At 39.1% G+C, this 57,259-nt stretch carries 63 protein-coding genes (1 of these 63 cut by a window edge); 14 read left to right on the top strand and 49 right to left on the bottom strand.

Annotated features, from left to right (window positions below; translation table 11 throughout):
* The 10 genes in view from B9N62_RS02915 to yajC are tightly spaced (at most 9 nt apart) and all read right to left on the bottom strand, a layout consistent with a single transcriptional unit that may run on beyond the window.
* On the bottom strand, positions 1–85 hold the 5' end (the start) of the coding sequence (locus tag B9N62_RS02915; RefSeq protein WP_087584296.1) for an ATP-binding protein. 680 nt of this gene lie to the left of the window's left edge; the window shows 85 of its 765 coding nt (coding positions 1–85); the start codon lies at positions 83–85; the stop codon falls past the left edge of the window.
* Complete coding sequence (gene mfd / locus B9N62_RS02910; protein WP_087584295.1) at positions 82–3,027, bottom strand: transcription-repair coupling factor; 2,946 nt, start codon at positions 3,025–3,027, stop codon at positions 82–84. The genes B9N62_RS02915 and mfd overlap by 4 nt, the downstream gene beginning before the upstream one ends.
* Positions 3,008–4,210 carry a Mur ligase family protein gene (locus tag B9N62_RS02905; protein WP_087584294.1) on the bottom strand — a complete coding sequence of 401 codons (1,203 nt, stop codon included), beginning with the start codon at positions 4,208–4,210 and terminating at the stop codon, positions 3,008–3,010. Before B9N62_RS02905 ends, mfd begins: the two co-directional genes overlap by 20 nt.
* Entirely contained in the window at positions 4,207–5,781 is a 1,575-nt protein-coding gene (locus B9N62_RS02900) for a GGDEF domain-containing protein (protein ID WP_087584293.1), read from the bottom strand. Before B9N62_RS02900 ends, B9N62_RS02905 begins: the two co-directional genes overlap by 4 nt.
* On the bottom strand, positions 5,762–6,301 hold the full coding sequence (gene lptE / locus B9N62_RS02895) for an LPS assembly lipoprotein LptE (protein ID WP_087584292.1): 540 nt from the start codon (positions 6,299–6,301) through the stop codon (positions 5,762–5,764). The genes B9N62_RS02900 and lptE overlap by 20 nt, the downstream gene beginning before the upstream one ends.
* Positions 6,302–6,304: 3 nt before the next feature.
* Positions 6,305–8,770, bottom strand: coding sequence for a leucine--tRNA ligase (leuS, locus tag B9N62_RS02890; protein ID WP_087584291.1), 2,466 nt, complete (start codon positions 8,768–8,770; stop codon positions 6,305–6,307).
* 8 nt (positions 8,771–8,778) lie between these two features.
* Entirely contained in the window at positions 8,779–9,117 is a 339-nt protein-coding gene (locus tag B9N62_RS02885) for a DUF6394 family protein (protein WP_021090699.1), read from the bottom strand.
* Between the two features lie 9 nt (positions 9,118–9,126).
* Positions 9,127–10,098, bottom strand: coding sequence for a protein translocase subunit SecF (gene secF / locus B9N62_RS02880; protein WP_087584290.1), 972 nt, complete (start codon positions 10,096–10,098; stop codon positions 9,127–9,129).
* 2 nt (positions 10,099–10,100) lie between these two features.
* Complete coding sequence (gene secD / locus B9N62_RS02875; RefSeq protein ID WP_087584289.1) at positions 10,101–11,681, bottom strand: protein translocase subunit SecD; 1,581 nt, start codon at positions 11,679–11,681, stop codon at positions 10,101–10,103.
* On the bottom strand, positions 11,681–11,953 hold the full coding sequence (gene yajC, locus B9N62_RS02870; RefSeq protein ID WP_021090619.1) for a preprotein translocase subunit YajC: 273 nt from the start codon (positions 11,951–11,953) through the stop codon (positions 11,681–11,683). The genes secD and yajC overlap by 1 nt, the downstream gene beginning before the upstream one ends.
* Between yajC and B9N62_RS02865 the strand changes: the two genes are divergently transcribed.
* The gene (locus tag B9N62_RS02865; protein ID WP_180382149.1) at positions 11,929–13,221 is read left to right on the top strand and encodes an apolipoprotein N-acyltransferase; all 1,293 of its coding nucleotides are present in this window, start codon (positions 11,929–11,931) and stop codon (positions 13,219–13,221) included. The genes yajC and B9N62_RS02865 overlap by 25 nt on opposite strands.
* A 45-nt stretch (positions 13,222–13,266) precedes the next feature.
* Here the strand turns inward: B9N62_RS02865 and metK are convergent, their stop codons facing one another.
* Complete coding sequence (metK, locus tag B9N62_RS02860; protein ID WP_087584287.1) at positions 13,267–14,472, bottom strand: methionine adenosyltransferase; 1,206 nt, start codon at positions 14,470–14,472, stop codon at positions 13,267–13,269.
* A gap of 138 nt (positions 14,473–14,610) precedes the next feature.
* Here metK and sstT point away from each other — a divergent pair, with 138 nt between their 5' ends.
* From sstT to B9N62_RS02795, 13 genes are all read left to right on the top strand, one after another.
* On the top strand, positions 14,611–15,978 hold the full coding sequence (sstT, locus tag B9N62_RS02855; RefSeq protein WP_374188100.1) for a serine/threonine transporter SstT: 1,368 nt from the start codon (positions 14,611–14,613) through the stop codon (positions 15,976–15,978).
* Positions 15,979–16,065: 87 nt separating this feature from the next.
* The gene (locus B9N62_RS02850) at positions 16,066–17,787 is read left to right on the top strand and encodes a M3 family oligoendopeptidase (protein ID WP_087584286.1); all 1,722 of its coding nucleotides are present in this window, start codon (positions 16,066–16,068) and stop codon (positions 17,785–17,787) included.
* Position 17,788: 1 nt separating this feature from the next.
* Positions 17,789–18,238 (top strand): hypothetical protein, encoded by a 450-nt coding sequence (locus tag B9N62_RS02845; protein WP_087584285.1) that lies wholly within the window; start codon positions 17,789–17,791, stop codon positions 18,236–18,238.
* Between the two features lie 51 nt (positions 18,239–18,289).
* Entirely contained in the window at positions 18,290–20,359 is a 2,070-nt protein-coding gene (locus tag B9N62_RS02840) for an ATP-dependent helicase (RefSeq protein WP_087584284.1), read from the top strand.
* A complete protein-coding gene (truB, locus tag B9N62_RS02835) occupies positions 20,356–21,177 on the top strand; it encodes a tRNA pseudouridine(55) synthase TruB (RefSeq protein WP_087584283.1) in 822 nt (273 codons plus the stop codon). The genes B9N62_RS02840 and truB overlap by 4 nt, the downstream gene beginning before the upstream one ends.
* A complete protein-coding gene (gene csrA / locus B9N62_RS02830) occupies positions 21,171–21,401 on the top strand; it encodes a carbon storage regulator CsrA (RefSeq protein ID WP_021090864.1) in 231 nt (76 codons plus the stop codon). The genes truB and csrA overlap by 7 nt, the downstream gene beginning before the upstream one ends.
* Positions 21,398–22,141 carry a 4-(cytidine 5'-diphospho)-2-C-methyl-D-erythritol kinase gene (locus B9N62_RS02825; protein WP_087584282.1) on the top strand — a complete coding sequence of 248 codons (744 nt, stop codon included), beginning with the start codon at positions 21,398–21,400 and terminating at the stop codon, positions 22,139–22,141. Before csrA ends, B9N62_RS02825 begins: the two co-directional genes overlap by 4 nt.
* Before the next feature lie 14 nt (positions 22,142–22,155).
* Positions 22,156–22,608 carry an SsrA-binding protein SmpB gene (smpB, locus tag B9N62_RS02820; RefSeq protein WP_035142320.1) on the top strand — a complete coding sequence of 151 codons (453 nt, stop codon included), beginning with the start codon at positions 22,156–22,158 and terminating at the stop codon, positions 22,606–22,608.
* Between the two features lie 8 nt (positions 22,609–22,616).
* Positions 22,617–23,213: a thioredoxin gene (locus B9N62_RS02815; protein WP_087584281.1), complete on the top strand. Its 597-nt coding sequence runs from the start codon at positions 22,617–22,619 to the stop codon at positions 23,211–23,213.
* A 62-nt stretch (positions 23,214–23,275) separates the two neighbouring features.
* On the top strand, positions 23,276–23,710 hold the full coding sequence (gene flgB, locus B9N62_RS02810; RefSeq protein ID WP_054196421.1) for a flagellar basal body rod protein FlgB: 435 nt from the start codon (positions 23,276–23,278) through the stop codon (positions 23,708–23,710).
* 8 nt (positions 23,711–23,718) lie between these two features.
* Positions 23,719–24,219: a flagellar basal body rod protein FlgC gene (flgC, locus tag B9N62_RS02805; RefSeq protein WP_087584280.1), complete on the top strand. Its 501-nt coding sequence runs from the start codon at positions 23,719–23,721 to the stop codon at positions 24,217–24,219.
* Positions 24,219–24,512: a flagellar hook-basal body complex protein FliE gene (fliE, locus tag B9N62_RS02800; protein WP_021090507.1), complete on the top strand. Its 294-nt coding sequence runs from the start codon at positions 24,219–24,221 to the stop codon at positions 24,510–24,512. The genes flgC and fliE overlap by 1 nt, the downstream gene beginning before the upstream one ends.
* Before the next feature lie 7 nt (positions 24,513–24,519).
* Positions 24,520–26,352, top strand: a complete 1,833-nt coding sequence (locus tag B9N62_RS02795) for a peptidoglycan D,D-transpeptidase FtsI family protein (RefSeq protein ID WP_087584478.1) — start codon at positions 24,520–24,522, stop codon at positions 26,350–26,352.
* A gap of 97 nt (positions 26,353–26,449) precedes the next feature.
* On the opposite strand, the gene B9N62_RS02790 is transcribed toward B9N62_RS02795, so the two are convergent.
* The 38 genes from B9N62_RS02790 to B9N62_RS02610 form a co-directional block, all read right to left on the bottom strand.
* Positions 26,450–26,950, bottom strand: a complete 501-nt coding sequence (locus B9N62_RS02790) for a hypothetical protein (RefSeq protein WP_257640172.1) — start codon at positions 26,948–26,950, stop codon at positions 26,450–26,452.
* 53 nt (positions 26,951–27,003) lie between these two features.
* Positions 27,004–27,378 (bottom strand): fatty-acid--CoA ligase, encoded by a 375-nt coding sequence (locus B9N62_RS02785; protein ID WP_257640171.1) that lies wholly within the window; start codon positions 27,376–27,378, stop codon positions 27,004–27,006.
* A gap of 57 nt (positions 27,379–27,435) precedes the next feature.
* Entirely contained in the window at positions 27,436–30,531 is a 3,096-nt protein-coding gene (ccsA, locus tag B9N62_RS02780) for a cytochrome c biogenesis protein (protein WP_087584278.1), read from the bottom strand.
* 45 nt (positions 30,532–30,576) lie between these two features.
* Positions 30,577–31,134 (bottom strand): c-type cytochrome, encoded by a 558-nt coding sequence (locus tag B9N62_RS02775; RefSeq protein ID WP_021090538.1) that lies wholly within the window; start codon positions 31,132–31,134, stop codon positions 30,577–30,579.
* A gap of 92 nt (positions 31,135–31,226) precedes the next feature.
* A complete protein-coding gene (locus B9N62_RS02770; protein WP_087584277.1) occupies positions 31,227–32,483 on the bottom strand; it encodes a major outer membrane protein in 1,257 nt (418 codons plus the stop codon).
* A gap of 256 nt (positions 32,484–32,739) precedes the next feature.
* Positions 32,740–33,177, bottom strand: coding sequence for a hypothetical protein (locus tag B9N62_RS02765; protein ID WP_087584276.1), 438 nt, complete (start codon positions 33,175–33,177; stop codon positions 32,740–32,742).
* Positions 33,178–33,310: 133 nt separating this feature from the next.
* On the bottom strand, positions 33,311–33,898 hold the full coding sequence (locus B9N62_RS02760) for a hydrogenase-4 component G (RefSeq protein WP_087584275.1): 588 nt from the start codon (positions 33,896–33,898) through the stop codon (positions 33,311–33,313).
* Between the two features lie 82 nt (positions 33,899–33,980).
* A complete protein-coding gene (locus B9N62_RS02755) occupies positions 33,981–34,415 on the bottom strand; it encodes a Dps family protein (RefSeq protein ID WP_021090517.1) in 435 nt (144 codons plus the stop codon).
* 150 nt (positions 34,416–34,565) lie between these two features.
* The gene (locus tag B9N62_RS02750; RefSeq protein WP_021090898.1) at positions 34,566–34,943 is read right to left on the bottom strand and encodes a rhodanese-like domain-containing protein; all 378 of its coding nucleotides are present in this window, start codon (positions 34,941–34,943) and stop codon (positions 34,566–34,568) included.
* 514 nt (positions 34,944–35,457) lie between these two features.
* A complete protein-coding gene (locus tag B9N62_RS02745) occupies positions 35,458–36,012 on the bottom strand; it encodes a putative peptidoglycan-binding domain-containing protein (RefSeq protein WP_087584274.1) in 555 nt (184 codons plus the stop codon).
* 10 nt (positions 36,013–36,022) lie between these two features.
* A complete protein-coding gene (locus B9N62_RS02740; protein ID WP_087584273.1) occupies positions 36,023–36,379 on the bottom strand; it encodes a phage holin family protein in 357 nt (118 codons plus the stop codon).
* Positions 36,380–36,476: 97 nt separating this feature from the next.
* On the bottom strand, positions 36,477–36,725 hold the full coding sequence (locus tag B9N62_RS02735) for a hypothetical protein (RefSeq protein ID WP_087584272.1): 249 nt from the start codon (positions 36,723–36,725) through the stop codon (positions 36,477–36,479).
* On the bottom strand, positions 36,706–37,056 hold the full coding sequence (locus B9N62_RS02730) for a hypothetical protein (RefSeq protein ID WP_087584271.1): 351 nt from the start codon (positions 37,054–37,056) through the stop codon (positions 36,706–36,708). The genes B9N62_RS02735 and B9N62_RS02730 overlap by 20 nt, the downstream gene beginning before the upstream one ends.
* Position 37,057: 1 nt before the next feature.
* Positions 37,058–37,654, bottom strand: coding sequence for a DUF7338 family protein (locus B9N62_RS02725; protein ID WP_087584270.1), 597 nt, complete (start codon positions 37,652–37,654; stop codon positions 37,058–37,060).
* Complete coding sequence (locus tag B9N62_RS10460) at positions 37,617–37,766, bottom strand: hypothetical protein (RefSeq protein ID WP_180382148.1); 150 nt, start codon at positions 37,764–37,766, stop codon at positions 37,617–37,619. The genes B9N62_RS02725 and B9N62_RS10460 overlap by 38 nt, the downstream gene beginning before the upstream one ends.
* Entirely contained in the window at positions 37,750–38,115 is a 366-nt protein-coding gene (locus B9N62_RS02720) for a hypothetical protein (RefSeq protein WP_087584269.1), read from the bottom strand. The genes B9N62_RS10460 and B9N62_RS02720 overlap by 17 nt, the downstream gene beginning before the upstream one ends.
* 11 nt (positions 38,116–38,126) lie before the next feature.
* Entirely contained in the window at positions 38,127–39,101 is a 975-nt protein-coding gene (locus tag B9N62_RS02715; RefSeq protein WP_087584268.1) for a gp53-like domain-containing protein, read from the bottom strand.
* Position 39,102: 1 nt separating this feature from the next.
* Entirely contained in the window at positions 39,103–42,828 is a 3,726-nt protein-coding gene (gene gpJ / locus B9N62_RS02710) for a TipJ family phage tail tip protein (protein ID WP_087584267.1), read from the bottom strand.
* Positions 42,815–43,177, bottom strand: coding sequence for a hypothetical protein (locus B9N62_RS02705; protein ID WP_021087189.1), 363 nt, complete (start codon positions 43,175–43,177; stop codon positions 42,815–42,817). The genes gpJ and B9N62_RS02705 overlap by 14 nt, the downstream gene beginning before the upstream one ends.
* Positions 43,174–43,785: a DUF1833 family protein gene (locus tag B9N62_RS02700; RefSeq protein ID WP_087584266.1), complete on the bottom strand. Its 612-nt coding sequence runs from the start codon at positions 43,783–43,785 to the stop codon at positions 43,174–43,176. Before B9N62_RS02700 ends, B9N62_RS02705 begins: the two co-directional genes overlap by 4 nt.
* Positions 43,782–44,117 (bottom strand): DUF2460 domain-containing protein, encoded by a 336-nt coding sequence (locus B9N62_RS02695; RefSeq protein WP_087584265.1) that lies wholly within the window; start codon positions 44,115–44,117, stop codon positions 43,782–43,784. Before B9N62_RS02695 ends, B9N62_RS02700 begins: the two co-directional genes overlap by 4 nt.
* Complete coding sequence (locus B9N62_RS02690; RefSeq protein ID WP_087584264.1) at positions 44,114–46,501, bottom strand: tape measure protein; 2,388 nt, start codon at positions 46,499–46,501, stop codon at positions 44,114–44,116. The genes B9N62_RS02695 and B9N62_RS02690 overlap by 4 nt, the downstream gene beginning before the upstream one ends.
* Positions 46,502–46,615: 114 nt before the next feature.
* The gene (locus B9N62_RS02685; RefSeq protein ID WP_087584263.1) at positions 46,616–46,948 is read right to left on the bottom strand and encodes a hypothetical protein; all 333 of its coding nucleotides are present in this window, start codon (positions 46,946–46,948) and stop codon (positions 46,616–46,618) included.
* A gap of 420 nt (positions 46,949–47,368) precedes the next feature.
* A complete protein-coding gene (locus B9N62_RS02680; RefSeq protein WP_087584262.1) occupies positions 47,369–47,713 on the bottom strand; it encodes a hypothetical protein in 345 nt (114 codons plus the stop codon).
* Positions 47,714–47,716: 3 nt separating this feature from the next.
* Positions 47,717–48,214: a hypothetical protein gene (locus B9N62_RS02675; protein ID WP_087584261.1), complete on the bottom strand. Its 498-nt coding sequence runs from the start codon at positions 48,212–48,214 to the stop codon at positions 47,717–47,719.
* Between the two features lie 2 nt (positions 48,215–48,216).
* Positions 48,217–48,606, bottom strand: coding sequence for a phage tail terminator-like protein (locus B9N62_RS02670; protein ID WP_087584260.1), 390 nt, complete (start codon positions 48,604–48,606; stop codon positions 48,217–48,219).
* Positions 48,593–48,985: an HK97 gp10 family phage protein gene (locus tag B9N62_RS02665; RefSeq protein ID WP_087584259.1), complete on the bottom strand. Its 393-nt coding sequence runs from the start codon at positions 48,983–48,985 to the stop codon at positions 48,593–48,595. Before B9N62_RS02665 ends, B9N62_RS02670 begins: the two co-directional genes overlap by 14 nt.
* Positions 48,982–49,347 (bottom strand): hypothetical protein, encoded by a 366-nt coding sequence (locus B9N62_RS02660; RefSeq protein WP_087584258.1) that lies wholly within the window; start codon positions 49,345–49,347, stop codon positions 48,982–48,984. The genes B9N62_RS02665 and B9N62_RS02660 overlap by 4 nt, the downstream gene beginning before the upstream one ends.
* Entirely contained in the window at positions 49,341–49,805 is a 465-nt protein-coding gene (locus B9N62_RS02655) for a DnaT-like ssDNA-binding protein (RefSeq protein WP_087584257.1), read from the bottom strand. Before B9N62_RS02655 ends, B9N62_RS02660 begins: the two co-directional genes overlap by 7 nt.
* Positions 49,802–50,101: a hypothetical protein gene (locus B9N62_RS02650; RefSeq protein ID WP_087584256.1), complete on the bottom strand. Its 300-nt coding sequence runs from the start codon at positions 50,099–50,101 to the stop codon at positions 49,802–49,804. Before B9N62_RS02650 ends, B9N62_RS02655 begins: the two co-directional genes overlap by 4 nt.
* A 10-nt stretch (positions 50,102–50,111) precedes the next feature.
* On the bottom strand, positions 50,112–51,083 hold the full coding sequence (locus B9N62_RS02645; RefSeq protein WP_087584255.1) for a major capsid protein: 972 nt from the start codon (positions 51,081–51,083) through the stop codon (positions 50,112–50,114).
* 4 nt (positions 51,084–51,087) lie between these two features.
* Positions 51,088–51,678: a hypothetical protein gene (locus tag B9N62_RS02640; protein WP_087584254.1), complete on the bottom strand. Its 591-nt coding sequence runs from the start codon at positions 51,676–51,678 to the stop codon at positions 51,088–51,090.
* 434 nt (positions 51,679–52,112) lie between these two features.
* Positions 52,113–53,480, bottom strand: coding sequence for a minor capsid protein (locus tag B9N62_RS02635; protein ID WP_087584253.1), 1,368 nt, complete (start codon positions 53,478–53,480; stop codon positions 52,113–52,115).
* On the bottom strand, positions 53,467–54,864 hold the full coding sequence (locus B9N62_RS02630) for a DUF4055 domain-containing protein (protein WP_087584252.1): 1,398 nt from the start codon (positions 54,862–54,864) through the stop codon (positions 53,467–53,469). The genes B9N62_RS02635 and B9N62_RS02630 overlap by 14 nt, the downstream gene beginning before the upstream one ends.
* A 29-nt stretch (positions 54,865–54,893) precedes the next feature.
* Entirely contained in the window at positions 54,894–56,153 is a 1,260-nt protein-coding gene (locus B9N62_RS02625; protein WP_087584251.1) for a phage terminase large subunit, read from the bottom strand.
* The gene (locus tag B9N62_RS02620; RefSeq protein ID WP_087584250.1) at positions 56,146–56,673 is read right to left on the bottom strand and encodes a helix-turn-helix domain-containing protein; all 528 of its coding nucleotides are present in this window, start codon (positions 56,671–56,673) and stop codon (positions 56,146–56,148) included. Before B9N62_RS02620 ends, B9N62_RS02625 begins: the two co-directional genes overlap by 8 nt.
* 9 nt (positions 56,674–56,682) lie before the next feature.
* Positions 56,683–57,069 (bottom strand): hypothetical protein, encoded by a 387-nt coding sequence (locus B9N62_RS02615; protein ID WP_180382147.1) that lies wholly within the window; start codon positions 57,067–57,069, stop codon positions 56,683–56,685.
* Positions 57,070–57,259, bottom strand: a 190-nt coding sequence (locus B9N62_RS02610) for a hypothetical protein (RefSeq protein WP_219336779.1), incomplete at its 5' end; no start/stop codon positions are given. It lies immediately after the preceding gene.

Raw genomic sequence — 57,259 nt, 5'->3', positions numbered from 1 at the left:
CTACAAAATCAATATCATCAACTGGTTTTAGCATGCCTTTTGTGCTTCTGTAAATCGCTGCATACTTCACGCCCCAATCTATCACTTCTTATCCTTTCTTAAATAAACCAAAATTTCAGCCAATACATCGTCATCATCCTTACTACGTGACTTTAGCCTGATCTTTTCACCATCATTTTTTGTTATTAGTATGTTTTGCTCGCTGTTTGAGATAGTTTTTATGCCAGCTTTTAGAGCTAAAATTTTGATGATAATGACGTCTAAAAACTGCTTTGTAAACGTATCTATCTTGCCAAATCTATCTTCAAGCTCGCTCTGAATTTCATAGACCTCACCCACTTCTTTGCACTTGCTAAGGCGCCTATAAATTTCAAGCCTGAGCCTATCTTCTCTTATAAATTCTTGATTTAAAAAGGCGCTCACACTAAGCTTTAGATCGATCTTGTCAAGCTTTGCGGAGTCTTGATTTAGAAGCTTGTTGATCTCATCTTCTAGCATTTTTAGATATAGCGAGTAGCCGATAGCCTCGATATGGCCGCTTTGCGCCTCGCCGATGATGTTACCACCACCCCTTATCTCAAGGTCGTGATAGGCTAGCACTGAGCCAGCGCCCAAAAATGAGTTGCCCTCAAGTGCGACAAGGCGTTTTAATGCGTCTTTACTAATGGCATTTTTATCTTCTACCAAAAAGTAACAGTAGGCCTGCTTGTCGCTTCTGCCAACTCGTCCACGCAGCTGATGTAGGTCAGCCATGCCAAATTTATTGGCATTTTCTACGATTATGGTGTTTGCATTTGGCAAATGAATACCACTTTCAACGATACTGGTGCAAAGTAGCAAGTCGTACTCGCCCCGCTCAAATTTCATCATCTCATCTTCAGTAACTTTCGCATTTACCTTTGAGTGCAGGATCAAAATTCTAAGCTTTGGCAAAATTTTCCTTAGATCATTTGCCGTCTGCTCGATATCTGCGATGTGGTTGTGGATGTAAAAGGTCTGCCCACCACGTCTTAGCTCACGCATGATCGCCTCTTTGACGACCTTTTCGTCCCACTCTCTCACACTTGTTCTAACATCCAGTCTTGAGCTTGGCGGAGTGGCTAAAATACTATATGTTTTTATCTTACTAAGCGCCATATTTAGGCTTCTTGGTATCGGCGTGGCACTCATGCTTAAGATGTGTGAATTTTGAGAAATTTCTTTTAACTGCTCTTTTTGCTTAACGCCAAATTTATGCTCTTCATCAACCACTATAAGCCCTAAATTCTCAGCCTTTATACCAAGAAGCGCATGCGTTCCCACGCAAACTATCGGCTCATTTTCTTTTAGCGCTTTTTGCAGGCTTGATTTTTCTTTAGCACTTGAGAAGCGGTCCAACCTAAAGACCTTTATGCCAAATTTGCTAAATCTTTGGCTTAGTGTCTTGTAGTGCTGTGAGCTAAGAAGCGTCGTTGGCACAAAGAAAAATGCGCTAAAGCCTGATTTTATGCAGGTAAATATAGCATTCATCGCAACTTCGGTCTTACCAAAGCCAACGTCTCCGCTAAGCAGCCTATCCATCACCTTTCCGCTTTTTAGCTCATCTTTTATATCATTTACCGCTTTTTGCTGATCACTCGTGTATGAAAAGCCAGCATCTTGGACGAAATTTAGATAAGAGATATCCTCTTTTTGTAAAATTTTACCTGCGATTAGCTCCCTTTTTGCCGCCATCGCTACGATCTTTGATGCGATCACAAAGAGTTTTTCTCTAACTTTTTCTTTTATCTTGGCAAAATTTGCCTTACCCAAGCGATCAAGCACCGCCATAGAGCCATTTTGAGCGATGTAGCGGTCTATCAAATTTAGATGTTCAACCGGCAAAAGAAGCTTGTCGTCATTTTGGTAGGCGATAACCACAAATTCTTTCGTCGCGCCCAAAACCTTGATCTTTTCAAGGCCCAAAAAACGTCCTATACCATAATCTTCATGCACGACGTAGTCATTTACTTTTAACTCGTCCACCACAAGACTTGAGCGTTTAACTCGCCTTTTTTTCTCAAATTTATTTAGTGAGACTACGATCTTATCACTTGAGGTTAAATTTACTACAAGAGGCGAAATTTCAAGCTTTACATTTGTAAAGCTATCAAGCTCATAACCCTTAAAAAGTCCCTCGTTTCTTGAAAGAACGGTTATGCTTTTGCTCTTATTTAGCTCAAAAAAGTCAAAATTTAAAGTAACCTCAAGATCTTTATAAGCCTTTGGCTCAGGCAAAATTTCAATGCCCTTGAATTTCTCCTCAGGCGTATCATAAATTTCGAAATCGATCTTTTTAACAAGCTTTGAGTCAAAAACTTTTAAATAGTCACTAAAGCTATCTATCGCCCAAAATCCAAGCGAATTTAGATCGCTCACCAAGGCATCGCTTTGCATATCTTCGATCTTTTGGCTGACCTTTTCAAACTCGTCTTTGCTCAAATTTGCGATAAAAGGAACTATCTCGGCCTCGCTTAGCTCGGCTTTATTGCTAATCTGCGTGGCGGTGTTGTAGTTCCTTATACTCTCAATCTCATCGCCAAAGAGTAAAATCCTAACAGGATCGTCCATATTTACGCCATAAATGTCGATCACTTCGCCACGGATACTAAACTCACCAACGCTCTCAACGATATCAACGCACTCATAGCCAAAGCGTATAAGCAGGTCGGCAAATTCGTTTAAATTTATATTGTCTTTTAACTTGACCGTGGAGCTCTCTAAATTTTTTTGCGTTGGAAGTGGATTTAAAAGCGTGCTAAATGGACTTATGATAATCTTTTTGCCATCAAATTTATAGTATTTGCTAAGCACTGATGAAATTTCAAAAAGCTCTTCGTTAAAGCTTCTTAGATCATCGCCCTTTTTGGCTCTAAAATCAGGCAACCTAAATGCACTAAAACCAGCAAAACTAGCCGCATCAGCGCAGAGTGCCGCCTCCTTATCATCTTCACAGATAAGAATTTGCGGAGCGTGTGTTAAGAGATACTCATAGACCTTTGCTTGCATAGTACTCTTTTAAAAAGGCTTCAACTAGATGAAATGAGCCAAAGGCTAGATAAATTTTGCTGTTTTTTGCCTCTTTTATATCGTTCATATCGCTTGGCTCAAACTCTCTATGTGAAATTTCAAGCTCGTTTAACGCTTTATTTATAAGCTCTCCGCCAAGCTCCCTACCCTCGCAGTGATAGTGGTATAGCAGTACGTCATTAATGACCGGCCTAAGTGCTGTTAAAACAGCTTTAAAATCTTTATCCAAGAACGAATTATAGACTAAGGTAAGCTTCTTGTTGGCAAACTCACCTTGGCTAAATTTCTTAGCCACAGCATTTGCACCAAGCTCGTTGTGGCCGACATCCACATATAAATTTGAAGCAATCTTTTCGCATCTGCCTCGAAGCGTAAGAGCACCAAGCTTTTTTATGTCTATGCTGCTATCTAAAATTTTAGCTGCGCCGTAGGCTAGAGTTAAATTTGAGCGCAAAAACTCTGGCAGATTAAATTTATCTGCATAGCTTGCGATCTCGCTTAAATTTTCTTTGGTTAAAATTTCTCTTGGGAAGCTTAAAGTGGAGCCTTTTTTACTTGCGATCTCTTTTGCGATAGCCACACTTATCTCGTTCATCTCATCATTTAAAATAGCTCTTTTGCCCATGGCTTCAAATTTCGTACGTGAAATTTCTTCTAAGCTACTACCCAGTATCGCCGTGTGGTCAAAGCCGATCGGAGTAAAGATGCTTAGCTCTTTTTCAAAAACATTTGTCGCATCAAGCACACCACCCATACCAGCTTCGCAGACAAAGTAGTCGCAACCCTCAAAAAGCACCGCAGAAAGCAATGTCATATACTCAAAATAGCTCGTTTTTATCTTATATTCATCATTTAGAAGAGCCTGCAAGCGCTCATGAGCTGCCTCTAAAATTTCATCACTAGCGACCTCGCCATTTATCCAAAATCGCTCATTAAACTTAAATATATGAGGGCTTGTGTAGTGCCCTACTTTTGCGCCATTTTGGCTTAAAATTTGTGCTAAAAAGCGGCCGCTGCTACCTTTGCCATTTGTGCCTATTATGTGAATAATCTTAAATGGCTTTATGTGCTCTTTTATAGTCGCATACGCTCTAATAATTCTGCCATAATCAATCTCTTTGTAGTAAAGTGGTTTGCCATCAAGAAATTTAGCTAGGCTCATTTTTCCTCGATTATCTTTGGCATTACTTGATTTCTGCCATTTTCTTTTGAGAGATAAAGCATCTTGTCAGCAGCCTCAAGTGTCATCGTCTCACTTAAATTTGCACTTCTTGTCGCTATACCAGAGCTGATAGTAACCTTGATACGCTCGTTTTTATAGATAAATTTGAAATTTTCTATCATACTTCTTAGCTTATCCCCAAATTTAACACTATCTTTTAAACCAGTGCTTGGAAGTAAGATTACAAATTCTTCGCCGCCATATCTACCGACAAAATCAACCTTTCTAGCATTTTTCTTAAGCACTTGGGCTACCGCCGAAAGTATAACATCTCCAGCCTCATGCCCATAAGTATCGTTTATGCTTTTGAAAAAGTCAATATCAACAAAGCAGATAGAATAATCAGTCCCATAGCGTTTATATGCCTCTTCAATGCGTTGAATCTCATTCATCAAAGCACGCTTAGTAGATACCTTTGTCAAAAAGTCTTCTTTGCTCTCCAGTTTAGCTTCCTCAAGCTCTTTTTCAAGACTATTCACTCTATTTTGAAGCTCTAAGATAGTAGCTTGTCTATTGTGCATCTCGATACCAAGCTCTTTGCTCTCGATCTCCAAAGCACCAGCGATCTCAATAAGCATGCTTCTTACTTGATCAATGCTATTTGTATTTAAATTTACATTTTTTAGATCATTTTTAATGCTTTTTACTTTATCAGAACTACTTTGTGAACTAACTGCAATATCAGAAATTCTCTCGCTTATATTTTGCAAGACATTATTTAGCGAACTAACTTTTTCTATGATCTCCGTTCTATCTTCTTCTATTCTTCGATCAACAAATGCCTTTACCTTTTCTTGAAATTCTTTGCTATTTAAGGTTTTAGGATTTTGCTTTAAAGTACTTCTTATCGTGCTAAGCTCTTCATCAAGATCCTTTGTAATAGAAGGCTCAAGAGTAAGGCTTAAAAGCTGAATCAAAACATCCTCTTCGCCATCTTCATCTTTTTGTGTAAGAAATTTCTCAAGTTCAGAACTCATTGTCTTTAAATCATCAAAGTCTCTCACGCCATAATATTTCAAAAATTCTAAAAATTCAGTGTCATACGAGCTAACAAAATCAAACCATCTAAGGCACATTTCTTCAAGATTTTTCTCATCATATCTTCTAGCAAGTAGCTGCATACTTTGCTCTGCTAGGCTTTTTGCATCTTTATTGTGAAGCATTGAGATAGCTTGGAGAATTCTTCTAGCAAATGCGTTTAGTGATTGTAATTTTTTATCATCAGTCGCAAATCCTGCTCCTTGTTGAGCACCTCTAGAGAGCTTGGCAGTCATAAAAGCGACAAACTCATCGACCGTCTTTATATGGAGGCTTAGGGCTTGATTTTTATATTCATCGCCAAGCCTTGAGATATATTTTTCTATCTTTTTACTCTCTTCTGTTGTAAAGCCATATTTTTTAGAAATTTCATTATAGACTTCAGTGTAATTCTCTGGCGTTAGCATCAAATGGCGATCTTTGATCTCATTTAAGGCTTCCTTGACTATTTGACTAACGGTTACTGCTGCCATTTCTATATCCTTTTACCGCTAAACTTGCGATATACTCATCAAAGGCTTCTTTTGATGCCTCTTTGATAGCTTCGTATTTTTGAGTATCGCTAAGAATGCTGTCAGCAAATCTTACATCTTTTTGACGTCTTGCGACACTAAAGTCATACTCGCCAGTGGCTGGAATATCAACCACGCTACCATCTTTAAATTTAGTCTTATAATTTAAGCTTAAATGTGCTTTGTATGACGTAATATAGCCAAACTCATCATAAATAATTGCTTCATAGCTTAAATTATTAACTGAAACTATTATCGAAGTATCAGCACTTTCTTTGCTTGATAAATTTTTATTTAGCCTTGCGACCATGCCCTCTTTTACAGCGTCTTTTATCCAAACGCTATTTTTTGGTTCTTCTTTGCTGATAATCACATCAACGTAAATTTTATCGCCAACTAGATCATGTGTGATCTTTGAAACCGGCTTATAGCCACATCCACAGATAAATATCGCAATAAAAAACGCTAAAAAATATCTCAAAATTTATCCTTTAATGACAAAATTTACTAATTTGCCTTTTATATAAATCTCTTTTAAAATTTCTTTTCCTTCAAGCCATTTAGCTACATTTTGCTTAGCTAGCTTTAAAATTTCACCCTCACTCTCGCTCGCTGCCACTTCAAACTCGGCTCTTTTTTTGCCATTTACTGTAACTGCAAGAGCTATGCTATCTTTTACAAAAACCTCTTCTTTTACGGCTATCTTTGTGAAATTTTTTCTACCAAAAAGCTCTTCACTAAGCTCATTTGCGATGTGCGGCACGATAGGCTCTAGTAAATTTAAGATGATAAAAAAGCCTTCAGCATTTACATCTTCGTTATCTTGTGCATTTATGGCGTTTAACGCCTCCATGCAAGCAGCGATTAATGTATTAAAAGCAAATGTATCGCCAAAAACCTCGGTTGATTTTTTAAGCGCTTCATAAATCTTTAGCCTTGCAAATTTCTCATCTTTGTTTAGGCTTTCATGATCTACCTGAGGCAGTTCGTCTATCTTTTTGATAGTTTGTGCCTTCTCCCAAAGCCTATTTAAAAACCTAAATGCGCCTTCAACTGCGCTATCGTTCCACTCAAGCTCTTTTTGAGGAGGCGCTGCAAAAAGGATAAAAAGCCTTGCTGTATCAGCGCCATATCTATTTATGATATCATCAGGATCTACTACGTTTCCCTTGCTTTTACTCATCTTTTTGCCATCTTTTAAGACCATGCCTTGAGTTAGTAAATTTTCAAACGGCTCATCGTCTCTTAGATAGCCAAGGTCTCTTAAGACCTTTTGGAAAAATCTAGCGTATAAAAGGTGCAAGATCGCATGCTCGATACCGCCGATATACTGATCTACATTCATCCAATAATTCACGCTCTTTTCATCAAGTGCTTTTTGCTCCCAAGTCTTCTCATCGCTTGCAAATCTAGCAAAATACCAGCTGCTCTCCACAAATGTATCCATCGTATCAGTCTCTCTGACCGCGTCTTGGCCACATTTTGGACACTTTGTAAATTTCCAAGTTGGGTGTTTATCTAAAGGATTGCCCTCGCCTGTGATTTCGACATCTTCTGGTAGCGCAATAGGCAAATTTTCCTCTTTTTCTGGCACTACGCCGCAGCATTTGCAGTGCACGATAGGTATTGGTGCACCCCAGTATCTTTGGCGAGAAATTCCCCAGTCTCTTAATTTATAGTTTGTGATCCTTTTGCCTAAACCATCTTTTTCAAATTTTTCTATTATGAAATTTTTAGCTTCTTCTGAAGCAAGTCCATTTATAAGCTCAGAATTTATAGAAATTCCGTACTCAGAGTATGCTTTAGAACCATCATTCTCACCTTCAAGCGGCTTTACGACTGGTTTTATAGGAAGATTAAATTTAGTTGCAAACTCGAAGTCTCTTTGATCATGTGCAGGAACAGCCATAATAGCACCACTGCCGTAGTCAGCTAAGATAAAATTTGCAACCCAAACTGGGATTTTTTCATTGGTAAGTGGATGAACGACATAAATTCCTAAAAATTCCCCGTCTTTTTCGCTCGCTTGGCGCTCTCTTGGGCTTTGATTTAGGATTGCTTTTATCTTTGTCTTTTTGTTTTCATCAATCTTATCACTCTCAAGCAATGCTTTTACAATAGGATGTTCAGGTGCAAGGGCTGTGTAGCTAACGCCGTAAATCGTATCAGCCCTTGTAGTAAATACCTCAAAGCCGTCAAATTTACCACCTAAAGCCTCTTTTGAAGCTTCATCAAGATAAAATTTAAACTCCAAGCCGTAGCTTCTGCCGATCCAGTTTTCCTGCATTGTAATTACTTGATTTGGCCATTTGCCTTCAAGAAGTTTTAGATCATCAAGTAGCTCGCTAGCGTATTTTGTGATGTTGAAGTAATATCCTGGAAGCTCTTTTTGTACAACATCATTACCACATCTCCAACATTTGCCATCCTCCACCTGCTCGTTTGCAAGCACAGTTTGATCGTATTCGCACCAATTTATAATTGCATTTTTTCTATAAACAAGCCCTTTTTCAAACATCTTTATAAAAAAGCTTTGCTCCCACTTTGTGTAAAGTGGATCAGACGTGGCTAAAATTCTCTTTTTAGAAAATGAAAAGCCAAGGCTTGCAAGCTCTTTTTTCATATAGTCGATATTTTCATAGGTCCAAATTTTAGGGTGAATTTTATGTTTTATGGCTGCGTTTTCAGCTGGCATGCCAAAGCTATCAAAGCCAATAGGATGAAGTACGTTATATCCGCTTTTTCTATATGATCTAGCAAGTGCATCACCGATAGAGTAGTTTCTTACATGCCCCATATGTATGCGTCCGCTTGGATAAGGAAACATACTTAGGATATATTTTTTCGGCAAGCTTAGATCGTCTTTTGGTTCAAATTCTTCATTTTTATCCCAAATTTCTTGCCATTTTTTTTCTATCTTTAAAGGCTCATATTTTCTCTTTTCAGCCATTTTTTCTCCTAAAATTCTTCTTGAGCTTTACTTGATTCTATTAAAACCAAGGCTAGTGAAAATATATTTGCAATGACTGCGCCAATAGCCAACGAATAGCTAAGTGTTATATTTTCAGAGACTTGCAAAATAACAAAAGCTGGTATAAGGTGCAAATCAGCAACCAGCGAGCTTGCAAAAAGCTCAGCTGAGAGTAAATTTTTAACACCGATCTTAAGTAGCGTTGAAACCAAATTTATACTAGCCGCCACAAAAAGCGCAATCTCGTTTTTATCATATAAAAATTCTGCCGTAGTCGTAAGACTCATCAATGCAAAAAATATGTAGATAACTTTTCCCCAGTTCATTATCCCTCCTTACACAACGCCTTTCTCAAACATAGCACGCTCTTTATCACGCTCTTTTTTTATCTTTTGTTTTTCAGTCTCTCTACTTCTAAAATGCTCGATGCTAAATTTAAACCAGATAAGAAATGGTGATGAGATGTAGATCGAGCTGATCGTTCCTATAACTATACCAACGATAAGAATAAATGAAAATCCATGTATCATATCTCCGCCAAACAAAAATAGCACAACAACAGTCATCATCGTAGTGGCTGAAGTTAGGATAGTTCTTGAAAGTGTGGCTGAGACTGACTCGTTGATAACGCCCTCGATATCGGTTCTCTTGCTCTCTTTTATGCCTTCTCTGATCCTATCAAAGATAATAATCGTATCATTTAGAGAGTAGCCAAGCACCGTTAAAATAGCCGCTAGCGTATCCAAATTTACATCAATATTAAATAGCGAAATAGCACCAACAGTTATGACTATATCGTGAATTTCAGTTGCGATCGCAGCTAGTGCAAATCTCCATTCAAACCTAAATGTTATATAAAGAAGCACGCCAATTAGTGAAATTCCAAGAGCCATCAAGCCCTTTTGCCTAAGCTCATCACCTACCTTTGGACCAACGATATCAACACGTCTTACTTCAAAATTTCCAGTATCTTTTAAAATTTGCTTTATCTCAGTGCCAATGTCACCAGTTAAATTTGAACTTGATCCTGAAAATCTAATAACCACCTCATCGTCACTCCCAAACTCAGTAACAGAGGCGTTTTTAAGCACTTCATTTGTGCCAAAAGCGTCGCGGATTTTATCGAGTGGCGCTTTGGTATCGTATTTTAGCTGAATAAGCGTACCGCCAGAGAAATCAATGCCGTAGTTTAACCCCTTTGTAGTAAGTAAAACAATAGAGCCAACAAATAAAAATATAGAAAATGCTAGTGAAGCAAATCTAAAACGCATAAAATCATAAACTTTTGCTTTAGTAAAAATTTGCATCATTAGCTCCTTTTATAACCAAACCAAAGTCTGGTATTTCCACTTTTTTCTATCTTATCCATAACAGCATCAAACATACCATGAGTGCCAAGTATAGCTGTTAGCATTGAAGCCATGATACCTATTGCCATTGTTACTGCAAAGCCTTTAACTGGACCAGTACCATAAGCGTAAAGTACCGCAACTGTGATGATAGTAGTTAAGTTTGAGTCAATAATCGCGCTCATGGCGTGCTCATAACCCTTTTGCACAGCTGTCCTTATCGCAACACCTTCACGTAAAAGCTCGCGAATACGTTCATTTATGATGACGTTTGCATCAACAGCCATACCGATCGTTAGCACGATACCAGCCATACCTGGCAAAGTAAGCGTCGCTCCAAAAAGCGCCATCACAGCGACTAATATAACAACATCTGCAACTAGCGCGATATTTGCAAAAATTCCAGAAATTCCATAATAAACTAGCATAAATAGCACAACCAAGATAGATCCAGCAGCAAGAGCTACCATGCTTTGGTTTATGCTCTCTTGTCCTAAAGATGGGCCAACGCTTCTTTTTTCCAGCATCTTAACAGGGGCTAAAAGTGCGCCACTTCTAAGAGCGATCGCTACATCGTGAGCCTCATCAAGGGTAAAGCCACCACTTATCTGGCCACTTCCGCCACCTATTCTTTCATTTATAACAGGAGCTGAATAAACCTTACCATCAAGCACGATAGCAAGCCTTTTGCCGACATTTGCACCAGTAAAATCGCCAAAAATTCTAGCACCCTCTGAATTTAGAGTGAAATTTATAATAGGCAAGTTATTTTGCTGAGAAAATGCAACCTTTGCATCAGTTAGCATCGAGCCGTCAAGTACTGGGATATTTTTAACGACATATTTCACGCGGTCATTTTTAGCATCTTTAAAGATCACATCGCCGTAGCTTTCAGCTTCAGCCTCGCTCATTGTATTAGCCTGATCTTGTCTTTTATCATCAACTGCCATAAGCTGCAAGTGAGCAGCCTTTGCGATGAGATCTCTTGCTCTTTGTTCATCCTCTTCAGTCTTTATACCAGGAAGCTCAACTAGGATATTATCTTTGCCCTGTCTGGCAACAGTTGGCTCAGCTAGACCAAACTGATCGAGTCTATTTCTGATAGTTTCAACAGCTTGCGAGATCGCATATTCGATCGTATCCGTTCTTTCTTGCTCGGTTAAAGATATGCTGTAATTTAAACCATCTTTTTTAATATTAAGCCCCTTTATCTCGGCTAGTGCTTTATCTACTTTTGGAGCTTCGTCGCCATCAAGAAGAGTAAAGTCAATGTTCTCTTCTTTAATCTTAAATTTATCAATTAATACATCTTCTTTTTTAGCATAATAATTTATACTTCCAGCTATTGATTTTATTTTTGAGTGAATAGCTTCGCTCGTTTCAACACCAAGTAGCATATGAAGGCCACCTTGAAGATCAAGGCCAAGTGAAATTTTAGCCCCATTTTGAGTCTGAAAAAAAGATGGCACCGAAAAGCCAAAACCAAAAATTAAGGCTAATATTAAGATAATTAGCCTATATGTAACCCTTGCGTTACGCATTATTTATCTTCGATCTTTTTAGCTACAAATTCGCGTGCTATGCGAACGATTACATCATCGTTAAGTTTAACTTTGATAAAATCATTTTCGGCTTTAATCACTTCGCAGATAAGTCCGCCATTAGTTATTATCTTATCACCTTTATCAAGAGCTGCGAGCATTGCTGCATGGGCTTTTTGTTGTTTTTGTTGAGGTCTAATAACCAAAAAGTAAAATATGGCGAAAAGCACAACAAGAGGTAGTAATGATGTTAAAAAATCAGCGTTTTGCATGGATTTCCTTATTTGTAAGATTTTTAAATAGGCATTTTAGCACTAAAATTATAATAAAAGCCTTTGTCGGTGCTTTTTTGCTTTCTAATTTTATTTTTTTAAGTTTCTTCGAGAATTTGCTATTAAATTTCATCTCACCGTTTCTTACTTTGACTGGAATTTACATCATCATAAATTTAAGCAGAGCTGGTTTTTTCGCGGCTGGATTTTTCACAGGAATTTTATGGTTTTATTGGATCAGCTTTAGTTTTATCTACTACGATCTTATTTGGCTCATACCTTTTGTCATTCTCTTTGTAGCACTTGTTTATGGGCTTTTGTTTTGGATAGCCTCTTTCCCAAGTTTTATAGTGCTTAGAGCTATTTTGCTATTTTTAGTAAGCTATATTCACCCATTTGGCTTTAACTGGTTTAACCTTGAAGCAACGCTTGTTTTAGGCGCTTTTGAGCCAAGTACGAGAGGGCTTATTTTTATGTTTTTAGCAGCCATCTCTTTAAGCTTAAATAATAAATTTTTAAAATTTGGCCTAGCTTTTATCTGCCTCATCGTAGCCTTGCAATTTAAAAGTGGCGAGGCAAAAACTTTGCCATTTGATGTGGAGCTAATAAACACCAATGTCGCTCAAAGAGTGCGCTGGGATAAAAGCTTGCGTATGCAATTTACAAATGAAAATTTAGACCTCATCAATAGCGCTATCGCCGAGCAAAAACACCTCATCGTGCTTCCAGAGAGTGTATTTCCACTATTTATGACAAATGAGCCACTACTTGCTGATGAACTAAAAGAGCTTTCAAAAAAGATAACCATCGTAGCTGGCGCACTTGCCTATGAAAATAAGCAAATTTATAACTCTGCGTTTTTGTTTCAAGATGGTAATCTTAGGCGAATGGATAAGAAATTTTTAGTGCCATTTGGAGAAGAAATTCCTTTGCCAAAATTTATGCAAGATGCGGTTAATAAGCTATTTTTTGGCGGAGCTAGCGACTTTAAAAAGGCTGAAAATTTTAGCGACTATGAGATAGACGGAGTTAAAATTAGAAACGCTATCTGCTATGAGGCAACAAGAGAAGAGCTTTATAAGGGTGAATTTGATGTGGTTGTGGCTATCACAAATAACGGCTGGTTTGTGCCAAGTAGCGAACCTGTGCTTCAAAAGTTGCTTATAAAACACCTTGCCACAAAATACAATAAAGTCGTCTATCACAGCGTAAATGGCTCAAAAAGCGAGATCATAAAACCTAAAAAAGTATTTTGGGATGAGTTTTAAAAGAGAAATTTAAAGTGGCTTTTAGATAAAGCCACTTTGATATGATTATTTTTTCAGTAAAGCTTTGAAGGTATCAACTGCATCGAGCTTTTCCCAAGGGTATTTTGCATTTCCCACTTGGCCTTTTGCAGCTACTTTTGCGTATAAAAATGTCTCTTTGCTTGGTTTATCAAGACCAAATTTATTTGTTATCCAGCGAGGAGTTAGAGAAAAATGCTCACTTACAAAATTTGAAAGCATATCGTCATTTACGCCATTTGCATGAGTTCCCATGGTATCAACGCTAACTGAAGTTGGCTTTGCAACGCCGATAGCATAGCTTATCTGAACGATACATTTTTTAGCAAGACCAGCTGCGACAATATTTTTAGCTATCCAGCGCGCTGCGTAAAGACCGCTGCGATCAACTTTTGTGTAGTCCTTGCTTGACTGAGCACCACCGCCTATTGGACTATATCCACCAAAGCTATCAACGATTAGCTTCCTACCAGTTAGACCGCTATCGTGAAGTGAGCTGTGATTTACATATCTACCTGTTGGGTTTATATAGATGATCGTTTTTTCTTTATTATACAGCTCTTTTGGAAGACCAGTTTCGTCTATTAAATTTTGAATTAGTGCGCGAAGCTCTTCTATCTTCATACTTTCCACGCAAGGGGCGGAAACGACGATAGTGTGGATACTTTGAGGTTTACAGTTTTCAAAGTTATCTTTGCTACCGTAATCAATAGTAACTTGTGTTTTTATATCAACGCCAAGCTTATCAGGGTTTGCTTTGGCAAATTTATATACTTTTTCACAAAGCATTCTTGCGTAAGTTATAGCTGCAGGCATAAATTCTTTCGCTTCGCAGCTTGCAAAGCCAAACATGATGCCTTGATCGCCTGCCCCGATCTCGCCATCACTTTGATCAACACCTTGATTTATATCTGGGCTTTGTTGATTTAGGCAGACTTTGACCTCGATATCATCTGGGTGCAAGCACTGCTCTTTTGTAAAGTTGCTCTTTCCATCATATCCGATATGTGCAAGAGCATCTTTTACGATCTTTTCGTAATCTTTAAAAGAGAGTTTTACTTTTGAGTTTATCTCTCCGCCTATTACTATATTTTTCCCAGCCACAAAGACTTCACTTGCAACACGCCCATTTGGATCTTGTGTTAAAATAGTATCCACTATGCTATCAGCGATTATATCAGCACATTTATCTGGATGACCTGGACTTACAACTTCAGAGGTAAATAGATACATTTTCATCCTTTTTTCTTGACTAAATTTTGTGCAATTGTAACAAATCTATTTAAAAGGCTAATTAATCTTTATCAAATTCTTTATATTTAAAAATTGTTTAGCTAAAATCGACAAAAAACTAATTTATTAAGGTGTCAAATGAATATGTTTAAAAACATAGCAAGAAGATACGCCGATGGAAATTTGATAGTTCAAATTTTAGTTGGTATCATCCTAGGTGCCCTAGTTGGCTTTTACACACACTACGAAGCAGCTCCTTATAACAAGATCTCGGCTAAAATTCAAACTATTCAAAACGAAAGTGGTTTGAGCGTAGATGAAGTTATAAAAACTCGCCTTAGTCAAGATGAAGCCAAGCAGCTAAATGAAGCCAAAGAAAAAGCTAGTTCAGCCGATTCTATCGCAGCTTCAGCTTCAGTTTTAGGCGATTTATTCAAAGGTGCTTTAAAAGCTATCGCACCAATTCTTGTCTTTGTTTTAGTGGCAACATCCATCATTTTAAGAGATTTTGGTCATACAAAAGGTATGCAAAAGATCATTACACTCTATCTAATTGGTACGTTTTTAGCAGCCGTTGTTGCAGTTATTGCTAGTTTCTTATTCCCAGTGGAGCTTTCTTTAAAAGGTCTTGCAAGTGCTGATATGTCAGCACCTCAAGGAATTACCAATGTCTTAAAAGATCTCATTTATAAAATGGTCGAAAATCCGATAAACGCTTTAGCTAATGGTAACTATATAGGCATCATCACCTGGGCAGTTGGTAGCGGTATAGCACTTAGAAATTCCACAGCTGAGACCAAAAAAGTATTTAAAGACATAAGCGATGGTGTAACTCATATTGTTAAATTTATCATTAGACTAGCTCCATTTGGTATTTTTGGCATGGTAGCTATTAGCATTCATGAAACTGGATTTGAGGTACTTGCAGGATATCTAAAACTAATTTTAGTTCTTGTTGGGGCAATGCTTGTTGTCGCATTTATCATCTATCCAGCCATGGTTTTTATATTAACTAGAAAAAATCCTTATCCACTTGTCATGATCTGCCTAAAAGAGAGTGCTATTTCAGCATTTTTTACAAGAAGCTCAGCTGCAAATATCCCTGTAAATATGGCACTTTGCAAAAAGCTTGGTCTAAAAGAGGAGCTTTACTCGATCTCGATCCCACTTGGAGCTACCATAAACATGGGCGGTGCGGCAGTTACCATTAGTATCCTAGCGCTTACCGCAGTAAATTCTATCCCATCTATCACAGTTACATTTGGCGATGCGCTACTTCTTTGCTTTATCTCAGCTCTTGGTGCGTGTGGTGCTTCGGGCGTGGCTGGAGGCTCACTTCTTTTAGTGCCATTAGCGTGCGGTCTTTTTGGTATCAGCAACGATATCGCTATGCAGTTTGTCACAGTTGGCTTTACTATTGGTGTTATCCAAGACTCAGTTGAAACTGCGTTAAATAGCTCATCTGATGTACTTTTTACAGCAGTAGCTTCAGAAACTTCAAACTAATACCCATAAAATTTCAGCTAAATTTTGGCTGAAATTTTACTTTTATCCATTTTTTTGTAAAATGTCCCAAAAAATTAAAGGATAAATATGCAAATTTGGGATCTAAAAGCACTTTTTTCAAATGAAAAAGAGTGCGAGCAAAACGCTCGAAATTTACAAAAAGAGTGTGAAAAATTTAAAGAAAAATATTTAGAAAAATATGAAAATTTAAAAACAGATGAGTTTTTAAAGGCGTTTGGCGAATATGAAAGCTTGATAGCTAAAATTTCAAAAACCATGACTTACGCTTTTTTAAATTTTGCTAAAGATACAAGTAAGGGCGCATTTTATGCAAAGATCGATGAGATCGCAACAAAAGCAAATGAAAATTTGATATTTTTTGAGATCAAATTTAATGAGCTTAACCCTAAAAAACAAGAAGAGATCATCAAAAGCTCCAAAAAATATGGCTACTATCTAAGCAATCTTGCCAAAGTAAAACCGCACCAGCTAAGCGTTGCCGAAGAAAGAGTATTACTTCGCACTGCAAGCACCGGAGCTGAGGGGTTTTCGAGGCTTTTTGATGAGAGCATGAGCAAGATGAGATTTAAATTTAAAGGCGAGCTTTTAAGCGAAGAGGAAATTTTAGCCAAGCTTCATGATAACGACCAAAGCGTGCGAAAACTAGTCGCCAAAAGCCTCTCTAGCGAGCTTAGTAAGCACCAGCACCTTCTTGGCTACATATATAATATGATAAAAACTGATCTAAAAACGAGCTGTGAGCTTAGAAATTTTAAGCTACCCGAAGAGCCAAGACACCTTGAAAATCAAATCACCAAAAAAAGCGTTGATTCGCTAATCGCTGTAACTGAGAAAAATTTTGACCTAGTCTCTAAATTTTACGAGCGCAAAAGAGAAATTTTAGGCCTTAAAAAGCTTTATGACTACGATAGATACGCGCCTCTTAGCAGTGAGGGCGAGTATAAATTTGATGAGTGCAAAAAGATAGTTTTAAAAGCATTTTCAAATTTCTCAAGCGAATTTGGCGAAATTGCTAAAAGTGCCTTTAGTGACGGTTGGATCGACGTTTATCCAGCGCCAAACAAGCGAGGCGGGGCATTTTCTCACTCAGGATCAAGCGACACGCACCCTTATGTTTTGCTAAATCACACAAATCAACGAAGAGACCTTTTTACGCTTGCTCACGAGCTTGGCCATGCCGTGCATCAAAAGCTCTCATATAACGTAAGCTACTTAAACTCAGACACGCCACTAACCACGGCTGAGACGGCTTCGGTCTTTTGTGAGATGTTAGTTTTTGATCACATAAAAGACGGCCTTAGCAAAAAAGAGAAAATTTCACTACTCGCTGGCAAGATCGAGGATATATTTGCCACGCTTTACCGCCAGATAAATTTCACCACATTTGAGCGAGCCGTGCACGCACATGAGGGCGAAATCAGCCTAGATGAGCTAAATAAAATTTGGCTAAAAGAGAGTAAAAAGATGTTTGGTAAAAGTGTAACGCTAAATGACTACTACAAAATTTGGTGGAGCTACATCCCGCACTTCATCCACACGCCGTTTTACTGCTACGCCTACTCTTACGCACAGCTTCTAGTGCTTGCACTTTTTGGACTTTACAAAAGTGGCAAATGCAAAAATTTTGTCGAAATTTACACCGAGTTTTTGAGCCTTGGTGGGAGCCTCAGCCCAAGGGAGCTTGTAGGCAAATTTGGCTTTGATATAGATGATAAAAATTTCTGGCAGATCGGCATAAATGAGGTCAAAAAACTAGTAGATGAGTTTTTAGAAATTTCAAAGGAATAAGATGTTAGACGAAATTTTAGATGATGAGAAATTTTCGCTTTTGATGAAAATGCACGTCTATGAGTGCATTGATTTTTTGCTTGAAAAAGGGGTAAATTTCTCAGTTATGGCAAATTTACCGCTAGTTAGCTTTGAGCCTAGCTTGCCAGATGAGATAAGTAGTAGCTTTAGCATGCCAGTCATTATGTTTTCACTTGGTGGCTACACGCTTGAGAGTGCAAAGTTAACGCAAGATGAGCTTAGTTTTGAGGCTGGCTTTGGTAGTGAAAATTTTGCCTCAGTGGTCTCCTTTCCACTCGGTGCAGTGGTTCAAATTTTGGTTGAAAATAGCCCGATCCTTGTAAATTTTTCTATTCATAAGCCAAAAGAGAAGCAAGCGGACCGCACAAAAAAATCGGCTTCTGTTTTTTTACAAAACCCAAAAAATAAAGATATATTTAAGAAAAAATAGTAGTTTTAAGCATTTTTGGCTAAAATCAAAAGAAAATTTAAAAAGTAAAAAATGGAAAAACTACTATCAAATTTAAACGAAGCCCAATGCGAAGCAGCCACTCATATAGATGGTCCGATGCTCATACTTGCAGGAGCTGGAAGCGGTAAGACAAAGACGATCACTACTAGACTCGCCTACCTCATCGGCGAGGTCGGTATAGACGCAGCAAATACACTAACTCTTACTTTTACAAACAAAGCCGCCAACGAGATGCGAAGTAGAGCCATGGCAATGCTCAGCCAAAGTGGCAAAAACTACTCGCCACTACTTTGTACATTTCATAAATTTGGGCTTTTGTTTTTAAAGCTATATATTGAAAAGCTTGGCAGAAAAAATAATTTCGTAATTATAGACACAGACGACAAAAAACGCATCATCAAAAGCTTTGAAAGTCCGGTTGCAACAGCGATACTTTCAAGTGAAATTTCAAACTACAAAAACTCACTTTTAAGCGTTGAAGAGGTCTATAAAAACGCAAATTTTTCATCATTTGATAAAAACAAAGATAATTTTTACAAGCAAGCAGCTCAAATTTATGAAAAATATGAAGATTATCTCAAAACAAATAATCTTGTTGATTTTGACGATCTACTCGGGCTTACATATAAAATTTTAGACGAAAACGAAGAGCTTGCTAGAGAAATTTCAAACCGATACAAATACATAATGGTCGATGAGTATCAAGACACAAACGACCTTCAGTATAAACTGCTAAAAAAGCTCTGTCTATGTCACGAAAACATCTGCGTCGTAGGCGATGATGATCAAAGTATCTACGGCTGGCGCGGTGCAAAAATAGATAATATCTTAAATTTTAAAGATCAATTTAAAGATGTAAAGATCATTAGACTTGAGAAAAACTACCGCTCAAGCAATGCAATACTCAAAGCAGCAAACGAGCTAATAGACCACAACCGCAACCGCCTTGGCAAGAAGCTTGTGGGCACAAAAGGCGAAGGCGAGGCTGTAAATTTGATAGAGAGCTTTGATGAGAGCGTCGAGGCTGGTAAGATAGCAAAATGCATAAAAGAGCTTTTAAGCAAAGGTGTCCAGGCAAAAGATATCGCGATCTTATACCGCATAAACGCGCTCTCTCGCTCGCTTGAAGATGGACTAAATAAAGAGCAGATCGCTTATAAAATGGTCGGCGGCGTAAAATTTTACGAAAGAGCCGAGATCAAAGACATTATTAGCTATCTAAGGCTGATAAACAATCCAAACGATGACTTTTCAATAAGACGCATCATCAATCGCCCAAAACGCGGCCTTGGTAAAGTAAGCCTTGATAAGCTTGAAAAAATGGCATTTGATAGCAAAATTTCCATTTACGAGGCGATCTCAAATATCTCTGATAACGACGAAGCTTTTAGCAAAAAGGTAAAATCAGCTCTTGTTGAGTTTGCAAACAACCTAAAAGAGCTTCAAGAAAGCAGCTCGGTTTTTGACCTAATAGATAAATTTGAAGCAAAATTTGGCGTGAAAAAATACTACGAGAGCTTGCCAGATGGCGCTGAAAGAACGGCTAATATAGACGAGTTTTACGCTGTTTTAAAAGATCAGATCAAGCAAAATCCAATCTTTGATCTGGAGGAATTTCTAAACGAGATCACGCTAACAAGTGAGCAAGACGGCATCAGTGATGAGGCTATAAGTATTATGAGCGTGCATGCGAGCAAGGGGCTTGAGTTTGAGCACCTTTTTGTTATCGGTCTTGAAGAGGGATTTTTCCCACTAATTGGCGATGGAAGCGACATCGAAGAGGAGCGCAGGCTTGCGTACGTGGCGATAACAAGAGCCAAAAAGACACTTAGTCTAAGCTTTGCAAATTCGCGTTTTTACAAGGGTCAGCGCACGAGGCTAAATAAGAGTAGATTTTTAAGCGAAAGTGGCATAACACATGGCTCGCTAGTCATCGAAAAGAGTAATGAATTTAAAAAAGGTGACTTGGTTAAGCATAAAATTTTTGGTATTGGCAGGGTGAGCGCGGTTAGCAAGATCAAAAAAGAGTTTAAGCTAACTATAAATTTTGGTGGCAATGTAAGAGAGATAATGTCAAGCTTCGTGGAAAAAGCCGTATGAACGCCATTTTCGTGGCAAACAAGCCTGCTGGTATGAGCTCAAACCACTTTTTAGGGCGACTAAAGAGAAAATACGGCGTTAAAAAGGCTGGATTTTCAGGCACACTTGATCCATTCGCTAGCGGCTGCTTAATAGTCGCTTTTGGTTCATATACGAAATTTTTTAGATTTTTAGATAAAAGTCCAAAAGTCTATGAAGCTACGATCTGGCTAGGGGCTAGCAGTCCTAGCATGGATAATGAAAATATCACTGAAATTTCAAATGTAAAAGAGCTAAATTTAGAAAAACTTGAAATCATAAGAGGTGAGCTAACTGGTAAGATAATCTACATCCCGCCAAAATTTAGCGCCAAGCACGTAAATGGCACAAGAGCCTATAAGCTAGCTAGAAATGGCGAAGAATTTGAGCTAAAGACAGAAACGATGGAAATTTTTGATAGTCAAATTTTAAACTATTCGCACCCATTTTTAACTATCCGTCTAAGCGTAAGCGAAGGAAGTTATATCCGTTCGTATGCAGAAATTTTTGGAAAAAAGCTTGGTTATAATGTAACTTTAAGCTCATTAAAAAGGATAAGTGAAGGCAAATTTTGCTATGAAAATGAAAAATTTTTGAATATTTGTGATTTTTTAAATATTCGGAAAAATACATACTTTGGGGATATAAATGATATTCTTGATGGTAAGAAATTAAAAATTAACGATTTTGAAACACAAAAGCAAGGAATTTATTTGCTAAATTATGATAAATTTATGAGCGTAATCCAAATCACGGATGATACTATAAATTACACTCTAAATAAGGTTGAAAAATGTTAATCCTCGCAAGAAAAGAAAATGAAGAAATTTTAATAGGAAATGACATAAAAGTTGTCATAGTAAATATTTCAAAAAATACCGTTAAACTCGGTATCGAAGCGCCACGAAATACAATGATACTAAGAAGCGAATTAGCAAATGATATCAAAAATGAAAATATCCATGCCACAAAAACTGCAAGTGAAGCCGATATCCACGAGCTAGCCAAAAAAATCGAGAAATGAAAAGCTTTGCAAAGATAAATATATTTTTAAAGATAGTTGGCACTAGAGGCAGCTACCACGAAATTTTATCGCGCTTTATCCTCTGTGAACAACTTTTTGACGAAATTTATTTTAAAAAGTCAGATTCATTTGCCATAGAATGTAACAACCACGATATAAAAGACAATATCATTCAAAAAGCGATAGATGAGCTAAAAAAAGCTGGCTTTTCAAATGAGCTAGATGAGTTTTTTAGCTCTCATAAAATCATCATCAACAAACAAATCCCAATAGGTGCTGGTCTAGGAGGAGGCAGCTCAAACGCCGCCACCTTTTTACTTATGGTAAATGACGAGCTAAATTTAAATATAAAACGCGAAAATTTGATGCAAATAGCCTCTAAAATTGGCGCTGATGTGGCCTTTTTTGTAAGCGGCTACAAGGCAGCAAATGTGAGCGGCATAGGCGAGATCATAGAAAAATTTGATGACGAAGTGCCGGATTTAAATATCTTCACGCCAAATGTTTTTTGCTCCACACCGATGGTTTATCAAGAATTTAGAAGCAATTTCTTACAATACATAGACGTTAATGCTGCAAAAAAGATGCAAAATTTAAAGAGCAAAGAGCTACTTGAAATTTATAAAAACGAGGAGCTAAACGATCTTTTTGCCCCATGCTTTAAGCTCTATCCACAGATGAATGAGTTTAGGGATAAATTTCTAAGCGGCAGCGGCAGTAGCGTATTTAGCGTAAAATAAAAGGTAAAATTTTGATAAAAGATCTAGCAAAAAACAAGAAAGCTTTGCACGACTTTAGCATACTTGAGACCTTCGAGGCTGGCATCGTTTTAAAAGGCAGCGAAGTCAAAGCTCTAAGGGCTGGTAGAGCAAATCTAAAAGATAGCTTTGTACGTGTCATAAAAGGCGAACTTTTCTTACTAAACGCCCATATCAGCTATCTTGAGACCACACATAGCGCATTTCGTCCAAATGAGCGAGCAGCCAGAAAACTTTTGATGCATAGAAAGCAGATTGATAAAATTTTCGGTCAAGTCTCACAAGATGGTCTTACTTTGGTTGTTTTAGCACTTTATCTAAGTGATAAAAACATCGTAAAAGCAAGGCTTGCCCTTGCAAAAGGTAAAAATTTACACGACAAGCGTGAGACTCTAAAAAGACGCGAGGCAGACAAAGAGGCAAGAGCTGCCATAAAAAGATATGTTTAAGGGATAAGATGAAGAAATTAATTGTTTTAATAATCGCTTTATTTACTTTTTTTGGTTGCGGTGAGGACGAGAGCAGCAGTACAAATTTTAAAGAATTTAGCCCAAATAAAGAGGTTAAGCTTATAGACGTAAGCGGCAAGGAGCTTACTTTAGTTAGAAAAGATCACGGCTTTGCTATCAAAAATGATGAAAATAAGGTTTTAATGATCGACATTTTTGGCACATTTTGCCCGCCTTGCCAAAAAGAGGCAGCTGAACTTACAAAATATCAGCTTGAAAACAAAGATAAATTTACGCTAGTTGGACTAACTCACTTTGAAAATGTCACAAATGAGTATGTTTTGCACGAATTTATGCAAAAATTTAACGCCTACTATTTCATAACAAACGATCAAAAGATAAATGATAGACTTGCCGAGCAGATCGTAAGAGACATCGAATATAAACACGAGATCGCACTACCTTTTAAAGTAGTGATAAAAAATGGTGAATATCAAATTTTAACAGACGTAGATAGCGGACAATACGGGGTAAAATACTATCTTGGTGGTATAAAAGTCACAAAAATGAAAGAAGATCTGGCAAAAATTTATGAGACAAAATAAATTTGCTCTATATTTGGAACATAGTTTGCTTATAAAAGTGTGAAATTTCATAAGGATTTTAAATGTTTGTTTTAGATAAATCAAAATCTAGCCCACTTGTTGAATCAGCTCTTGCAGGCAGAGAACTACGCCAAAAACTAATCTCTGGCAATCTTGCAAACGTTGATACACCATTTTATAAAGCTAGAGATATAAGATTTGAAGATGTTTTAAAAGAAAAAGCAAATGAAATTTATAACACTTCAAGCCAAAAAAAGCTACAACTTGCTAAGACAAACGAAGCGCATATGGCTGCGGTTGATTTTCCAAAAAGCGACACAGCTCAAATTTTCTTGCGCGATGGTCACATGGCTAGAAACGATGCAAACACGGTTGATCTTGATGTTGAGACAACAGAAATGGGCAAAAATACAGTTATGATAAACGCTCTTGATAACGCCTACAAGGCTCAAAGCAATATCTTTAAAAGCGTCATAGACGCAAGTGCTAAGAACTAGGAGAGATGATGTCATATTTAAATGATTTTGATATTAGCGGATACGGACTGAGTGCACAACGCTTCAGAATGAACGTCATCAGCTCAAACATAGCAAACGCTCAAACCACAAGAACTACTGAAGGTGGTCCATATAGAAGGCAAGAGGTCATCTTTAAAGAGATGAATTTTGATAAAATTTTAAACGATCAGCTTAAAAGCTCACAAAGTCTACTCAAGTATGAAAATCCGCTTGACGATCCAAGCTCACCAAGAAACGCTCATCCTGCCCTAGTTAGCGTAATCGTGGATAAAGTGGTGCGTGACGATAAGGACTTTCAGCTAAAATATGACCCGAGCCATCCAGACGCAAATGCAAATGGCTACGTCGCATTTCCAAATATAAATCCAGTCATTGAGATGTCTGACCTACTTGAAGCAACAAGGGCATATCAAGCAAACGTGGCAGCCTTTCAAAATGCAAAAACAATAGCACAAAGTGCGATATCACTTATTTCAGGACAAGCATAATGATAAATAGTATAAATTTAGACAAAATAAATAAAAATGAAAATTCAAATAAAATAGCAAAAGCAGGCGAAGAAGGTGGCTTTGAAAATGCTCTAAACGACTCTTTAAAAGAGCTAAATAAAGTCCAAATCAACGCAGATAAAGCCATAGCCGATCTTGCAACTGGCGAGGTAAAAGATCTTCACCAAGCTGCTATAGCGATAGGCAAAGCAGAGACTAGTATGAAGCTTATGCTAGAAATTCGCAACAAAGCACTAAGTGCTTATAAAGAAATTTCTAGAACACAAATTTAAGTCATTAATGAATTCCAGAAAATCAAAAATAACCATACTTTTTTTATTAATTACTTTTGGAATTTCAATATTCGTACTTGTCATATTTTATAGAGCAAGTATCGAGCGAAAGCTTCCTAGGCTTCAAACAAGCGATATAAATACGGCAATTCGTGGCAATATAATCACAAAAGATGGCTTTAGCATCTCTTCAAGCCAAAAACTCTACAAAGTGATGCTTGATACTAGAAACATCGATCCTAATAAAAAAGAGATGTTTATCAAACTATATTCGCTTTACAGTGGCGACGATCCAAACAAAGTAAGAAAGATTATAAATGGCACAAAAGGCATTGTTACACTCTCATATAGCATTGATGCAAAGGGTGCTACCTACCTTCAAGAGCTCTCAAGAAAGCTGAATCGCAAGAGCATTTTGGTTTCATACCTTGATCCAAAAACAGGACTTGCTTCATTTCAGGGCATGAGAGTAATGGAAAGCGGACAAAATCGTAAATTTATGTCAAAAGACGCTCTCACACCGGCTATTGGCTACGTGAGCAAAACTGAAAGTGACGCGCTAACAAAAAGCAAAGGCGTAAAAGGTCTTGAGAGATACTATGAAGATTATTTAGCCCCTATACAAAATGCAAAAATTTTAGGACCTCGCGATATTGGAAATAATATTATTTTAACAAGTGACTCAAATTTAGCAACAAGAGTAGATGGTTACAATGCAGTACTTTCTATACCACTTAAATTTCAAACCAAACTAGAGCAAATTTTAGATGAAAAGCGTGAATTTCTAGATGCAAAAGAGCTAGTCATCTGTATAATGAATAGCAAAAATGGAGAAATTTTAGCCCTAGCTTCTAGCTCAAGATATGATCCTTCAAACATAAGAAAGCAAGATTATAGCGCTCTAAATTCGACCGTTAGCGAATATGCTTATGAAGTTGGCTCAGTTTTTAAACCATTTATATTTTCTATCTTACTTCAAGAGAAGAAAGTAAATCCATTCGAGCTTGTAAATACCTATAATGGCCGATACCAACTTGGCAAAAGGATAATCAAAGATACCCATCCGGAGCCTTTTATGAGTGCTGAAGATATAATCGTACATAGCTCAAACATTGGTATGATTCAGCTTGTTGAGCGTTTAAATGGGCCACAAATTTATCAAGGGCTTTTAAATTTTGGCTTTTCAAGAAAGACTGGCATAGATCTACCTTACGAGCAAGTAGGTATGATGCCAACAGTTACAAAGCTAAACTCATCAACATATAAGGCGACTGTGAGCTACGGATACGGCTTGCAAGCTACATTTATGCAGCTTTTAAAAGCCTATAATACATTTAATAATAAAGGCGTTGAAGTTACTCCTCACATGGTTGCCTACTTAGAGAGAAACGGGAAAAGATACGATTTGCCAAAGTCCGAGCCAGCTCAAGTTATATCACAAGAAACCGCAAAGATAATGAAGAGAATTTTAATAAAAACGGTTGAAAAAGGTACTGGACTAAAAGCCTTTACGCCAGGGCTTGAGATAGGTGGCAAGACTGGAACTGCACACATTGCCTCAGGTAGTGGTGGATACAGCAATACCTACAATGGCTCATTTTTTGGCTTTGTAAATGACACAAGAGGTAATAGCTACACAATAGGCGTTTTAGCAAGGGATCCTAAAAGACCTTACTACTACTTCGGTGCTCAAAGTGCCTTACCTATGTTTAAAAAGGCAGTTGATCTGATGGTTGAGGATGGATATTTATTTCCTGATGCAAATGTAATAGCTGAGTTTGAAGCCAAAAAAGATAAGCTTAAAAATGATAAGGCAAAACAAAAACCTGCTTTGGACTAAAATTTTAAAGACAAGAAAGATATAAAAATTTCTTTTGCTTTTATTGCTTTTAATAAATTTCTCTAATTGCAAAACCTTTAATACTCTTAAAATACTTTTAGTTTCTAATAGCAATTAAATTATAAATAGAAAATCTAAACTGATCGAAAAGATTTAAGTCTTTAATATTTTTAGAAGTTATCTCTTTGTCATCTTTGTAGTTTTTTCCGCCTAAAAAGAGCAGATAAATAAGCGGCATAACATAATTAAATCTTAAGAAAAGCGCTACGATACAATGAAAAAAGCCGTAGTTGTATCTGATACAAACATAAAAACCATAAATTATATAGGATATCATTAGAATCAAAAAAGCATAGAATACAAAGCTTAAACCAGCATAATCTGAAATATTTAAAAAGTTACAAACTAAAATAAAAGTACCTACCAAAGCAGGCAATATAATGATTGGAAAAATTAGATGAAGTCCAATTAGATCAAATTTACTCGCATAAACCTTTATGTTATATCTACCTGCAGGAATTATCAAAAATATAGGCAATACGATTGAAAAGAAAATAAAAGATACCACATACATAGAATCAATATCATAAGAACTCATTTTTATCCCAAGCTTAATTTTAAGATATTTTAACTACACTTTTTTTAATAAATTTATCTACGATTTTTGCGATTTTCTATGCCGATTTTCTCACTCTCTTCTATCTCGACAATATAGCTTGGATTTTTCTTTTTAGCCTCTTTGTCTAAAAAACTAATGAGCTTTGCATCAGAATTTTTATGAGAGCAGATTAAAATTATGAAATTTATATAGTTATTTGCCTCTTTTGGCATGACTTGGTTATTTTTAGCTGGTATACTAAAATTTCCTACAAAGACTTGAATGAGTTCGAAAAGCTCGTTTTTACTTAGACTATTATCACCCGCAAGCTTTTCAAGCTTTTCGATCGTTATCTCTTCTTTTTCTAATGCGAGCTCCTTTGTTTCGATGCTATAATCCCTATTTCTTAAAAGTATATAGATTAACACACAAATTGCAATTAATAACAATACAATAAAGAAAACTATTAGACCTTTTATTAGCATCTAAAGCCTTGAGCAAAGTGATCGCTTTGTAAATGCTAAAACACTCATAAGCACCATTATTATGATACTAATCCAGATAAAATCAGGCACTGGCAATGGATCGCCAGCTGCATACGAGTGCATGCCAGCTAAATAAAAATTTACGCCAAAATAAGTCATAATAATCGACCAATAAGCAAAAAATGAAGCCACTGCAAATGCATACTGGTTATTTAGCCTTGGAATAAATCTTATATGAAGAACCGCGGCATAAACAAGTATCGAAACTAGCGCCCAAGTCTCCTTGCTGTCCCAGCCCCAATATCTGCCCCAGCTCTCGTTCGCCCAAACACCACCCAGGAAATTTCCAAGAGTAAGCAAGCTAAGTCCTAGTATCATAGCCATCTCATTTATACGGGTAGCTTCGAGGATGTTGCGAGAAATTTCTGGATTTGGCTTTTTCTTATTTTGTAAAATGATAAGCAATAGTGTAAAGCCACCAAGTAACGCGCAAAGCCCTAAAAATCCATAACTTGCAGTAATGACAGAAACATGTATTGTTAGCCAGTAGCTTTGAAGCACTGGCACAAGTGTAGTGATCTGTGGATCCATCCAGCTAAGGTGTGCAACAAACAATGTGACACCAGCCAATATTGACGTAAGAGCAAGAGCGATAGGGCTACGTTTTGCAAAGACGATACCAGAAAATCCTAGAGCCCAAGCGATATAGACCATCGATTCATAAGCATTACTCCAAGGTGCATGCTCAGCAATGTACCAACGAAGTCCAAGTCCGACAGTGTGAGCAAGAAAAGCTAGTAAATTTATAATGTATACAACTCTTACGATACCATTTATCTGAACCTTTGGAGCTAGCATTTTGACAAAAACAAAAAACAAAAGCGCAAGGCCAGCCAAAAGATAAACCGGCGTCAATCGCTCAAAAATTTGAATTTTATTAAACAAAATTTCTATATTTATCTTTTCTTCACTTGGCATTACAGCAGAGCCGTACTTTTGCTGATAAGCTGAAATTTTATCAAGTGCAGCATCAGCCTTGCTCCAATCACTATCTTTTGTTGCCGCATCAACTGCTGCAAAATACTCTCTCATCATATTAATGACTAGATCGGCCTCCTTAGGCGGAAAGTACATCATTGCACTAGCAGGCGAATACCAAGAGTTTGATGGGTCATCTTGTTTTGGAAAAATTTTAAAAATTTCACCAATAAATATCATATAAAAAACATTCAATCTCTCGTCGATCTTTATCACATCTTTATCAAATGTATTGCGTGATCCAGGATGCTTACGATTAGCAATTTCAGCAAATTTTGTGAGTTTATATTCACTTCCGCCATCTTTTGTGGCTCTAAAAAAATCATTAAAACTTGCATATTTTGCATTTTCATCTATGCCAAGCTCTTTTTTTAGCTCCTTGCTTTGTCCAAGTGAGATAATTTTTTCACTTCGCCAAAAATCAGGCGTTACCATTATTGAAAGCATCGCTTGATTCGAGTTTAGGCTATTTATGTTCTCGCTTCTATGTATTTTATTTAAAATTTCTTTGCTAAGAGTGTCAAACGGCTTCATTCTACCATCTGAGCTTTGTACAATAAGCCTAGAAAGCTTTTGTGTGTGCTCTTTGCTGATATTAGGCAAAAAGTCTTCAGCCTTTAATGAGCTAGAATTTAAACTTAAAAGCATAATGGCAATGATAGCAACAACCTTTTTACCGTCTTTTGTTGATTCATTATCGATTAACTTAGCTAGCTTTCTAAAACGACTACCAGGATTTACAACATTTAACACAAAGCCAAGTCCAAGCAAAAAGTAGCCGATATAAGTTGGTATCTTGCCTGGGTCTTTATTGACAGAGAGAATGGTTCCTTTTTCATCTGTATCGTATGAACTTTGGAAAAATCTATAACCATCATAGTCAAGCACATGATTCATATAAATTTTATAGTCAAGCCCCGACATGTTTGTATCATCTTTTACAATAACTTCACTTGAGTAGCTCATAGGCGAATTTGAGCCAGGATATCTTTTAAGCTCAAAGTCTTTTAAGTATAAGCTAAACGGAAGTTTAACTTGCTGCGCGCCCCATGAAGCGTTAAATTTTTGTCCAGCCACAGCTAAGCGTGAAGGCTCTGTTAGGTTATAAAAAATATGCATCTCTTTACTCTCGCCTTTATAATTTAATTCAGCTATCAAGGCGTTAAATTCGCTATCTTTTGTACTAACTAGCTTCCTTGAGGCATGAGCAGAAACTAATCTTGGAGCAAAATTTATATTTGAAATAGTATAAAGACTACCCATACCAAATTCATTTACGCTACCAGCTTTTAACTCAGTTTTTGAGCTATCACTCATTGTAAATTTTGAAAGATCGATATTTGAAGTAACTGTGAAATTTCCGTCCACTAATTTAAAAAGTACATATTTTTTACTCTCGTCTGGCTTAGCATTAAAGATAAAACTAATATCTGCGACTCTTGCTTCCTCTTCTTCTAACAAGAAGATTTCTTCGCTTTCACTCTCGTTTGAAACCACAAATTCCACTACTGGTTGCCCATTTTTATCATCCACAAACTTATAGCTTGCATTTGGCACAAATTCTTTAAATTTTAAATTAGCTTCATTATCTGCTATTTTTAGCTTTAGATCAAAACCTTTTTTTGCATCAGAAAGTCCTAATGGCAAAGCAGCATTTATCTCTTCTCCATTATCGTTTAATGCGGTTAAATTTAAATAGGATATTTTTGTCGTAACGATATTTGACTGAGTTTTTTCTCTTATATGCATATCAGCCTCAAAGCCAAGATATCTTGTTATTCCAGCACCGATTAAGATAACGATAAAACCAAGGTGGAAGATAAGCGAAGGGAGTTTTTTAGGATCTATTAAGTTGTATCTAAAGATATTATAGGTCAAATTTATACCAAGAAGTAGTTGAATGAGAGCAAACCAGCTGGTACCATAAACATAGTACCATGCAGCTTCTGTACTAGTTTTACTTTCTATTATCGTAGCGGCTCCACTAGCTATGGCAAAGATTATCATCAAAATGATAGCTGAGCCTATACTTAAAAATAATGATTTTGGATTTAACATCTGCTTCCTTTTATTTATATTATGACAAAGCTATCAAAGTAAAACTTATCTTAAATAACTGCCTTGCTTTGTTTGAGTAGAGACTGGTTTGTTTTCATTTGCGTCTTGTTCAGCAAATGCATCTTTACCTTTTAGATAGGCAAGAATCGCACCAAGGTCATTATTTGAAAGAATTTTAGCTTGGTTTTGCATTACATTTTTACCGCTTCCACCAAAACTTGAGTCGCTTCTATAAGAGATGATACTATCTTCAATATCCTTAGCATCCATATTTTTTAGAGGCGTTGAACCAAATGGCCTTTTATCAGCATTCTCGCCATGACAGCTAGCACATTGCTTTTCATAAAGCTCCTTACCTAAAGAAACACTATATCTGCCCTTTCTATCAACGCCTAATTTTAAAATTCTATTATCTTTATAGCGTCTTGGATCTTCATCGACATAGACATTTACTTTTTCATTTCTATCATTAGCCTGCTTTTTTGCCATTTCAGCAAGTTCTTTACCAAACTCACCACGAGCTTCTATATAGTAGACTTGTGAAGCTGCAAAGGCATTTGCCACCAAAAAACACGCCAAAAAAGAAATTTTAATACTTTTCATAATTTTCCTTGAAATTTTGCTCTAAATTTAAAAATCCCGGATCAGATTGCTCCGAGCCGGGATTATATCATAAGTTGATTAATGAGCTACGATTAGAATGAGTATTTAGCTTCAAATCTGAATTGATCTTCTTTGTTTTTAGCCTCATCAGCAAATTTTGAAGTTTTGAATGCATAGTATGAGCTAAATGTTAGCTTTTTGCTATACTCATATGCAAATCTTGGGGTAACCTCTTCAACTTTTTCTTTGCCATTTTCGCCAGCAGCTGCAGCGTGTTTAATGTGGCCTTTTATGTAATCAACACCAACTGTAAATTTATCAAATGTATATCCAGCTGTTCCATATACTAGGTTTGCTTTTCCATCAGCCCAAGTTGGATCAAGTGTAAGCTCACCAACATCTATTAGACTACCTTTATCTTCAAGAGCAAATGATGTTACGCCTTTATTATCAACTTTCCAACCCATATAACCAGCTCTTAAATCAAAGCCAAATAATGAAGCTGTAAGTTCACCAGCATAGAAATTACCATCATTATAGTTTGCAACGCCATTAGATTCATCTATATCTTTAGAAAGATATGCTTTTGCGCTTTTATCTACAGTAGTATTTATATAGTTAACTCTACCGCCTAAGCTAACATCATCATTAATAGCAAAATTTGCTGAAACATCAGCTGCAAGTAGGTCAGCTAGATTTGTTAGGCTAGCATACCATAGTTGGAAATTGATAGGATCATATGAACCAGCGATGCCAGCTGCATATAGATTACCTGCATCATAATCATTTAAATTATTTGTAATTTCATACAACTCACCATCACTTTCAGCACTATAACCCTCAATTGCGTCAAAAGCTAAAGCAGTAAGTGTTAGTCCTTCGATGTCTTCATTTACTACTCTTACACCAGTACCGACAGCATCATCAGTAAAGTATGAACCTATAACTTGTTTACCAGCTGTTATAGTAGTAGCACCTACTTTGTAGCCTAGATAAAATTGATAAACTTTAAATGAATCAGTTGTATTTGTTTTATCTGTTCCAGCTTTAGCATTATCGCCTGAACCGTCATTTGCATTATATCTTAGACCAACAACACCAAAGAAATTATCATCGATGGCAGCCTTAAAATTTGTGATCATTTTAAAGTTGTGTTTTGCATCACTTCTATTTTCTGAAGGAGTTGCTGAAGCATCAGCACTTTTATCTCTAGTATTTGTATATCTATATCTTGCAAATCCTGAAAGATCTACATTTTTTATAGCTTCTTCAAGTGGAGTAGCACTTGCTACGCTTGAAAACGCACCTAAAGCAACCAAAGCGGCTAAACTAATTTTTGTTAGTTTCATTTTTTCTCCTTTTAAGGTTTTTGTGCTGACGATTATAATCAATAAAATTTAATATGAAGCTTAAAATTTTTAATTTCAGTTACCGATCGTTTACCGTAATTAATCAAGAATAGATAAAAGTTGATAATTTTAAACAGACTAAGGATAAAAATTAAAATGAGTAAAAAGAAAAAGGGGCTATTGCTTTGCCCCTTAAAAGGAGTTCTAGTTTTGATTGCTGTTGAAATTATATAAGCAAGCAGTAAATCAACGGTAATTAAAAAGAAATTTTTTCCTCTTTTGGCACTTCGATATTTGTTTTTACATTTTTTCTTTTAATAACCACTTCATTTTGCGGCTTTTTTATACCATTATATAAGCCACTAGAGCCACCCTCTTTTATAAGCAACATATCTATAAGTTTATCTGCATAAAAGGTCGCATAGACCAAGTCACCTTTATCATAATAGTACCTATTTGCACAAAAATTTGCTTTATTGAGTTTGTGATTTTTTGTATCGCTCGCCACTATTTCATAGCAGTATTTTGAATCTTTATATGTAACCTCTTTTATAAAACCTTTGATTGAGCTTTTTACTGGTCTATTTTGCATGACCTGTCTTGGCTGTTTTCGCAGCGGCGGATTGTCTTCAAAAAATGAGCAACCAAAAAACATGATAGCAGTTGTCAGTGGAAGTAAAATTTTAGCTTTCATCTGTTCTCCTTAGTGTAAAACGGAGAAGTATAACTTTTAAGATTAAATAAATTTTGTGGGAAATTAAAGGCTCGTATCTAAATTTATATACACGATCATACAAATTTATCTTAGACGAGCCTGCCTAAGATAGTTAAGCTGAAACATTTAAAACGTTACCGCCAAGCTCGGCGATCTTTTTATCAAGACTCTCAAGGGTCTTTTCAATAGTCTTTTGAGAAATTTCAGGAAGCTCACCTCCCCAAATTTTCTTCGCATCCTCAAAACCCTTTGCCACACCCTCTCTACCAGCTTTTAGTTTTTCTACGTCATCACCTGCACCATTTAACACAAAGCTAGCTATCCTATCAACCGTATTTGCGATACCAAAAAATCCATTCTCGCTAATAAGATCATTTGCCTCGTCACTACTTAACTCATTTAAGGATTTACCGTTATAGCCGATATTTGCAAGATCAAGTCCTGATAAAATTTCTGATAAATTTTTAGGCACATTAAAGCTTAAGCCGCTTTGGGCTAGTAAATTTGAACTACTACTTTTAACGATCTCTTTTTGATACTGCAAAAAGTAGCTATTTGAAATGTCTTTGGCTGTTAAATTTGTAATTTCAGACTCTTTTTTAGAGATATCCTTTTCATCTTTATGAAGTGAAATTTCTGATTTTACATTTTCTTTTAGACTTGAACTATTATATGAGTTTGCGATTTGAGAAATTTTCATTTTGGCTCCTTGAAATTTATAGAATCAATATCGCCAAAAAGTAGAATTTGTTTAGATATAGCGGGAAAGCTCCCGCTAGTAGTTATTTGCTAAGTGTTGCGTTTAGCATCCAGATCGCTTTTTCAAATTTTGCGATTTGATCTTGTGCATACATTTGAGTTGTTGTATCGCCTTCTGCAAGCTCATCAAGCTTTTTAAACTCGCCCAAAAGGTGTTTATAATCAGCCAAGACAATCTCTAAAACCTCTGTTGGAGTGTAAATTTCTTTTGGCTCGTGTTTGATATGAGTAACTTTTGCTAGCTCCTCAGCCTTAACTATAGGTCTGCCACCAAGCATAAGAGCTCTCTCAGCTGCATCGTCAAATATCTCACTCATATCTTCATAAGCTTTTTCTGTGTATTCATGAACGCTAAAAAATTGAATACCTTTTACATTCCAGTGAAGATCGTGAAATTTAATATAAAGTGCATTTGCATCAGCCTGAATAACATTTAATTGTAAAATAACTTTTGACATTTTGTCTCCTTCTTTATTATAAATATGATGAAATTATATATAGCTAGAGTTAATCGGTGGTTAATCAAATAATAAATTTTATTATTTGATATAAAATTTGACTACAAAATAAATTTATATTATAGTCAAATGTAGGATTACAAAATTTGTTTATTTTTTATAAGGCGTAGTTTTATAGCCTTGCTCGATCAAGCTACTCATACCTCCATCTAAATTTATTATCTTAAGATCTGAGCTATCTATCGCTGCGGCTGCTGCCGTACTTCTTCTGCCGCTTCTGCAAACAAGAGCAATAGGTTTTTTAATATCAACTGCCTTTGAAAGCTCCTCCAAAAATGCACTCTTATCATTTGGATTAAAAGTTATAGTCTTTGCACCTGCGATAACACCAGTCTCTTGCCACTCAGATGGAGTTCTTATATCGATAATCTGATCATATTTTTTGATCTCATCTGGGCTTATATTAACGGTTTTAACATCAGCTGACAACATACAACAAACAGCTCCTAAAAGTAAAATTTTTTTCATCTACTCTCCTTAAATAAATTTTTGAAATGTTAGCACGAATTATTAAATATATAAAAATTTTTGTTGATAAAATTTATTAGTTTAGATAAAAATTAATAATATAACGTGTTAATAAAAACTAAATCTACTACAAATACATCTATAGATAAACCGACTAGATTGATAAAAAATATATCTGCTTACCATTACACATTTTTTATAAAAATTTTTCTTTGATTTTAGTTATCTTATTTGTATATCACTTATGATCTTATTTTTAAAAGTTTATTCTTTTTATTTTTCCCTTAACCTGTGTTATGCCGATCTTCATAAGAATATTTTTTATAAATTGCTATATCTTAATTATATGTTTTAGTATATACCTATTTGAGTATTTTGTATTTTATAAAGATAATTATATGATGGTGTCCCCAACAAACTTTTAATAATATTAACAAAATATCGTTTTAATCGTAGTTTGTAGCGACGTTGTAAAAAATAGGTCAGTAAAAAACTCAGTAAAAGCTATTTTTGCCTATACTTTTTCGGCTCTATTAATCCAGCCTCTTTCATAAACATGATATTCAGGTCTTGCTTTTACTAGATTTCTATAATAAGCAATCTCTGCCCTATCAAAATCAACATCAAAGGCTCGCTCGTCGTAGTTGTTTAATGCTTTAAGAGTCTGAACACCCATAATGCCATCCACCACCACACCTAAAAGCCTTTGTAAAACCCTAACTGCTGGCACTACATCTACGTTTACACCAAAAATAAAAAGCTCACACGCTTTTAATTCACTATCTACCTCGTCAAGCCTCATTTTGTCCCAAAATTCTTTTTTATAAAATATTTTTACTTTTTCGATTAATGTGTCATCATTGTATAGGGCGACGCTAGCCTTTTCAAGATCGCCGTATGTGTTTATTGCCGCCCTAACTTGCCCCCAGCCTTGCCAACTTGGGTGAGCAGCTTCATAAATACCCATAAAAGTTAAGCCTTTTTCGTTTGGGTTTTTGTGTAGGGCGTTTTTAGGGCTGTTAAATTCTAGGCTCATTAATGTATAAAATGCGTTAGTAAAATTTTTCATTTTTTATCCTTTAAAAATTTAAATCTCTTGGCGGTTTAGATTGGAAGTCATCAAGGCTTTCAAAACTACTGATCTTTTTATCTATTGCTTTATCAACCACTGCACATATCCACGCTGTGCCGCGCCAGGCAAAAAAGCCACCTACTGCAAGACTAAAGCGATCATTATTATTTGTAAAAAATGATGTTATTTCAAAAAATATCCAACAAATAAATCCTGAGCTAATAGTGCCGACTATAAAATTTAATACTTTACGCCCTCTATTTATGGCTTGTTCTTTGTTGTTTATAGACCCTAGCGCTCCACCTAAAAAGCCGACAACTACAACCCAAAAATAAATGCCTACTTTGTTTATAAGATCATCCATTATCCGCCTCTTTTTTTAAAATTTATATGTAAAAATATACATTATTAGGACGGATAATATTATTTCTACTACAACCATCTTATTTAGCCAAAAGGCTTTAGTCTTTTTTATGATCGCTTCCATTTACACACCCTTTTAATAACTCTTCACATGTCAAAAAATAGCCCATAAGCTCTTTTGCACTTTCTAAATTTTCAGGGCTAAATTTTGGCTTTGTTGGCATTTTTTCAATGCACGCCACTGGCACATATACATCTTGATATTGCGTTTTTACGATTACTTCAGGCTTTGCGCCACAACCGATTAAAATAAACGCCAAGATTAGGCTACTTACTATTAGCTTCATTGAGTAGCCTTTCGTAAAAGTTTAGTTTTTCCTCGCAGGCGGCGTCCTTGATAGGCACTGCCACACGCTCAATTTTAGTTATCACACGCTCTTTTATCTTAGCTTCGTCTTGTTTTGGCACACTTAGCGCCTTTAGGCTTGTGTTTGCTAGCTCGATTTTTGCGTTACATGTTTCCAAATTAGAAACAACTACGGCATTGCTTGCCTCTTTTAGTGCTATCTTTCTGGTTAGCTCATCTATCTTATCGGCTGCGCTATTGTTTAGCCAATAAAGCACGCCAACGACAAAGCTCAAAAACAAGATAGCCCCTATATAAAATTTATCGCTCATTTCACACTCTCTTAAACGGATTTACACACCACACACTTTTTAGCACTTTCTTATCATCTGCTTCAAGATATGTGCTTTTGTTCTCTTCATTCATCCCACATATGTCCATAAGCTTCCACCCTAGATATATCCTGCAATAAAACTTAGATTTGCCATATCTTATTTCTTTGTAATAACCAAAACGCTCACGTCCATCTTTCATCTTGCAAGTCACTAGACACTGGGTGCTTTTTGCTCCTTTGTTTTCTGTAGCTAGAGTATCACCGACACTTTTAACACTGCTTGCATCTATATCTTCAATCCTGACGCCTAGATACTTCGCACTAAAGTTTCCTATCCTGTTACGATATAACCAACAAAGCCTAGCCCAATAAGTTTTATTTTTGCCGTTTGGGAAATGCTCGTTTTTCCAGCCGTCGTCTCCGTTTATGCCGTAGTCGTTCTCATCAAACCACACCGCCCACTTTGGTAAGCGTTCGCTTTTCTCATCACAAGCTAGCAGAGCGATAGGCACTACGATAAAATGCAGTATTTCGATAGGTAACTCAATAGCTACATTTTTAAGAATTTGTAGTTTTTGCTTTTTCGTCAGTTTCATTTTTCTTTTCCTCTTGATACTTTGGGCTCGCAGGGCAACCGCTCCAAGGGCAGTTACCTTGTTTGTCTAGCTTTGAGCTGCATATCTCGCAGCGCTTAGTTTTCTTTTTCATCTTTGTTTTCTCCTTTTTCTAGGGCTTGTTTTTGGGCTAATAGCTCTTTGTATTCCTCGCGAAGTTCAGGCAATACGGCGTCGTTGCCAATAAGTATCGCTCTACGGATGTCGTTCTTGGTTTCTTTGATTTGAGCTTCTAGCTCGGCTTTTTCGTCCTTTTCTTGCTCGACTTCTATCCTGACTAGTTTTTTATTTTTCATATCTACGCTATTTGCATTTTCGTTTAGAGCTCTTAGCCAGTCCTCGTCCGAGATTTCAATATTAGGCGTTGGGATAGTATCATGGATTTCGTCATCGTAGTATCCTAGTATCATTTTTTCTTTTTTATCATAATGGGCGTATTTCATAGTTTCTCCTTTTAATATCCTATTGCAATCCAGTATGCAGGATATGCACTATCTGCATCGGTGTTTTGAATAGTGAATTTTTCCTTGAAAAATCCATTAACATGCAAGGAACTGATAGCGTTGTTCGGACTTGGCAGTCCAGGCGTTGCCACTACCGATAGTGCCCAGTTTGGAAAAACTATAGGGAACATTATCTCTCTTGCTTCGCCTACGCCTAGATTTTGAGTTTGCCCCCATTGGAGTATAAGCCCCATTGGTAACCCAACCCAGCCACTTGTACCCACACTGCCTCTTGAAAGTCCTAGTGCCTCCTTGAACTTTGCTAGCGTTGCAAATCTCATGTGAGACAGACTATCCTCGCTTGCTTGTGCATTTCGAAAACATATCTCGCTATTTGCATCAAGAATCTTGTCTTGAGCCTCTGTTCTCATTAGAAAATGATCTGCCGTTATCCATCTTCCTACAAAGTCTCCGTTTACATCACGTCTTACTAAAGTATTGCCGGAAGAATTAGATGTCGCCTCTTTTAGTATGTCAAGATTATATCCATCGGCAGTAACTACCTCTTTCCATGGATGCCAGCCACGATTGAGATTGTTCGTGCGATAAAATATCGGTTTCGTTCCGTCCTGAGATATTTGAACTATTGTCTGTTTGATCCAGTTTGCATCTACGCGCTCTACTATAACGTGAGCGTGTTTCGAGCCACCGTAAGGCTGTGGAAATGTACCTGTAGTCTGCTCATTGGTTCTCCAAAAACCAGCAAGCATAGTGGTATCATCGAGATTTGAGATGATGGGAGCATTGTCTGCTCCTATACCGGACAATGCCTTTTGCACGAAAGACGAGCTATCAAGTCCGTCTAGCTTGTCGCTATCGGCGGCTTTGGCGGTTGAGTCGAGCTTTGCTGCATCCAAATCGTTAAAAGCTTTATTTATCCGCTCTCGCACCTCTCGTCCTGTGCCATTTTTTATGTCTATTGGCATTTTAATATCCTTTTACAAAGTAGTTAAATTCTCGCACTACAGCGATACCATTCTTGTCTATAATTTTTATCATAAATCCTCCTTTGGTTTGATTTGATAAAATAGCGTCGTCCCCTGCCACCGCGTCTAGTATTGTGATCTGCACCTTGGGGGCTGTGCTAAAATATGTTTTATACGCGATATTTATTACACCGCTTGCTGCACTTTGTGCGCTACCGCTCTCGAATTTGTCGGGCACATCTATTTCATAAGAATATTCGCTAACCGTAGGTGAGCTAAAAATATTTTTACTACTTAAAACTAGGCGCATTTTAAATGCCTTAGCTAGATAACTAACGCCGTTTCTAAATATTTTGTATTCGCTGAAATTCGCGCCGTCGATGCTTAACGCGATTTGCTCTATAGCGCTTATGTCTTCGTTTTTAAAGCCGTCGAAATTTATTAAGTCGTCCACGCTAGGCGCGGTATCGAAATCATTTAGGATGTTTAACCCGCTGTATTTTAGGCTGGAAGTTATCTTACAAGACGCTGGCGCGTCAAGGGTGCAAACGTTCGCGCTATCGTAAATTCCCCTCGAAGTAAATCCAAAAGGAGCGTCAAACGACGGCGCATTGTCTACGTTTAGCGTATCGTCGAACAGTCCGAGCCCGTCCAATGTCAATTCGCCGTCTGAATTCGCCGCGCCTTTTTTTGCTCCGATCCAAGTTTTATGTTCTACGCTCTTAAATATTACATTTTTTTCTAGCGTATTTGCTTCGTCCACAATAAACGTCGTAGGCGTAGCACTCATTATTTTAGCCCCACCGCTAGTCACGTAAAATGCCGCGATCTGATATGTCCCGCTATTAAATATTCTAGCGCTAGTATCGCTCGTGACAGCTATTAGTTGGCTATTATCCCAAACCTCGCCCCGTCTTATTTCGTAGCCTATTTTTCTATCGAGGCTATTTATCTCTCCCCAAACTATATTTAAAGCGTCGTTTTCATAAAACGTATTTACGCTATTTACGTTTTCTAGGCTGGCCGTAATTGCCGTGACGCTAGAAATGGCGCTTTTTACGCCGCTAGTATCTACGGCATAAATATCATAAATGACGGAAATGCCTGTTATAGGCGTCACAAAATTTAAGGCTTGCGTAGTCTCCAAAAATACGCCGTCTTTGTAAATGTGAAACTCTTTAAAATCTAAAGGACTATCGTCGTAACTCCAGCTTAACGCCCAATCATCCATTAGCTCGACCGCTTTTAGATTCTCTACCGGCCCCGGCGGGTAAAGCTTGCCTAAAACGTTATAAGTTTTACTTGCGCTATTGCCTACACCGTCTTTTACCGTTATTTCGTAGGTTTCGCCCTCTTTGGCTTCAAACTCGAATGCGCTATTAAAGACCTTTATCGTTCGTTCTTCGCTAGCGCTTTTGTAAGTTACGAAATAAAACAGCGAATCGCCGCTCCAAGCTAGAACTAGCATAGTTTTTATATTTTTGGCCGTATCGTATTTTAAATATTCGCTTATTCTTAGATTACGCACGCCCAGCGACGAATAATCCGTAACGCTTATATTTTCCCTATCGTCGTAAATATCCTCGTTGTATTCTATCGCCGTAATATGGCGCGTAAATTCGCCCGAAGTAGCTATCTTTAAAATTCGGTATAATTTAGAAGCCTTATTAATCTCGCCGAATGCGTAGTTGTCGTATTTTCTAAAGACGCTTCCGTTTAAATTCAGCCTTAGTTTATTCGGAGCTAGGATTTCTAAAATCTCAAACTCTTTGATCTCGTTTACGTCGTTTTTGATTTGAATAGCGTATTTTACGCCGCCTACGGTATCTAAATCTCTATCTAAAATAACGAAATCCGCGCCGCTATCTTCTAGCAATCTACCGCTAAAGCCGTATTGAGGCGTATCGTGGCTAACTTTGATAATATCGCCGTATCTGCAAACTAAACTATCTTTGTCGGCTTCAAACTCTATCGTTTCGGTTAGATAGCGATTACAATTTAAAGTAAAGCGTCCATAAGCCCTAGCCTGAGCCTCGTCCGTGCAGCCTACCAGCGTAACGGAGCTTTTATTGCTTACGCGCGAATTACCGGCGGCTATTTGTCCGACCGAAACGACGGAAGGCTCGTAATCTTTATTTTTATCGTAATAAGTTATCTCGATAAAATTCGCCCTATCTACCAAAGGAAGGAAATTTTGCTTAAACGTATCGCTTAGTATATTTCCCATACCGAACAAAAAGCTTTGAGCGGGAATTAGCCCCGCTTTTTCTATTATTACGTCGAATTTAGAACCCGCTTGAAGCACGGACGCGCGACCTAGCAAGCTAACCGTATCTAAGGCCTTTCTAACGCTTAATTCGCTATCGAATACGATATTACATCTTAAGCTCTTTTCTTCGCAAAAATTAGCCCATTCGTTAAAACTAGGCATTATGCGCGAACTCTCCACGCCGCTATCTTCTAAAATTTTACGGCAGATATGAGAGGGATTATCGCTATTAGCCGTTACGACCGCGCTAATCCTAGGCGCTCCGCCGTTTAGCTGATCGGTCGCTAACGCCCTAATAGCTAGAAGCGCGGTTTTAGGATAAATAAAATCGTCGCTTACGGTTTCGGTTACGTATTCTAAAAAACAATCGCTTGCGTAACGGCTGCCGGTATTGGGCGCGGTTTCGAATTTAGCCCTAATGTTATATTTATTGGGCGGTAAGTTACCCACCCTAAAGACTCGCCTAAAAGTAGAAGTCTGCGCAGCTGAAATGGTTTGCCCCGTTATCGGCGTCCAGTTTTTGCCGTCGGCGGAGTATTCTACTCTCACGTTTACCGAGTATCCGTCAAGTCCGCCTTTATCGTTAGCGTAATAAAGCCCGCGCGGGAAAACTAGAGTTACGGATAGGCTCGTTACGAAATTACCGTCCGTTTGCGCTAAAGAGTAAGATAAATCGGGGTTTAGCTTTTTGCCTATGTTCTTATCGTAGCTCGTATCGTTAAAATTAGAGATTATATTTTGGTTATTAAGCCCGTTTCTAATCTCATAAGTTACGCCTTTAAAATTCTCTATCGGCTCGTCATTTATCTTAATCTCTCGTATATCTTTAATCTCACCGTCGTTTAGCGCATAAAGACCATTAAAATATTGCTTATCGCCATCGCTAATTATATGCGAAGCGATTAACGGTGGAGTTATTTTATGTGTCCCAAAAACTTTAGGCACTACTTGAGCCTGCATAGCTTGGTTTGTAGGCTTATTCCAGCCGTAGGTATTGGAGTTTTTAAAATCCATTCTATCAAAGCCAGGCATAGATGGTTTAGGCATAATAGCACTTAATAGCAAATTGCCAGCCACAGCGATACCAGCGGCTAGCGCGTACGTTCCAAGCCCCGCGGCCATAGCTCCCGTTCCGCCTATGACGGTTCCTAACATGCCCGCAGCCGCATAAGGCGCGGCGATAGCTATCGCGATAGAAGCCACGATGCCTAGAATCTTTTTACCGCCTCCGCCTCCGCCTTTAGGCACAATAGCGATATTTACTACGTCGCCGTTTTCAAGCTCGAAAAAGCCGCTTTGTATAACGCTATTTTTAGAAATTACGAGATCGTAAATTTCGTTATCGTATTTTAATTCTTTTAGGACTTCGTCGATATTTTTATACTCTCCGCTAGCTAGTATCGTTCTATCTAAGGGATTTAAAACGTTATTATAGGTTATTATTTTATTTTCGGTCATAATAGCCCTCTATCAACTTTTCGTAATTAGCTAGCCGTTCTACGATAGCGCCCGTTTGCGACGTGGTATGTAAAATATGCTCTTCGTCGATTAAATATCCGAAATGCGTTACTATTTTAGGGTGGTTTATGTCGTAACGCAAAGCTACGCAGACGCCTTTGCGCTTTTCTACTCTATGCCAGTTTTTCGAAATTTCGTCTAGAAATTCGCTAAATACGAGTTTAGCTCTATCGTGCGGAGCGCGCGCCGGCGGTATGATTACGCCGCGCTCTATCTCGTAGCACTTTCTCACCAAAGCAAAGCAGTCCATTTCCTCAAACGGAGCGCCTATTAAATCCCTTATCGTCATTTCTTATACCCGCCTATAATTCCCAAGAACCCGCCGAAGCGCGCCGAATTATTTTTAGCCCTGCAGCTAGCCAAGGTTTTGTCGCAACTAGTTTCTGGTCCGTTATAACCGCACTCTTCGCCTTTAAATTTAAATACGCAATAATCCTTATACATCTTGCGCGGCGGATAGCTCATATTAAAGAGATTGCCCGCGCCCAAATTAAAGGTTACGGCCTTACTATCGGAGCTAAAGTCGGTAAGCTCGAAAAACTCCTCAAGCACCGGCTCGCTTAAATCTTTAGTATTTATCACGTAAATTTTTGCTTTAATAGTAGAGTTTTCCGCGCCGCGCGTTTTTAAATAATTATCGTAAGAGTTTATATAATTTTGCATAGCTCGGCTAGTGTTATCGATACTTAGATTAAATTGCGGTATTTCGCCCTTAGCCGTTTGGATTTCGCCTATACTAAAAGGAAACGCCACGAACTCTTCCCCTCTAAAGGTTATATTCTCGCTATTGTTTATTATGCGTACCGTAGGCGTTTCGGGGATAAAAATTTCAAGTCCAACCAGTAAGATACTGTCGGTAGCTAAGGCGTTTAAATCTTTTATCGTGCTTAGTTTCATATCTCTACTATCTCCACTTTTACCGCGCAGTGGCTTTGCATATTGTCATCGGCTTTTAAATCGTCCATAGAAAATACGCAAATTTTAGTTTCGTCCTCCAGCGGATAACGAAATTTAAAAGCCTGCCCTTGATTTTCTACGAAAAAATCTCTTAAAATTTTGAACTGCTCCGCGTTTAGGGCGGGGTAATTTAAACTATACGAGCTTTTAGGCTTAGTCCATTTTTTACGCGTTATCGTATAGCCGCCGTCGCTTGAGCTTCTATGCGTAGGATTGCGTAAGGTCCTCGACGAACCTACGACGATCGGCGGATAGCTAGGATAAGTATTCACGCTAATAACCCCCTTAAAGTTTCGCGCGAGCCTAAAATGTTTTTACTCACGCCGTTTAAAACTAAAGATATGACCCATTCGCCGTCGTTTCGCCTTACCGCGGCGTTAGATACCTTTACGTCCTCTCTGGTTTGATTTATTACTTCTACTTTTACGTTATTTAAAGACGCTCCGACCTGCGCTTTTACGCCTAAGTCGCCGTTAGAAGTCCTTGTTAAAGGCATAATAGCCTCTGGACTACCGCCGTTTTTCTCGCCCATTACGCCGATGTCGGGAATACCGCCTTTAGCGAATTTAAAGAAAGTCGGTTTGCTTACGATTGAGTTTGCGTAGCTATGCAGATCGGGGCTATTAAATACGCCACCTTGTGCCGCTTGAGTAGCATTTAATACGCTTGCAAATCCTCCAGCGGGCAAAGCCTGATGCTTTGGAGTAGCCTCTCCAGACATTCCTGGTAACATACTCGTGACCGAATTGATTAACGGCTGGATTATCATCATCTTTACTATTTGCCTATAAATTTGCCCTAAAATATCCTGCGCTAAATCGCCGAATTTCATAAAGCGATCGGACGAATAATCAAAGAAATTACCCATAGCGCTTTCAAGGCTATTTAACCCGCTATGCATAATCTGCCCCCAGGTCGAAGCGTCGAATATTTGTTTTTGATGTAGGGCGTTTTCTAAAGCTACGGCCTTATCGTAGTATTCTTTATTTATCTCGCCTTTTTTTAGCATAGCGTCGTATTGTTCTAAAGCGTGTGCGCGCTCTATTTCTATAAGTTCGATCCGTCTAGCCGTTTCGTCGGTTATTAGCTCCGTGCGGCGTTTAGCTAGATTAAATTCGCGGTCTTTTAGTTGCAAATATTCGTTAATGGCCTTGATTTGTTCTTGCTTGGTTTTTTCTTGCTCCGCCATCTTATTTTTTGTCTCTTCGGCGTCTATCTTTGCTAGTTCGTTTTTTCTATATTCCGCGATTTTATCCGGACTTACGCCGAGCGCCGTCCACTCTTGAGCTTTCCTTGCGACGTTATCTCTTTTTTTTTCGATTTCGCTCATTCCGCTTTGGGCTATCTCTAAAAGCGCTCTGTTTAGGGCGCTTATTTGCTCTTTCGTTTTGGTCGCTTGCGTGCCCGTATTTTTGACACTCTGCCTAATCCCCTCGAATTTTTCGTTTATTTTCGGTGCGGCACTTGACATAGTGTCCTCAGCTATGTCTTTTAGCAGTCCTTTTATTGTTTCTTGGACCAGGTCAATATTTTTTTCTGTTTCTTTGTAGTGTTCTAAAAGTTTGCTTGACAGATTAGTAGAAATATCTATGCGCCCAAATCTAGTCTCGCCGCCCCACAGAGAAGCTATCGAGTTATACGCTTCCTCTGCTTCGGCAATCATAGAATTTAGACCGTTAGATAGCGTGGTGGTAGCCGTATCGATTGCTAAAGCTATCGCGGTAGGTATTGCGCTAAATACTTTATCTACGGCAAGCCCCAGCCAGATGACTGCCGTTCCCATAAGCTGAAAGCTACGATATACGTCAAGTCCAAACTCGACAATGTTGCTGCGGTTATCCTTTATCCAATCGGCTATTTTTTCTAAGCCCTGCGACATCCCGCCCGTCGCGCCTGCGGCTTCGTTAAACTCTGCCACCAAAAGCGACATTTCAGTCTTTAGATCGGTAAATGCCTTGCCGACGGTTACGGGCATTTGAGTAAAGTCTTTGTCAATCTGATCGCTCATTTTTAAGAGAGCGCCTGATACTGCTTCGGCCGTTAATTTACTTTGTCCGCCCAGCTCTTTTAGTTTTCCTATCGGCACGCCTAGCCCGTCGGCGAGATAGCGCATAAGCGTCGGCGAAGCCTCGGCGATAGAGTTAAATTCGTCGCCTTTTAACGCGCCGCTACCCATAGCTTGACCGAATTGCTTTATCGCGGCGGCGGCTTCCTCGGCGCTCGCTCCGCCTAATTGCAAGGCTTTAGTAAAATTTGAGGTTACTTTGTTTATATCCTCAGTGCTTTTGCCGAGGTCTTTAAGTGCTGGAGCAAGTTTAACGTATAGGTCGGTAGTGTCTTTTATGTCGGCGTGAGTGTCTCTAGCGATAGCGTGCATCGCCTTTTGTTGTGCAGTAAACTCCACCATTGAATCTGTCGCCTTTTTTAGGCGCGAGCTCATCAGGCTCATTTCGTCCGAGATTTGCACAAATTCGCGCACTATCATAGAGCCTGCGATTGCCCCGATAGCTGTTTTTAGGGTAGCAAAAGCACCAGACAGCTGCGCCGCCGACTTCTCGGCTTTTTTCGCTTCGTTACTTACGCTGTTTAAATCGCTTTTTAGCTTGTCCGCCCCCTCAACTTTAGCGCTGATGATCAAGCTAGCAACTTCGGTCATAATTAGCCCCTTTTTTAATCTAGGGCAAATTGTATATGAAATTTAAGGGGTGGTTGGTTTGGGGTGTTTAAGTAGGGCTAGCCTCAATTAAGAGGCTAAAAAATAGTATTTTTTTTATTTACAGAATTTATCCCACAAATTTTGAAAATCCGATACTTCATTTTCAAAAAACGTCATATCAGGCTTGCCTGCCGAAATAAACCTAACATTGCCTGCGTAACCGCCAAAGCTATTTTTACTGTTTACTTCCCCGCAAGTCATATGTACGCCGCCCGACTTACTATAAAAAACATTCTTAAACTTGGCGCTATTAGCGTCCTTTAACCTATCTTTCACGGCATCCTGACACTCTAGTATCCACATCCTTTGTTGTTTATCCGCTTTTTCGTATGAAACCCCGCCAAAAACAAGTACAACTGTCATCGCCAGTAGCAAAAACTTTCTCATTTTCTCTCCTTAATAAATTTTCGGTAAATTCTATAATAATTTTGCATAAAAAGTAGCCTTTAAAAGACTACTTTGTGAATTTTGCTTTGATAGATGAAAAAGATTTAGGGTTAAATTCGCCTTGATACGGCGCATAGGCTTGCTTGTCGTCGTTATTTATTTCGGCGGCGTAGATACGACTTAAATTACGTAAAATAGATATTTCCCACCAGTTAAATTTATCGCCTGTTAGCTCGGTATAATTTTTAATATCGTTAAAATCTAAGGCTACCGCGCCAAAGCCGCTATTTTTGCAATATCCTAGCTCGTCAAGCGCGTGTAGCAGATGTCGTCCTTGGGTTACCGGAGGGAACTCGCGCTCTTTAACGTCGGTTTTTGCGTAGTAGGCTAGCTGCCTAACGTATAGCGCGAGCTCGTCGCTTACTTTTTTAAAAAATTTCTCGCATTCTCCGCGAAACGCTCTACTTGATTAGCAATTAGCGGATAGGTTTCGTAAATTCTTTTAGCTTCGTCGTGGCTGAATTTTAGTTCTTTGCCGTTTTCGCTAATACCGCTCCAGCCTACCGTGAGCCCTACCATAACCTCTAGCGTGCTTTGTTCGGCGCCTTTGTTTTCTTTTACGGCGTTCATAAATACCTCGCGTCCTTTTTTGCCGTGAAAGCTTAGCACTTTGATTTTGATGTCGGTCGGTTTGTTGTCAAGATCGAGGATGGTTAGCTCGACACCTGTTTCGCCGTTGCTTATATCGAAATTCTTTAAATCCATAACTTATGCCCCCTTAGCCTCTATGATGTCGTCTAGGCGTGTTATTTTGATGGTTATCGGTACGCGTACGACGTCGTCTTTTGCAATAGATACGCCAGTTTTAGTGTTTATAAACTCGCCCGTGATGTAGGTCGGGTTTTTATTTGCTCCCGTCGCAGGCTCGTCGCTACCCACGATGATAAATTGCTTACGTAGTTTCTTGTTAAACATCTCGGTAAGCTCTTTTACGCCGTTATTTTGCCCCGCCGCATAAAATAGCTTTAATTCCGTCTCGCTATAACTTATAGCTCCCTGGGATACTGCCGTAGCATCCTCGTCTATGCACTCGTATTCGTTGGTTTTACGGGTTTTGGTAAAGTCGCCCAAATCCTCTAAATACGCTATACGTTTTGCCGATGTTAGCGCCGTTTTAATTTTAGCCGCGTCGCCTAAATCAACGTCGGTATTGCAAATATAAAATTTAGTAAGCTGGCTATCTGTTACTTTTAACTGCTCCGCCATTTTCACTCCTTATAAGATTTAAAATAGATAGAAACGGCCACGCCGTAGCGATCGCCGTCAACGCCTAAAATATTAACGCTCGTCGGAGCGGTAATAAAAACCTCATTTTCTAGCTTTACGCCTACTTTAAAAGCTTTTTCGTAAAGTCTCGCCCTCTCAAGAACGTTTTTAACGCCCTCGCCTGCCGGGTAGCGTAAGGTTATTTGAAACACGCCCAATACCTCTGAAATACTATCATCAATTACCGCCGCCTCTGGTTTGGCGGGCAAAAAATAAAGTTGCTGATAAGGCTCGCCCGCCCTAGGCTTAAACGGCGTGTTTTCAAACGCCGTATCGATAGCCGGCGTAACCGCTAAAACCGCTTTTTCTAAAGTCTGCCTAATTTGTAGCATTAGCCGCCCTTTTTACGATTTGTTTCCAACGGATAGCATTGCGCCTTACCATACCTTGCGGGGCCTTTACCTTACTCCAACCCTCAAACTCTATGCGAAAAGCATAAGGCAAATTGTTTGTAAAATAAAAGGTTTTATCTAGCGCTAGCTGATTGTTTACGAGGTTATTGGATCTATCTCCTGCCTTGTTTGCGGTCGCTTCTGTTGTCTGCTCGCTAGCCGCGCCCACGCTAGGAAACCAATTATTTTTAAGCCTACCCGTATCTACCGGAGTGTCGCTGATGATGTCTGAAGTTAGATCAATGACTGATTTTTTAAAGATTTTTAGCGCTTTTTCTTGCGCCTTTGCACTAAAATTCTCTATCTGTCTATCAATCATTTTGCAACTCCGATTAGTTGATGCAGCGCTACGTCCTCGCCGCCCCATACCGCGTCGTTGTATTTGATGGTATAGGAGCAGTGAGGAAACTCTATTACGTCGTTGTTTTGCGGCATAAAAGGCAAGGATTTAGCGGCTATCAAGATCACGTTATCGCCCTCGTTTAATAAGCTTTTTTCTATTAAATTTGAGTAGCTTTTCGCGCTATCGATATACGCCTTTACTTTGTATTCGCTTATTTGCTCGGTCATTCCGCCCGTTTCTGGGTCGTAAATTTGCCCGCTTTTGCGTTTATACGTGCCTACTTTGCCAAATTTTTCAAGCAGTTTAAACGCCGTGTTTTTAGCCTTTTCGTTTAGCATCGTTCTAGCCTCATTATCATTGCGCTTGCAGATTTTAAAAACGGCTTTAAAAGGCTAGCTACATAAGCATATTTGGTGGCAGGGTCAGCGTTTTGTGCGTATTCCACTTCAATGCTGCCTACTTTTTCTTTGGTAGTTAGCCGCTCGATGTCGCTCATTAGCTCGCCCGCGTTTGCCCTTATAGCTAGCTCGCACACGGCAGATTTAAATTTAGCGGGCATCCCGAACGGCGAGCGCGGGAAACTCAAAGCTTGATCGGCTTTTAATCTCTCACCTTGCCATTTGTCGAAATATACCGCCTCTAAATAATCCGTCGCCTTGATAATAGCCGCCTCTTTGTACGCGCTACCCAGCCCAGCCCACATTTGGTTGCCGCGTGCCGAAAAATACTCATCGACAAACTCGACCGAAACGTAAGCGTCGGCATTAGCTAGCCCAGTGCCGTTCTCGGGTATCATTGTCCTAGCTTCTCTTTTATGGCGGCTTTCGTGCCGTCCGCGTTAGTATATTCAACGCCCAAATGAGCCGCTAGCAACTTCAATTCGCCCGCTTTTAACGTATCGAGCCTTGAAATCAGCTCGTCGTAATCGACTTCTTGCGTCGCACCCTTTAGCGTCAGCTCGGGCGGGTCTTTCACTCCGTCGCCATCGTCGAATTTAGCGTCGATGATTGTTAGCCCTCGCTCTTTGGCTAGGGCTTTAACGTCCTCGTTATACTGAAACGTCGGGAATTCTACATACCAAATTTTAGACATTTACAGCCTCCTAATTTTTGGCCGCGTCGCCTATTAGTAGCACGCCTGCGGTATCTTTATCGCTAGCCGCGATCTTATCCCAGTTCGTGCCGGTGCCTAGTTTTGCGTTATCCGGGCTTTTGCCGCCGTTTGCCGTGTCCCAAGAATAGCCCTTGAGCGACAACCCAAACGTATAGTCCGCTTGATAAGTCGTTTCTATGCGCTCTTTGCCGTTGTTGGTCTGGATATTCGTGATTAGATCGCCCGCGTCGCTTACTATCGCGGCACCGGTTGTTAGCGCCAAAACGTAGTCTTTATTCGGTGTTCCCGCTTTGTAAAGAGCCGGCGCATCCGTTACTACTACGCGGCGCCCTAAAATCTCGACAACGAGCACGTTTTCGGCCTTAAATAGTTGTGCGGCGTTTGCTAAATTTTGCCCGATTAGCTTGTGGAATACCGCTCCCCTCATTATATTAGCCGTTATGGCCGCGCTTCTGTCACCGAATTTTGCATACGCGTTGTTTAGGTTGGCTTGGTTTATGCCGCCGCTTGCGCTTACGTCGTTTACTACGCCCGCGTTATTGCCGATAGCGCCTACGAGTGCGGAGATGGCCGTATTTAGCATATCGCTTATCATCGCCTCGCTCATATTTCTTGAAATCACTTCAAGCGCTACGGACGGGTCTTTTTTTATCCACGTTAGCTGCCCCAGCTCAAACACTACCGGACCAAATCCACCTGCTACTTTTACGGCGTTATCTTGCTCTTGTCTTAAGGTCGTAGCCGTAGCCGCGGCATTGGCTGCGTATCTATCTACCCTGCGCTGTGCGGAGTGGATGCCTCTAAAAAAGCTCTCTTGCATAAAATCGCCGTCTATACCCTGTGCGTTTAGAATTATCGTGCCGCCGCTAGCCGCGTTAAATTTCTCTATGTCTTGACTTAGCGTCTCGATCGTAGTGCCTGCTAGGTATTCGGAAAATACCTTCATATCGCTTAGTGCCATATTTTCATTCCTTTAAGTTAAATTTCTCTTTTATCGCAGCTATTCGCTCCTCGCGAGTGCCGCCCCATTTAGCGCCGATATTTACGCTACCGCCGCCTCCGCTAGCTCCTCCGCCTTGACCTTGAGGCGCCGCTATGAAAGCTTTACCGTCTTTTTGCGCCCATTCGCTCACAAACTCGCTTATAGGCTTATCCGCGATATAAGCTTTTAGTTCGCCTTTGTCGTCTTTTAAGCTAGCATTGCCACGCAAAAGAGCTTTGGCCGCTTCTAAAAACTCCGCCTTTACGCCCGCTTTTGCGAGATTATCGCTTAGCCCCGCGTCGATTAGATACTTATTTAGCGAGCCGTTAGCGCTAGCTAGATCGGCGTTTAGCTTTTTCGTATCGGTATCGTATTTTTTAGTGAGCTTATCGTTTTGCTCTTTTAGCTCGTCGTATTTAGCTTCAAGCTCGGCGTATTTTTCGGCTTCTACCGCGTCGCTATTTTTAGCTTTTAGCTTTTTTACCTCGGTTAAAAGCTCTTTATTTTTAGCGCTCATCGCTTCTTTTTCGGCTTGCAAATCACTAACTTGCTTTTTTAGCTCCTCAATATCCATCCTATCCTCCACGAGAGTTAAATTTAAGGCACGGCCTTTGATAGAATAGTAACTTAAATTTTAAAGCGGTTTGGTTTGGTAAAAATATTCTGAAAAAGACCAAATTTGGACAATCCTGCAGGATTTGCAAATTTTGTCATTTTCGCAGGATTTTTTGAGAGCACGAAAAACAAAAAAGTCAAGAGTAAAATTTACATCAAAAACGATGTATAAAATAAAATTCTTACATTGGAAACGATGTATAAAATAAATTTCTTGCGCCGATAAGGATGTAAATTTATAATTTTGCAGTGAGAATATGGTATAATTACAATAACGGCAAGCAAAAGGGATGAGTGAAAACGAAATGCCCTAGCGCTCTTAGCAAGCGCATTATCGCCCCGTGCGGTACGTAGTTATTCTGCGGTATCCGTTCGTGTGAGGGTTGGGCGGTCTCACTGCTTGCCTTTTTTAAATTCTCTCATATCAGCATCCCATTTTCTTTTGTTTATGTGAAAAATTACACCATTATTAGGGTAAATGCCGATGTCGATCATTTTCTTTTTCTTATCGTCTATCGACTTTGCTATTATGAATCCGCCACTACGACGTGCTGCAGGCTTGATAATATCGGGTGCGTTAAAAACATCTTTTATTATATTTACAATATCCGCTTTACCGTCAAACATTTCAGGGTGTTTATTAAATAGATATTCCAAACTGCCCCGTATTTTATCTGTCTTAAGCCCTATTCGACTCTTAATGCCTTTGGGTATATCAAAATGCTTAATATTTTCCTTTGAATATTCCCAAATTTTCTTTTTCTTGGCAAGTTCGCCCAAATCCAATACTCGCCCCTGCTGCGTTATCAAATCCCGCATAGTGATCTTGCCTTGCATAAATAGCTCGGCTCTACCTTTGCCTAGCGTCTTTTCTATCGTTTCGGGGCTTTGGGTTTTTAACCAGTCGTTAAACGTCATATCCTGCGGCACGTAGCCGTTCATAGATGACCTTGTTCCTTTAGGCGCGTCGTTCATCCCATCCACTCCTAACTCATCCCAGCTTTTGGTTACGGGTATTATGGTGCTACGGCAATTAAAATGAGTATTTACGCGCGGTTTGCGAAACGGGAAGTCGTGTCCGATAGGCTTGTAGTCTTTATCCCACGTTAGGCCGTCGTAAGCTCTACACAGCGCAGACGTGCGAGTATCTAGCGTGGCTTGATATTTGTAGCATTTTATGACGTCTTCGTTTGCTTCAAAAAAGGCTTGGCGAATTTCGCTTACTATCGCGCCCGCTCCAGTTAGAGCTATCGCCGTCGCGTCGCGTTTATTTTTCTCTAAAACGTGCGCTATTCTTTGCGCTAGCATCGGCGTCGTCTCGCCTAAGCTCACGCCTATTTTCAGCTCGCGCTCAAGGCGCTTTTTTTGATCGGCATTTAGCCCATTATTCCACGCTTTGACGGTCGCGCCCTCTAGTTGCGCGCTATCTACTAGCCGCTCGATGCTACTCTCTGGCAATACACTAGAAAACAAAACAATCCCCGCTAGCTCGTTGTAGTCTAGTAGATGGTCTTGCTCGTTTTCCGCTAGGGTTAAAAAATCTTTACGCAGATCGGGCGTTTTTAGGCTTTGTTTTAGATCGCTTATCGTTTGAGCTAAATTATTCGTTATGTTTTTCTTTTTTAAAATTTGAGCCTGCAAATCCGCGATCATATCGTCGTAAAATTTCGCTACTTTTTTACTTAGCCCGTTTTTTATCCGCTCGTGCAAAAGAGAGCGCGCGACTTCAAGCTCGGCTATAAGTTGATTAAACGGCTTCATCGCTCGGCGTTACCTGCGGCGCAGCTTGTTCTAGTTTGGCTTGATAGTCCTCGTAACTTTGTATAGTTTTAGGCATTAGCTCACCTTTTAAGAGCGCATCATAAAGCACTTCGTTTGGAATATCCCCGCTTTGGATGCCGGCTATGATTTGGGCTAATAGCTGCGGTTCGATCATCGTTAGGTTATAGTCGGTATTTATCTCGTATATTAAATTCTCGCTCGCGATGTTTTCAAAAAAGGCGATGTCTTTTAAAAACGATACTATCCCCTCGCTAATCGTAGAAGCTACGCTAGTTAATACCGCATTTTCGCCGCTCTTTCGCATTTGTAAGGTTTCGGTGGCTTCAGCGGTCTTTTTCTCGTCTAGCAAAAGTCGCGCGCCTAAAATCGACATCCGCTTTTCTTTGACTGCGATACGGTTTTCAAGCGTGCTTAAACCGGCGCCGCTAAATTCTAAAAAGCCAACCTTTGCGCTCGGATCGTTTATTACCCAAACGGCGGTAGAGCCTATTTTTAGCTTTTCGCTACTCTCGCCTTGATAGCCCGTGACGTAAGGCGTAGGCAACGCCGTAAAATGCGTGCCGTGCTCTAAATCTACTTCGCTTCTAAAATGGCTAATATTAACTTTAGCCAAATCAAGCAAAGGCGGCTTTTCTACCGCTGTTTTTAAGTCGTTCACGTTAAAAAACGTAAACGGCAAATATTCAAGCTTTTGCCCGTTCGCGCTCGGGTAAATTTCGCTAACTACTTCAAAATTCCCCGCCTTGGTTTCGCTAAATACTCTTTGACGGTAGTAGCCCTCGTGCAAATCAAGTACTCGGTAGCGCGTTTTTATCTTATCTACAAACTCGTCCTGCATCGGCTCGGCGTAGGTTTCAGCAAGCACCACGAGCGATGTAACGTTTGAGCCGTTTATTTTCGTGGTTTTCCAGTTGATAATGTTTTCGGCCTTATAAAGCGTGGCGTAGGCTCTTAAATTTAATCGCTCGGCTTCCAGCTTGGAATAATCCGCCTTTTCAACGCTAGGCAGATCCACAAGCACCCCGCAACGCCCGACGCTTAGGCACTCGTCGGCGATATTTTTAGCAAGAGCTTCTAGCGTGTCATCATCTAGGCTGATATTTTCGCCGATCGTCTTTAACGCTTCTGGCAACTCCACTTTAGGCGGCTTGGCAAAAAGTAGCCCCGTTAGCGCGACCTGCGTTCTAGCCGTCGCGTTGTAAAACTCCGCTCGCCCTACGTAGGCGCTGTATTCGTCCTCTTCTTGATCGCTTAATTTAGGCACGTATTTTTCTTTTGCCACCTCGCCCGCCAAAGCATCGCGCATTAGCTGCCATTTGGTTAAATTCTTAGAATATTCGGGATGTTTTGCATTTACCGCCATAAGAAGCCTTTTTTCTTTGCATTATACGCTTAAATGCCGACTACCTTGATTTGGTAATCTCGCGCAGCTATCGGGTATTTATACGCGATTAAGTAGCCTAACGCGTCATTGTAGTCGTCGTTTGCGGGGTGGGCGTCGCTTTTTTCGGGCAACTGCGTCTTATTATCCCACGCTTGCTGCTCAAGAGCTTTGGTTAAATTCGGGCATTTTGAGACATTGACGAGCAAGCGGCGTTTGTCAAATAGGTTATTTACGCAATTTACGCGATCTTTTATGCTAGGGTTTGAGTGATTGACGAATACCAAATGCCCCGCGCCTCTTAAAATTTGCGCGTCCGTTTCGCTCGCGCTCGTTTTTCTATTCTGCCCGCTCGCGTCTGGATAAATGATGATTTTATGCCCTTTGTAGCGATCGCGCAAAGTTTGAGCCATAGCGTATGTGTCGTAACTTATGACCTCATCTACCGCGTGCGTGGTTATTATGCCGTTTTTGTCCAATCGCTCTACGCAGACTATGTTTATGCAGCCGCCTACGTTAAAATCCGCGCCTATGTGTAGTGTTTCGCCCTCTTTGATAGTTTCTGTGCTTGCGTGTGTATCGCGGCTAAAATAGCTATACACCGTGCCGCTAGTTAGGTTTACGAATTCGCCCTCTAAATACGCTTTTAGTAAATTCTCGGGGTATTGTTCTTTTAACGTGTCGATAAAATCGGGCGGCAGATATTTATTATCGGCGGTTTTTGCTTTGATTAGCCGTTTAGCCTCGCCGCCTTTTTCTATGAAAATTTGATACGTGGCGCGGAAACCCTCAGGCGTCGTCGTGATGATAAATTGCCTAGTATTGCCGGCTCTTAAACGCCCCAGTAGTTTTTCATAAGCTTTTAGTGCGATCTCGGTCTTTGACGTATCAAACTCGTCGCATATTATCCAAGCGGCGTTTATGCCGATAAGTCGCTCCCAGTTTTCCATACTGCGGCATAAAATAGGCGTTTTGGCACCGTTTACGTCCAGAGTAAATACCGCGCTTGATTTATTAAATTTATACGGCACGCGCCATTCGACGAGCGCGTTTTCAAGGTCGCCAAACAAGATGTCGCGCAAGAGCGGATACGTTGGCTCGGTTATCACGCCCGCACAACCGGGGTTTAAAAACGCTAGCTGCAAGGCTTTTCTAACCGCGGCGTAGGTTTTGCCCGCGCCGTAACCGCTCACTAAACCTATAATTTTCGTGCTTGTGTCGGCTAGTAGCTCGTATTGGTGCGGTAGCAGCTTGACCTCTAGTTTACTCATCTTTGCTTATCACGATTTGTTGAATTTGTGCTTCTTGGCTTACGTTTGCGTTGTTTATCGTGGTGCCGCCAAAACGAGGATTAACGCCGAGCGTTAGGCTGGCTTTATCTATCGCGTCTTGCAAGGCTTTGAAGTCGTTTGCGTTTAGCTCCACAGGCTCGAAAGTTTGCACCCCGTCGCCGACGCCCACTTTTTCGTATTTGGTGTTTTTGTCTAGCATTTCCGTGATTTTGGCTAGGTTTTTTTGGGTAGCGTTTTCGATTAGCCGCCTATTATAAAATTCGTCTCTCGCAGCGTTCGCGATCGCGTTCGTTTGTTCGGGCGGTAATGTTTCTCTTGCCGACAGCAACGCTACTTGGGCGTTCACTAGGTGTTCGTTTTTGGCTTCCACCCCTTTTGTAATTTTATTTATCGTGCTGGTGGATAAATCGTATTTTTTAGCCAACTCTCTTTGCGAAAATTTGCCCGTTAAGTGGTCGGCTATTATTAATTTTCTTACCTGCTCTGATAGCTTCGCCACCCGCTCCCCTTAAAATTTAAACTCTAGTTGTTCTTTTTTAACCCTACGCGGGCGTTTGGTTTTGTTCCTTAGCTTCGCGCCGCTTTTGTCGTACGACCTCTCAAATACGCTATACGCCTCAATGTTTGCGAAGTCATCGCGGCTAAATATAACGTCCGTTTTAGGGATTGTAGCTAATACGGCTTCTTTGTATGGTTTCATCGGATCGGTTTTAAATTCAGTACGCACGCCCTCTAGCACATCGAGGTATTCGGGCTTATATCTGGCAAATTCTAGGTCTTTATATGCCCGCTTCGGCTCGATGCCGATTTTTAGCGATATTACGCACGCCATAAGACGGAAGTCGTCATTAAAAAACTCCGATAATGCATAAAATCTATTGACGTCGTATTTCAATCAGCGCGTTCTCCATAGCTCGCTCTTGATAAAATCTATCGCCTCGCCCGAGCCGTAGCAAACTTTCGCCTTTGCGTAGTCGTAGCAGTTGATAGTATCTACCCAGTCCTCTTGTTCGTCCGATACTCTGCTTAGACTCTTTTTTGCTCGTTTCATCTCGACAAATACGATCTTGCTGGGCAAAAATACG

Origin of the sequence: Campylobacter concisus, from assembly GCF_002165785.1 — a bacterium.
Classification (GTDB): domain Bacteria; phylum Campylobacterota; class Campylobacteria; order Campylobacterales; family Campylobacteraceae; genus Campylobacter_A; species Campylobacter_A concisus_W.
Note: the sequence above shows the minus strand (reverse complement) of the source record. Positions and strands in the feature narration are given on the sequence as shown.

Excerpts from the sequence above, each read along its gene's own strand:
- mfd (WP_087584295.1), bottom strand. The coding sequence starts at position 3,027 with ATGCAAGCAAAGGTCTATGAGTATCTCTTAACACACGCTCCGCAAATT.
- B9N62_RS02905 (WP_087584294.1), bottom strand. The coding sequence starts at position 4,210 with ATGAGCCTAGCTAAATTTCTTGATGGCAAACCACTTTACTACAAAGAG.
- B9N62_RS02900 (WP_087584293.1), bottom strand. The coding sequence starts at position 5,781 with ATGGCAGCAGTAACCGTTAGTCAAATAGTCAAGGAAGCCTTAAATGAG.
- leuS (WP_087584291.1), bottom strand. The coding sequence starts at position 8,770 with ATGGCTGAAAAGAGAAAATATGAGCCTTTAAAGATAGAAAAAAAATGG.
- B9N62_RS02885 (WP_021090699.1), bottom strand. The coding sequence starts at position 9,117 with ATGAACTGGGGAAAAGTTATCTACATATTTTTTGCATTGATGAGTCTT.
- secF (WP_087584290.1), bottom strand. The coding sequence starts at position 10,098 with ATGCAAATTTTTACTAAAGCAAAAGTTTATGATTTTATGCGTTTTAGA.
- secD (WP_087584289.1), bottom strand. The coding sequence starts at position 11,681 with ATGCGTAACGCAAGGGTTACATATAGGCTAATTATCTTAATATTAGCC.
- B9N62_RS02865 (WP_180382149.1), top strand. The coding sequence starts at position 11,929 with ATGTTAAAAAATCAGCGTTTTGCATGGATTTCCTTATTTGTAAGATTT.
- yajC (WP_021090619.1), bottom strand. The coding sequence starts at position 11,953 with ATGCAAAACGCTGATTTTTTAACATCATTACTACCTCTTGTTGTGCTT.
- metK (WP_087584287.1), bottom strand. The coding sequence starts at position 14,472 with ATGTATCTATTTACCTCTGAAGTTGTAAGTCCAGGTCATCCAGATAAA.
- sstT (WP_374188100.1), top strand. The coding sequence starts at position 14,611 with ATGAATATGTTTAAAAACATAGCAAGAAGATACGCCGATGGAAATTTG.
- B9N62_RS02850 (WP_087584286.1), top strand. The coding sequence starts at position 16,066 with ATGCAAATTTGGGATCTAAAAGCACTTTTTTCAAATGAAAAAGAGTGC.
- B9N62_RS02845 (WP_087584285.1), top strand. The coding sequence starts at position 17,789 with ATGTTAGACGAAATTTTAGATGATGAGAAATTTTCGCTTTTGATGAAA.
- B9N62_RS02840 (WP_087584284.1), top strand. The coding sequence starts at position 18,290 with ATGGAAAAACTACTATCAAATTTAAACGAAGCCCAATGCGAAGCAGCC.
- truB (WP_087584283.1), top strand. The coding sequence starts at position 20,356 with ATGAACGCCATTTTCGTGGCAAACAAGCCTGCTGGTATGAGCTCAAAC.
- csrA (WP_021090864.1), top strand. The coding sequence starts at position 21,171 with ATGTTAATCCTCGCAAGAAAAGAAAATGAAGAAATTTTAATAGGAAAT.
- B9N62_RS02825 (WP_087584282.1), top strand. The coding sequence starts at position 21,398 with ATGAAAAGCTTTGCAAAGATAAATATATTTTTAAAGATAGTTGGCACT.
- B9N62_RS02815 (WP_087584281.1), top strand. The coding sequence starts at position 22,617 with ATGAAGAAATTAATTGTTTTAATAATCGCTTTATTTACTTTTTTTGGT.
- flgB (WP_054196421.1), top strand. The coding sequence starts at position 23,276 with ATGTTTGTTTTAGATAAATCAAAATCTAGCCCACTTGTTGAATCAGCT.
- flgC (WP_087584280.1), top strand. The coding sequence starts at position 23,719 with ATGTCATATTTAAATGATTTTGATATTAGCGGATACGGACTGAGTGCA.
- fliE (WP_021090507.1), top strand. The coding sequence starts at position 24,219 with ATGATAAATAGTATAAATTTAGACAAAATAAATAAAAATGAAAATTCA.
- B9N62_RS02795 (WP_087584478.1), top strand. The coding sequence starts at position 24,520 with ATGAATTCCAGAAAATCAAAAATAACCATACTTTTTTTATTAATTACT.
- B9N62_RS02790 (WP_257640172.1), bottom strand. The coding sequence starts at position 26,950 with ATGAGTTCTTATGATATTGATTCTATGTATGTGGTATCTTTTATTTTC.
- ccsA (WP_087584278.1), bottom strand. The coding sequence starts at position 30,531 with ATGTTAAATCCAAAATCATTATTTTTAAGTATAGGCTCAGCTATCATT.
- B9N62_RS02775 (WP_021090538.1), bottom strand. The coding sequence starts at position 31,134 with ATGAAAAGTATTAAAATTTCTTTTTTGGCGTGTTTTTTGGTGGCAAAT.
- B9N62_RS02770 (WP_087584277.1), bottom strand. The coding sequence starts at position 32,483 with ATGAAACTAACAAAAATTAGTTTAGCCGCTTTGGTTGCTTTAGGTGCG.
- B9N62_RS02765 (WP_087584276.1), bottom strand. The coding sequence starts at position 33,177 with ATGAAAGCTAAAATTTTACTTCCACTGACAACTGCTATCATGTTTTTT.
- B9N62_RS02760 (WP_087584275.1), bottom strand. The coding sequence starts at position 33,898 with ATGAAAATTTCTCAAATCGCAAACTCATATAATAGTTCAAGTCTAAAA.
- B9N62_RS02755 (WP_021090517.1), bottom strand. The coding sequence starts at position 34,415 with ATGTCAAAAGTTATTTTACAATTAAATGTTATTCAGGCTGATGCAAAT.
- B9N62_RS02750 (WP_021090898.1), bottom strand. The coding sequence starts at position 34,943 with ATGAAAAAAATTTTACTTTTAGGAGCTGTTTGTTGTATGTTGTCAGCT.
- B9N62_RS02745 (WP_087584274.1), bottom strand. The coding sequence starts at position 36,012 with ATGAAAAATTTTACTAACGCATTTTATACATTAATGAGCCTAGAATTT.
- B9N62_RS02740 (WP_087584273.1), bottom strand. The coding sequence starts at position 36,379 with ATGGATGATCTTATAAACAAAGTAGGCATTTATTTTTGGGTTGTAGTT.
- B9N62_RS02735 (WP_087584272.1), bottom strand. The coding sequence starts at position 36,725 with ATGAAGCTAATAGTAAGTAGCCTAATCTTGGCGTTTATTTTAATCGGT.
- B9N62_RS02730 (WP_087584271.1), bottom strand. The coding sequence starts at position 37,056 with ATGAGCGATAAATTTTATATAGGGGCTATCTTGTTTTTGAGCTTTGTC.
- B9N62_RS02725 (WP_087584270.1), bottom strand. The coding sequence starts at position 37,654 with ATGAAACTGACGAAAAAGCAAAAACTACAAATTCTTAAAAATGTAGCT.
- B9N62_RS10460 (WP_180382148.1), bottom strand. The coding sequence starts at position 37,766 with ATGAAAAAGAAAACTAAGCGCTGCGAGATATGCAGCTCAAAGCTAGAC.
- B9N62_RS02720 (WP_087584269.1), bottom strand. The coding sequence starts at position 38,115 with ATGAAATACGCCCATTATGATAAAAAAGAAAAAATGATACTAGGATAC.
- B9N62_RS02715 (WP_087584268.1), bottom strand. The coding sequence starts at position 39,101 with ATGCCAATAGACATAAAAAATGGCACAGGACGAGAGGTGCGAGAGCGG.
- gpJ (WP_087584267.1), bottom strand. The coding sequence starts at position 42,828 with ATGACCGAAAATAAAATAATAACCTATAATAACGTTTTAAATCCCTTA.
- B9N62_RS02705 (WP_021087189.1), bottom strand. The coding sequence starts at position 43,177 with ATGACGATAAGGGATTTAATAGGCGCTCCGTTTGAGGAAATGGACTGC.
- B9N62_RS02700 (WP_087584266.1), bottom strand. The coding sequence starts at position 43,785 with ATGAAACTAAGCACGATAAAAGATTTAAACGCCTTAGCTACCGACAGT.
- B9N62_RS02690 (WP_087584264.1), bottom strand. The coding sequence starts at position 46,501 with ATGACCGAAGTTGCTAGCTTGATCATCAGCGCTAAAGTTGAGGGGGCG.
- B9N62_RS02685 (WP_087584263.1), bottom strand. The coding sequence starts at position 46,948 with ATGAGAAAGTTTTTGCTACTGGCGATGACAGTTGTACTTGTTTTTGGC.
- B9N62_RS02680 (WP_087584262.1), bottom strand. The coding sequence starts at position 47,713 with ATGGATTTAAAGAATTTCGATATAAGCAACGGCGAAACAGGTGTCGAG.
- B9N62_RS02675 (WP_087584261.1), bottom strand. The coding sequence starts at position 48,214 with ATGGCGGAGCAGTTAAAAGTAACAGATAGCCAGCTTACTAAATTTTAT.
- B9N62_RS02670 (WP_087584260.1), bottom strand. The coding sequence starts at position 48,606 with ATGCTACAAATTAGGCAGACTTTAGAAAAAGCGGTTTTAGCGGTTACG.
- B9N62_RS02665 (WP_087584259.1), bottom strand. The coding sequence starts at position 48,985 with ATGATTGATAGACAGATAGAGAATTTTAGTGCAAAGGCGCAAGAAAAA.
- B9N62_RS02660 (WP_087584258.1), bottom strand. The coding sequence starts at position 49,347 with ATGCTAAACGAAAAGGCTAAAAACACGGCGTTTAAACTGCTTGAAAAA.
- B9N62_RS02655 (WP_087584257.1), bottom strand. The coding sequence starts at position 49,805 with ATGATACCCGAGAACGGCACTGGGCTAGCTAATGCCGACGCTTACGTT.
- B9N62_RS02650 (WP_087584256.1), bottom strand. The coding sequence starts at position 50,101 with ATGTCTAAAATTTGGTATGTAGAATTCCCGACGTTTCAGTATAACGAG.
- B9N62_RS02645 (WP_087584255.1), bottom strand. The coding sequence starts at position 51,083 with ATGGCACTAAGCGATATGAAGGTATTTTCCGAATACCTAGCAGGCACT.
- B9N62_RS02640 (WP_087584254.1), bottom strand. The coding sequence starts at position 51,678 with ATGGATATTGAGGAGCTAAAAAAGCAAGTTAGTGATTTGCAAGCCGAA.
- B9N62_RS02635 (WP_087584253.1), bottom strand. The coding sequence starts at position 53,480 with ATGAAGCCGTTTAATCAACTTATAGCCGAGCTTGAAGTCGCGCGCTCT.
- B9N62_RS02630 (WP_087584252.1), bottom strand. The coding sequence starts at position 54,864 with ATGGCGGTAAATGCAAAACATCCCGAATATTCTAAGAATTTAACCAAA.
- B9N62_RS02625 (WP_087584251.1), bottom strand. The coding sequence starts at position 56,153 with ATGAGTAAACTAGAGGTCAAGCTGCTACCGCACCAATACGAGCTACTA.